This is a genomic window from Rufibacter radiotolerans, assembly GCF_001078055.1.
Classification (GTDB): domain Bacteria; phylum Bacteroidota; class Bacteroidia; order Cytophagales; family Hymenobacteraceae; genus Nibribacter; species Nibribacter radiotolerans.
Window position 1 is genome coordinate 862,777 of sequence record NZ_CP010777.1, and the last position, 57,671, is coordinate 920,447.

Sequence of the window (57,671 nt, forward strand, 5' to 3'; positions counted from 1 at the left end):
AATCATCTGTCCGCTATTGGAATCGACATGTTCCCCCATCAAATTTTTAGCGTCGCCACCAAATATCCTTACAAGCCCGATGTTCAAAACAATTAATACTATAATTATCCAGATGTGCCTTGTTCTTTCTTGAGCTGAATACATTCTTTAGATTTTTTCTATTTCTTACCTATGTGCCCTAACTAGTTGCTAAACGGAACACCTACGGTTATCTGCACTATGTACGGAGGTATTCTTGCCTTAGCGTTTAAGTGTTTTGAAAGGCTAGGGTTCCTACAACAAGATAGCATTTTCTCCTGATTTCCAAAAAACACCTTAAAAACAGCTAATAAAGCGCCAGATGGGCATAAGAAACTGGTCTAACGCTTCTCTAACTGCGGCAGGAATGAGCATGTCATACAAAATCATATTCATATTATCAGGTAGCTAAACGTTTACTAAACGCATATAAACGTTTATATGCGTTTAGTAAACGCTTTTCCAGCCCGTTTTAAACCTGTTTTCCCAAAAACGGCCCTAAAACAGAATACCGGCTACCCATTCCCCGCCACTGCCTGCAAAACCCAGAAAGAAATCGCACCTTTGTAAAAGGTTTTGGCCGGTACCGCGTACAACCAAGAACCGTTTGTCACCCGGCCCCGGCCAGAATACCCGCGCACATGAGATTCGACGATTACCATATCAACCCCGCCATCAAGAAAGCCCTGGAAAAACTAGGCTTCAAGAAACCCACCGACATCCAGTTCAAGGCCATTCCGCCCATTTTAAAAGGCGAAGACGTGCTGGCCATTGCCCAGACCGGGACCGGTAAGACCGCCGCCTTCGCCATACCCGTGCTGCACATGCTGCATGAGCGCAAGCAATACGCCCGCCAGGACGGCATCAAGTGCCTGGTCATGGTGCCCACCCGCGAGCTGGCCCTCCAGATCACCGAGGTGTTCCAGACCCTGGGCAAGCACACCCGCGTCAAGACCATGACCGTGTATGGCGGGGTAGAGCAGGCCCCCCAGATCACCAAACTGGAAGACGGCATAGATATTCTGGTAGCCACCCCCGGCCGTATGTTTGACCTGGTAAGCCAGGGCCATATCCGGCTGGAGCGCGTAGAGATCCTTATCCTGGACGAGGCCGACCACATGCTGGACCTGGGCTTCATCAAAGACATAAGAGACGTGCTGCGCCACCTGCCCCGCAAGCGGCAGACGCTGTTCTTCTCGGCTACCATCAATGAGGTGCTCAAAGACCTGGCCTACTCGCTGGTGACCAAGCCCATCCGTATCCAGATTTCGCCTAAAGACCCCGTGTCTAAAAACGTAGACCATAGCGTGGCCTACATTGGCATGGATGACAAGCGTTTCTTCCTGGAGCGCGTAATCAAAGAAAACGAAGGCAGCAAGATACTGGTGTTTGTGCGTACCAAGGTGCGGGCAGAGCGGGTGCATGCCGCCATGGAGCGCGTGGGCATCAAGGCAGACACCCTGCACGGCGATAAAGAGCAGAAAGACCGCCTGGCTGCCCTCAACCGGTTCAAGAAAGGCGAGGTGATGGTGCTCATTGCCACCGACGTGAGCTCACGAGGCATTGACATACCCGCGGTAGAGTACGTGGTGAACTATGACCTGCCAGACGTACCCGAAAACTACGTGCACCGCGTGGGCCGTACCGGCCGTGGCACCCACAAAGGAAAATCGGTGTCGTTCTGCAGCCCCGAGGAAAAGCCCATTCTGGATGAGATTGAAAAATACCTGGGCAAGCCCATTAAGGTGCTGGACATTGAAAAGCAGGACTACACCGCCACCATTGACTTCTCCGCGGAGGTGAAACCAGACCTGAAGTCATTGCTGAAGGAAGTGGAGGACTTTGAGAATGCCCCCAAAAGAAAGAAAAGCCCTAAAAAGAAAAAGTAACGTAAGAGAGAGACATTTCAGGCGCAGCGCACCGTATGGCAAAATCACCCTATTACTCCTCTAAAGTTATCCTGATCACGGGCGGCGCCCAGGGCATTGGCCGTGGCCTGGCCCAGGCCTTCGCGCTGGAACACGGCCACGTGGTCATCACAGACCTGGACTGGGACGCCGGCGCAGACGCCATGGCCTGGCTTAAAAAGCAGCACCTGGCCGTGGAGTTCATGCCCTGTGACGTGAGCAAAGAACAGCAGGTGCAGCAGCTTATGAACAAGATACGGCAACAGCACGGCCACCTGGATGTGCTCATCAACAACGCCGGTATTGCCGCCCCGCCCCGCAAGCCACTGGCCCAGGTCACGGTAGAGGAGTTTGACCAGGTGCTAAGTGTGAACCTGCGCGGGCCCTTCCTCTGTGCCAAATACGCCTTACCGCTCTTGGAGAAAGGCACCAACCCCACCATCCTGAACATTACCTCTACCCGCGCCTTCATGTCTGAGCCAGACACGTTCGGGTATACCGCCGCCAAGGGTGGGTTGGAGTCGCTCACGCATTCGCTGGCTATAAGCCTGGCGCCCCAGCGCGTGCGGGTCAACGCCATCGCGCCGGGCTGGATTGAGACCGGCCCCTGGCAGCAGGAAGGTAAAAAGACCGTGCCGCACCACAGCAAAGAAGACAAAGAACAGCACCCCGTGGGCCGCGTGGGTACCCCCGAAGACATAGCCGAGGCGGCCCTTTTCCTGTGCTCAGACAAGGCCGGCTTTATTACGGGCCAGAGCCTGGTCATAGACGGGGGTATGACCGTGAAAATGATTTACCACGAATAGCCGTTTCAGGGCCGTTTTCCAAAAAACAGCCTTAAAACAGGTTTCTCCGTTTCCTCGCACTGGCACAGATTCGCCGGTCCATCTAAACCTTTCCTCCCAAGAAATCGGTAAATAGAAGAGTACCTTTTGCCGCAGACTTATGCAGAATATTCCTTCCAACCCGCTTTTATTGTATGTCACGGACCCCATGTGTGCCTGGTGCTACGGGTTTACGCCGGTGGTGCGCAGGCTGCGGGCGCTGTGGTACGGAAGGCTTTCTGTGCAGGTAATGGTAGGGGGGCTGCGGCCAAACCCCCAGGACGTGCTTTCCCCTGAGGAGAAAGACAAGCTAGCCGTAAACTGGCACCGCGCCCAGGAAAAATCCCGTCTGCCCTTTGACTACAGCTTTTTCCTGCAGCCTGAGATCACCTTTAACACGGAGCCCGCCTGCCGGGCACTGCTCACCGTGCGGCACCTGCGCCCCAACCTCACCCTGGAAGTGCTGCGCGCCCTCCATTCGGCGTTCTTCGCCGATGGCCTGGACCTGAGCCGCCCCGAGGTGCTGGTGGACGTGGTACGGCCCTTCGGGATTGACGAGAACCTGTTCCTGGCCGTTTTTGAGACCGAGGAGATTTACCGCCAGACCCAGCTGGAGTTCCAGGAAGTGGAGAACCTGGGTGTATCTACGCTGCCCAGCGTGTACCTTGACCATCCGCAGGGGCTTCGGCTTATTTCGCGTGGCTACTGTGACCTGCCGGAGTTGGAGGAACGCCTATTGCAGGCCCTGGAGATTCCGCTTTAGCGGGTCTTACGCTTTCCTTTTTTACCCGCCGGAAACCCGTTTTAAGCCTCTTTTTCTGAAAACACTTCCAAAACAGCGCACGGCGTTGGGCAGGCACCATTACGCGCTTTAAACAAAAGCGGGCGGGCACAACCTTAGGAGGCTCAGGTAGGTACTAATACAATGTACCTAGCCTGCTAACGTCATGAAAACCATAGCTATTCTTACTGATTTTACAGAAGGCTCCAAAAATGCGGTAGCCTATGCGGTAGAGCTGGCGCGCGCCCTGCAGGCGCAGCTGGTGTTGTTGCACGTGCACCTCATGCCTATGGTCCGGACAGATTTCTCTTCGGGGCTGGCCGGGGCAGGTTGGACAGACCCGGTGCTGTATCCGCCTGAGTCACTCATCATTGACCAGGAAATAGAACCCATCCTGAGGGAGCGGCTGAAGGAGCAGGTACAGGAAATACAGGCGGCCCAAGGGCAGGGCCTGACCGTTTGGGGCGAGCTATTGGTAGGCCGCGGTTTGGAGGCGGCGTCTTATTACGCGGCCCGCGAATCTGTGGGCCTCATTGTCATGGGCAGCAAGGGTGCCAACTCCCGGATAGACCGCTGGCTGGGAACCAATGCCGCCGATGTAATGGACCACGCACCTTGTCCGGTGTTGTCGGTGCCGGCTAACCTGCCCTTTAAAGGCTTTTCGCGCATGGTCTACGCCACAGACCACACCCATGAGTCTATCTGGCACGCGCACCAGCTCAAGGCCATACAGCGGGAGCTGGGCGCTGAAATAACCGTGCTGCACGTGCAGGAGGAAGAGACCGAGAAAACCAATCCCCACTGGAAGGCCTTCTGCCAGGAATGGGCCCAGGTAGCCCCGGAATTTAATTTTGTGCGGGTGTACTCCAAGCAGGTGGTGCGCAGCATTGAGACCTTTGTGCAGGAACACCACGCCCAGGTGCTCATAGTGGCCAAACAGCATTACTCCTTCATGGAAGGCCTCTTCCATAGCAGCGCCACTGAACGTCTGGCAGAAGATAACCTGGTACCCGTACTTTCCTTTCCGGCTCTGCCGGAAAACGGCAAAGAACCGCGGCGCACTATCTTCTCTGCGTAAGGGAGCGTATGGTTTTGTAAAGTCCCAGTTAGGATGTTTAATAGTCCCCCTTTAAAGGGGAAGAAATGCGTGCAACCTCTTGTGAGAAGGAATTAGCTTTAAAGGGAGAATCTCCGGTTTCCAGCAGCCGTTTTGAAAACCAAGGCTTCAGATATAATGGAAAGCGTGTATTCCTGTTTTAAGCCCGTTTTCTCCAAAACAGCCTAAAACGGCAGTGCCTGCGCAGAGTCATGCATAAGAATGACTTATATCATCTTCTGGCCGGGGCCGAGGCGGTACTTTTGTGGCAGACTAAAAAGACCAGTTATGCTCCAGACCGCACATCTAGAGACCGACGTCCATACCTGTTACCACTGCGGTGACGAATGCAACAGCACCATTATCCCTTTTGATGACAAGGAATTCTGCTGCGACGGCTGCAAGGTAGTGTATGAACTCCTTTCTGAAAACGACCTCTGTACCTATTATACCCTGGACAATCGCCCCGGCATCTCGGTCAAAGACCCCATTGCCTCGGCCCGGTTCCAGTACCTCAATGACCCTAAGGTCCAGCAACAGCTCCTGGATTTCCAGAACGACTCCGTCAGTAAAATAACCTTTAGCATTCCGCAGATGCACTGCAGTTCCTGCATCTGGTTGCTGGAGAACCTGAACCGCCTCAACGCGGGAGTGACCGACGTGCGCGTGAATTTCCTGCGCAAAGAGGCCGCCCTTACCTTTGAGCACGGCGTGACCAACCTGGCCCAGGTGGTGGAACTCATGGCCCACATCGGCTATGAACCGCAGATCACCCTGGCCGACATGGAGGCCCCGGCCCCTAAGCAGGACCGCTCCATCTACTACAAACTGGGGCTGGCCGGCTTCTGCTTCGGGAACGTGATGCTGTTGAGTTTCCCTGAATATTTTGGCGGACTGCAGCATTCCTTCGGGCGGTTCTTTGGCTGGCTGAACGTGTTGCTGGCCTTGCCGGTATTCTTCTACAGCGCGCGCGGCTTCTTTACCAGTGCCTGGCAAGGCCTGCAGCAGCGCATCATTAACCTGGACGTACCTATCGCCATTGGGCTGCTGGCTTTGTTCTCCGTCAGTCTCTATGACATTGCCACGGGCAGAGGCCCCGGCTTCCTGGACTCGTTTACGGGGCTGGTGTTCTTTATGCTGATTGGCAAGTACGTGCAGCGCCGCACCTATGACTCCATGGCCTTTGACCGTAACTACACTTCCTATTTCCCTATTGCCGTCTCAGTCCTGAAAAACGGGCAGGAGCTCCCTACCTCCGTGAAAGAACTGCAGAAAGGAAACCGTATTCTAGTGCGCAACCATGAACTGATTCCCGCCGATTCTATTCTCATGCGCGGCACGGCCAATATTGACTACAGCTTTGTGACCGGTGAGTCTGTGCCTGTGGCGCGGGTGGCCGGAGAAGTCATCTATGCCGGCGGTAGACAACTAGGCGAAGGAATTGAATTAGAGGTAGTGAAAGAAGTCTCACAAGGCTACCTGACCCAGCTCTGGAACCACGCCAATTTCAAGAAAGACGAAAAGCAGACCGTAGAGAATTACGCCAACGCCGTCGGGAAATACTTCCTGAGCGTGACCCTGCTCATCGCCGCCGGCGCGCTCTGGTACTGGGTGCCCCGTGACACTGACATGGCCATTGAGGCCTTTACCTCGGTGCTGGTGATTGCTTGTCCATGCGCGCTATCATTGGCTACGCCCTTCACGCTGGGGGCTACCCTGCGCATCTTTGGAAGGCAGAAGTTCTACCTCAAAAACAGTGGCGTGGTGGAAGCCATGGCCAAAGCCGATACCGTGGTCTTTGACAAAACCGGGACCCTCACCGAGCCCAGCGCCGCCGAGATCAACTTCATTGGCCACCCGCTTTCCTCGCAGGAAGAGCAGCTGGTACGCTCCGTGCTCAAGCACTCTACCCACCCGCTCAGCCAACGCCTGTATAGCTCATTGAAAGGGAATCCGCAGCCAGTTCTGGAGTTTCTGGAGAAACCGGGGGCAGGGCTTAAAGGCATAGTAGGGGACACCCTAATTGAGATTGGCTCCGGGACCTGGGTAAACGCCGATTTTACTTCTTCTAGTGACGTGCGTCAGACCCGTGTGTACATTTCCCTGGACGGAAAGGTGCGCGGCTACTATATGTTCCAGAACGTGTACCGCAAAGGCCTCAAAGAGCTGGTGCAGGAGCTGGGCAAGACCAAGAAACTAGCCGTGCTCTCCGGAGACAATGACAGCGAGGAAGCCAGACTACGTGAATTCTTCGGGCCAGACGCCGAGATGCTCTTCAACCAGAGCCCCATGCAGAAACTGGAGTACATTAACCACCTCAAAGCACAAGGCCGTTCGCCCATGATGATCGGGGACGGTCTCAATGACGCGGGTGCCCTCCGCCAAAGCGACGTAGGCCTGGCCCTCACCGACAACGTGACCGGCTTCTCCCCGTCCTGCGACGGCATTCTGGATGCCCACCAACTCACCAAGCTGGCTCACTTTATCCGGTTCTCCCAAACCAGTTTACGATTAATTCTGGCGGCCTTCGGGGTGTCATTCGTTTACAACATCATAGGCCTGACCATGGCGGTGATGGGGGAATTTACGCCCATCGTCTCTGCCATTCTAATGCCGGTGAGTACGTTGAGTGTGATTTCGTTTGCGGTGCTTTCGGTGAAGATTGCCGGGAGACGGGCAGGGTTGCGATAGGTTTTACTGACGTCCGTCAGGGGAGTATTCCGTGGGAGTAACTGGGGTTATCTGGTGCTTTCACGGAATTTTGCTTTTGCCTTAGACCATTTTGCCTTGATGGCGGGTTTTAAGATAAAGAGTTTGCTTTCGCTGGTGTGTACGCATTCCGCTATTGCCTTGGATTGGCAGCCTATGCCTAAGTCCTTATGCTTGGTTGTTTCATTTGTTCCCTCCGAGCGCTCACGGCCGCGGGGCCCCGTCTTTCCCCCTCGCACTGCCCTTGCGGCCTAGACTTGCTTTTGCTCTTAGTGAAGCTATTACAAGGCCACAAGCGAGGCGCTCGAAGTAAAGACTGGAATTGAGGGAATGTATGGGATAGGGTTTTAAGCACGTTTTAAGGAAAACAGCCTCAAAACGCAATTACGTTTAATATGCGCAGACTCCCCCCTTGAGGGGGGCGAAGGGGGGTGTTTACACCTGCCGGGTACTTCTTTCCTCGCCATAGAGGTGCTGCGGCGGGGCCGCAGGGAAGTTGGAAACTTCCGGCATAATGGGTCCAAGTTGAAAACTTGAACCAGGGAATTTCTTGCAGGTGCGTAGGGACAGGTCGCGACCTGTCCCTACGCACCTGCAAGAAATTCCTCCTCCCCTTTGAAGGCCCGGGACGGCCCACCCCCGCATAGAAATCAACTCTACTCCACCTTCACCGCCTTATTTACCGCCCACAGGTTATACGCATCAATCAGCACCTGCAGGTCTTCAAAGGTGTAGTCCTTGTTCTTGACTTTCTGCAGAATCGCCTTGTTGTCTGCAATGAGCAGGTTGATCTGTTCTGAGAAATTCTTGGGGCGTACCATGCGGTAGAATTCGCCGTCTTTCTCTACCAGGTAAGTGAGCACTGGCTGCAGGGTAGGGAAGGTGGAAGTGGAGTAGTGCAGGTAAAGGTTTAGGGCCCCAGATTTTACCACCCGCATGAAATCTTCCTGGTAATGGTTGAACTGACTAATATCAAAGCTTTTCTTCACGGTGAAGCTGTCCTGGCCTAGCACAAAGGCTTGAACATCTTTGGTGGTGAGGGGAACGGGTTTGGCTTTGGCCGTGGGCTTGACCTCTATCTGGTTGGAGGGGCCTTCGCCCGTCTGGGCGCCATACACATGCCGGATCAGGCCCTCTACCCGTTGGCCTTCTTTGGTGTAATAATGGCCCGGGGTGAAACTGCCGCGCACTTGGTGCACCTGGGCAAACATGGGGCAACCCAACAGTAAGAAACCGAACAATACCAACAGCTTTTTCATGGAATGAGCATCTAAAAGAAATACAAAGATAGAGATTGAGCCGCTTTCCCTGGAAAAATAACGGACTGTCCTGATTTTATAGGTGGGTAAAGAAAGGAATAAGCGAACAATTAGGCCAAGGGGCCGTTATAACAGCAATTTTAAGCAAAGGTTTAAAATTCATTGAAAAAAATGAGAACAGACTTTCCCTGGGCTTGAAACATAAGGAATAATTCTAAAAGTTGACGCTGCCATGGCACATAAAATAAGGTTGCTTCTGTTCCTGCTGTTGCCCTTGTGGGGGCTGAGCAGTTGTGATAAAATCCCCAAAGACCCCGAGGATTCCCTGGAGAAAGTGAGCGGCGGCACCCTGGACGTAGGCTACTCAGAAAACCCACCCTGGGTGGTGAAAGGCGCGCAGGAACCAACCGGCCTGGAGCCGGAAATGATCAAAGCCTTCGCGAAAACCATAAAGGCGAAAGTACAATGGCACCCGGGCACGGAGCAGCAATTACTGGAAGCCCTGGAAAAGAAGGAACTGCACCTGGTGGTGGCCGGCCTGACGGATGACTCCCCCTGGAAAAGCAAGATTTCCTTTACCAGACCCTATCTCACCCTGGAGAAAAAGAAGCACGTGTTTGGGGTGATCATGGGCGAGAACGCCCTGGTGCTGGAACTGGAGAAATTCCTGCATAAAAAAGAAGAAGAACTTAAAAAGGAACGGCCATGAAACCTCTGGACCGATTTGAATATCCGCCGGAACTGCGGGAGCCGTTCCGGAAGGCCAAAAAGCTGGAGTGGATCACCATTGGGTATCTCATCTCGGCGGCGCTGGTCATGTTCTTTACCATGGGCAACTCGCAGGCCATGAAAACAGCCTGGTTTGAAGATGTGCTGAGTCTTACGCCCTCGGTTTCGTTTCTCATTGCGTCCAAGGTTTTCCATAAGAAGCCTAACAAAGACTTTCCGTATGGGTACCACCGGGTAGTGAGCATTGCCTATCTATGCAGTGCCATTGCGCTGTTCTCAGTGGGTGGTTTTCTGATCATTGACTCCACCATGACCCTCATCAAGCAGGAGCACCCCACTATTGGCATAGCCGTCATTTTTGGGCAGGAGATCTGGCTGGGCTACCTCATGATGGCAGCGTTGGTGTATGGGTCCTTGCCGGCGGTTTTCCTGGGGCGCATGAAACTGCCGCTGGCCAAAAAACTGCATGAGAAGAACCTGTTCACCGACGCCGAGATGAACAAAGCCGACTGGATGACCGGGGCTGCGGCCATACTGGGTATTCTGGGCATTGGCCTGGGCTTCTGGTGGGCAGATGCCGTGGCGGCCTTGATCATCTCCGTAGACATAATCAAAGATGGGTTCACCAACCTCAAGCAAGCCGTTTTTGATCTAATGGATGAGCAGCCCAAAACCGTGGAAGAGCAAAAGAAAGACCCGTTGCTGGACCAGATCAACGCCATTCTGGAAAAACAGGACTGGATAAAGGAACACGCGTTCAGGATGCGTGAAGAAGGCCACGTGTACCTGGGCGAAGGCTTGGTAGTACCCATCACTGACGAGAACCTGGTGGAGAAACTGAACAAGGTAGCCGAGGAAATAGAGGGGTTGAACTGGCGGATACTGGAGTTTGTGCTCATGCCGGTACGCGAGATACCCCCGGACAACGAAGGGGAGAAGTAGGCTGTTTGGGCCTGTTTTCCGGAAAACGGGCCTAAAACGGGGTAGAAAAAAACAGCCTCCCGCCGGTGGGGCAGGAGGCTGTTCAGAGATATAAAAAACCCTAGTGGTTAGGCAGGAACCGTGTCTTTTTCTTCGCGCTGCCAGTGCCTGAACTGCGAAAGCTGCTCCAGAAACGCACTCCCAAAGGCTTTTGCATCGGCGCTGGCGCCGGAAGTCACTACCCCTTTGTCAGAGGTGATTTTCCCGTCTTTGGCAGTGGCCAGGGTAATGCCTTTAATGTCTGAGGCGGCCAATAAATCTACCCCTTCGCCCAGCGCTGCCACGGTTTTGCCGTGCTTGAAGGCCTCATTGAGGAAGTGCACGGCAGCGCCCTGCTTTTTCATGGCCTCCACGCTTTTTTTTCCGCCTGGTACCAGCACGGCGTCATACATGATAGAGGCGGTGGTGATGTGGCTTTTGTCTACCTTCAGTTCGGCCCCGTCTGCGCCTTTGAGCATGCCCAGGAATTTGGCCACCACCTCGCTTTCCACGCCCTGGGCTTTTAGCGCCTCCTTCAGCGCTTTTACCTGAGCTACGTTTACCCCGTTAGCGGCCAGAATGGCTACCTTCAATGATTTAAGCACCGGTTTTTTGTTTTTCTCCATGCTTAGGGCCGGTGACTCTGAAACCGATTTACGGGTGCTTATCTTCTCTTTGAGGGCCTTTACGGTGTCTTTGATGGCCTCGGCTACCTTGCCGGTGGGTGGGTCAATGCCCACGCCTTCGGCCACTTTCTGGGCGAACTCAAGGTCTACGTGGGCAAAGTTCCCAATCATGCGCTGCCGTATGGCCTCAGATTCTACCTTGCCTAGCTCAAAGTGGGCGGCTTCCAGAATGTGTTTTTTCTCTACCTCCGTCATGGAGTGGTAGAAGAGCGAGGCCTGGGTGTAATGGTCTTTAAAGCTCTCGCTGCGTTCCCGTATTTTATGGCCTTCCACTTTCTCCATGTAGTGCATGTAACCGCCCATGGCTTCCGGGGCCATCATGGGGCAGCCACCGCCCACAGAGTTAGGGAAGTAGTTGGCTTTGCCCTTGTTAATGGTCTGGCGCATGAACCCGTTCTGCTGGTGGTTGTGCACCGGGCAAACTGGTTTGTTGATAGGCACCTCCGTGAAATTGGCGCTGGTGAAGCGGTTCAATTGGGTGTCAAGGTAAGAGAACAGGCGGCCTTGCAGCAGCGGGTCATTGGTCACGTCTATGCCTGGTACCAGGTTGCCGGGGTGAAACGCTACTTGCTCGGTCTCCGCGAAGAAGTTGTCTGGGTTGCGGTTCAGGGTCATTTTGCCAATGGGCTGCAGCGGCACCAACTCCTCAGGAATGATCTTGGTGGCGTCCAGCAGGTCAAACCCGAAGGCGTGTTCGTCTTCTTCCTCCACTATCTGCACCGCCAGTTCATATTCTGGGTAATTTCCTTTCTCAATGGCCTCCCAAAGATCGCGGCGGAGCCAGTCCGGGTCTTTACCGGCAAGCTTCTGGGCCTCGTCCCAAACCAGGGAATGAGAGCCTAACAGCGGGCGCCAATGGAATTTCACAAATCGGCCCTTGCCTTCTTCATTGATGAACCGGAACGTGTGTACCCCAAAACCCTCCATCATCCTGAAGGAGCGCGGGATGGCCCGGTCTGAGAGCACCCACATGATCATGTGCGTAGTTTCAGGCACCAAAGACGCGAAATCCCAGAAGGTGTCATGAGCGGCACTGGCCTGGGGCATTTCATTGTCTGGGTCTGGCTTGATGGCGTGCACCAGGTCTGGGAACTTGATGGCATCCTGAATAAAGAACGGCGCAATATTGTTGCCTACCAGGTCATAGTTGCCTTCCTGGGTGTAGAACTTAACGGCAAAGCCACGCGCATCACGCACCGTGTCTGCAGAGCCACGGGAACCCACCACGGTAGAGAACCGCACAAAAACCGGAGTAATAAGGCCGGGGTTTACCAAGAACTTGGCCTTCGTATATTGGGTCATGGAGGTGTCATACGGCTGGAAGTAGCCATGGGCACCAGAACCGCGCGCGTGCACTACCCGCTCCGGGATGTTCTCATGGTCAAAGTGGGTCATCTTTTCCCGGAAGTGGAAATCTTCTAAGAGCGTGGGCCCTCTGGAACCGGCGGTCAGGGAATTGTCTGTATCTGAAATGCGCACGCCCTGGTCGGTGGTGAGGTATTGCTCCTGGGGGTTCTCCCGGAACGTTTCCAGTTGCTGGTCTTTCTTATTCTGGTCTACCTGGCGGTTTGTCTGGTTAGGCTGTTTACCAGAAGCTTTATTCTTTTTATCCATAGTAACTTAAAACGTTTAAGGTGAAGGGAGTGGGCCCATTGGGCCAGGAAGGCTGAGTAGAAATAGCACAAGTGCGTTGGTAGAAATACGGCAGACCGGCCACTGAGTTAATATAACCTGGATTAAAATGAGATTAAAATTGTATTAAATAAATGTATAGAGTAGTCAGAAAAAGAAGGAGTTTTACGGTTGAATCAGAAGTGTTTATACGCTTTTCCTTCATTAAAACTTTCTGGAAACCCGGACAGGGCAGGGGAAATGGTTTTGGAAAGGATTGTAAGGAATAATGGAAGTCTCCTGGAGCAAGGGTGGAATGAACATCAACGGCTAAGTAGAAGCCTGGCCTTAATTGAAGTTTACTATGAAAAAAAAGTGGCAGATTTTTAGGTTAGGCATGATGCTTCTACCTGGAGGGAACGGGCTGGTTTGGCGCTGTTTTGCCAAAACCAGGCTGTAAACGGCAGAGGTGCCAGCAGGATAAATAGCTGGAATGAAAGGCTGCCGCCAGACATTAGGTAAGGCAGAAAGGATTTAGAAACCTGGTTTAAAAATAAAGCCCTCCGGAGACCGGAAGGCTTTGGTATAAGAGGCTGAGAAGGGTTAGTCAATTTTCTCGTCTACTTTCTTTACCCCTTTCTTAGTGGTGTTCTTCACGGCTTTGCCGGCTTTCTTGGTGCCTTTTACCACACCGGTTCCTACTTTCTTAGCTCCCTTGCCGGTAGCTTTGGCCCCGCTTACGGCCACGTTTTTAGTGCCTTTGCCCATCTCTTTGGCGCCATGGCCCATCTGGTGGGTACCGGTCTTGGCCCGCTCTTTATTAGTTTGGTACTTGGTGGTGTCCTGCACGGCAGGAGTTGAAGCCTCCGCAGGAACTGCCTGCAGATAGGCACCGGCTACTAAGGCCGCTATAAATGCTAATTTTTTCATGTCTGTAGCTGTTTGCTGTACACCATATGGTTCTCCTTAAAAACGGATGCCCACTTTGATAGTTGCAATGGAAGCAGATAAAGCAGGGAACCCCATTGGTTGAGAATAGCCGTGCCAGGCGTTTTAAAGCCGTTTTTCTGAAAACACCTATAAACTAAAACAGCCTGTGACAATGGGCCCTCGTTGTCGCAAATGAGAGGTTGAAAGCTGGTGGCACAAACACTAACCGTGTGAGGTAGCACGTTCTGTTTTAGGGCTATTTTTAGAAAAACGGGCTTAAAACAAATTCTTTTCTGAATTTGCGGCCGTACTATAAAACCTTGGAGCCGGTTACCGGTTCTAGTTGATTATGGATCTTAAGAAACGAATACTCAAAATGCTCTACCCCCTGATCATGCGCCTGTCTAAGGCCAGCGCGAAGGGAAGGGTATTGACTAACGAGAAGAAGGTGGCGCCTGCCCAACCGTTCTATAACCTGAACACCGTGCTCAACAACGGCAAGCCCCTGGAGTTTAGCCAACTGAAAGGCAAGAAAGTGCTGCTGGTGAACACGGCCTCCAACTGCGGCTACACCGGCCAATATGAAGAACTGCAACAGCTGCATGAGCAGAAGAAAGACTCGCTGGTGATCATCGGGTTTCCGGCCAATGACTTTAAGGAGCAGGAGAAAGATAATGACGCCGATATCTCTCAGTTCTGCCAGGTGAATTACGGGGTCACGTTTCCGTTGGCCAAAAAGAGCGTGGTGGTGAAAAACGAAAACCAGAACCAGGTCTACAACTGGCTCTCAGATGCCCGAAAGAACGGCTGGAACGAGCATGAACCCGACTGGAACTTCAGTAAGTACCTGCTGGATGAGAACGGCGTATTGACCCATTATTTCGGGCCGGCCGTTTCTCCGCTGAGCCCCGAGGTGCAGGAAGCCCTGAAACAATAGAAGACTGGTTTTTAAGTAGCCTAAAACGCCTTTCCGGTATTTGTCCCTTACAAGAAGGGACAGTCACCGAAAAGGCGTTTTTGCGCAATGGGAAATGAAGGTTGAAGTAATGAAACAGCCTTTGTCTTTGTGAAATCTGAAAGGCAATTCCTGTCGCTTTAGCGCGAAACAGGGTGCAGTCTGTTGCCTCTGGCGGCATCAAGGCTCCAGATACCGGCACCCTGGGCGGCAATGTACAGGAACAGAAAGCAGTACAGCATCGCTAATTCGCCCTGGTTCAGGATTGGTGCCCAGCCATTGGGGGCATGGGCTATAATATAAGCCACCGCCATCTCGCCACTGGCAATAAAAGCGGCCCAACTGGCAAACAGGCCAATGGCAATCATGAAACCAGCCACCAACTCAATGGCACCGGCCACCCCCATCATAGAATCCAACTCTACCGGACCTGTTCCGCCGGGCCACGCAAATAGTTTCTGGGTGTCGTGCATCATAAACAGTAAGCCCGCCACTATACGCAGCAGGGCATAGATTTGCGGCGCATACGCACCTAATATTCTATCCATCGTATCTCTATTTTAAATTGACCTTTTTAAAATAAAATTTGAATATTTTTAAGAGATACGGGTGCTAGAGGGATATTGTTAATGGGTAAAGAATTGAGGGACAGAGGTAAAGGAAGGGCAGTAAGGTAAAACTGTTTTAGGCGTGTTTTCCGGAAAACGGCCCTGAAACGAAAATGCTCTCTTATTGAAAATAAGTTGCCGGAGGCTAACAGGTAGCTAGGTCAAGGCAGGGCCTAAATTGCCTATCGCAGGAGAAAAAGCGCTAAAAAGGGAAGACGGGCGCTGGCCCGTCTTCCCTTTTTAGATAGAGATTTTACCGTAACCGCTGTTCCATTTTAGAAAGCAGGTCCAGAAACTTCTCTGAGTGGGATTCTACTTTTTCAAGGCCTTCATGAGCTTCATCAATTCGGCCGGCCTGGTAAAGGTCTATGTAGTGTTTGGCGGCGGTGTTGAGTTCCTTTTGAATAACGGAGAGTTGCTGTAGTTCTGGTTCTCTGTGATAGGTAGAGAGCCCCACCGTGGTAAACCAGACATTGACTGGCCCCGAGGCAGAGAAAAAGGTGTCATCATACGTGCCCCCGTAAAGCACGGAGCGAATTTTTGACTTATATAAAATGTGCTTGATGCGTAGCTGTTGAAAATCTACCTGCGCGGTATTCATACGGTGATATAAAGGTACCTCTGTGTTTTATGGTGGGTTTGTACCTGCCTAAGCTTGAGTAGATTGTTTCAGCAACATACTTTCTGTGGTTTCATACCCGCAGACCAAAATGCCCGTAATTTTTTGCTCTTCGTCATACATGGCCTGGTACACAAAGGAAAGGTACAGGTCATGCAAGACGCCGTCATTGTGCTTGTCAATTTTCACCAGAATGTTGTTGGCCGTAAAGGTCTCACCGGTGTTGTAGACGTTGTCCAGCACGGCAATGAGGCCCTGTTCCTCTACTTCTGGTACTACCTCTATCACGGTTCTGCCCAGCAATTCTTTGTTAGGTATCAACTGCTGGTATTTCTCATTGGCCAGTTCATAGCGGTGTGTGGGACCATTGAGAATACAGAAGAAGACGGGCGCCTGCATGATAAGCCGTTCCAGGGTAAGGCGGCGGCTTTCGGCCTTTTTATGGTTAAGCGTGACCTGGTCCGCCAGGGCAGACATCTGCTCAGCAGAGTCCAGGAGTTCCTGCACCATGAGTTTGGTGGAGTGCACGTCTGTGCAGGAACCCACTATGGTTTCAATGGCGCTGCCGTCTTTGGTAAGCACGGGTACTATGCGGCAAAGAAACCAGCGGTAGGCGCCTTCGTGGTTTTTGAAGCGGGCCTCCATCTGGAATTCCTTCTTGTTGGCTATGGCTTCCTGTAGCCGCTTTATAACATCGGGCAGGTCTTGGGGGTGTACCACGTTTTCCCAGTTATAGTCTGGGTGGAGGGCCTGCTGCGCGGAAATTCCGGTGTATTTTTCCCAGCGGCTGTTCACGTACGTGACCTGTATCTGGGGAGTAAAGGTGAATACCAGCTGGGGAATGGTGTCGGTCATGGTGTTGAACTTCTTCTCGCTGGCCTGCTGGGCTTGCTTGGCCAGTTCGCGCTCGGTCACGTCCTCGGTTTTCTGGATAATGTACTGCAGGTTGCCCTGGTCATCTAAGACAGGGGTATGCGAGGCCTCCCAGAAGCTTTCATAATAGCCGCCGCCTTCGTGGGCGGGGCGGGCTATGTGGTAGCGCACCAGGTCCATGTGGTCAACCTGCTTAGTTTCTACCACCCGGTCCAGGGACAGCTTCACGGGGTTTTCCTCATAAGAGTAATCTTTGTCTGGGTAAGCCTCCAGCAGAAAGTGCTTGCCTTTAATGTCGTCCAGGGACCGCAGGGTAGTTTTTAAGTAAGCCTCTGTGGCGGCCAGCACGGTATAGTCAGGGGAAAGAACAACAAAGTTATCTGGGGCTTTCTGGAAGATTCTGAAAAAATCCATGAGGGGAATGTTGTGCAGTTAGGGGTAAAAAATCAGTCTGAAAAAAGAAACTCCAAAGAACAGAAAAGGTTTTGGAAAAGTACCTGGCCGAAATGTTAAAAATACTTAGTAGCCATGTGCAAAGTACTTGGGTTGGCTTTCTTGCCTGTTCTGGGTAAAACAAACCAAAAGCCAGGGGCGCGTATAACCCAAAGACAAAACCAACGCAAAAAAATGGATAAGCCCCTACTAGACGCGGTCACTGAGGCCGTGCAAAAAAAGAAGTTTCTGAAGATACAGTACGTAACGGACCTGAACGAATACCTGACCGTGACCACCATGATCAAAAAGGTGGAGGAGAAGGAGGGAGGGCCAGTGCTGGAACTGGTCACCGGCCAGGAACTCGCCTTTGACCAACTGGTAAAAGTAGGCGACGTGCCCGCTGCCAAATACAACCCCCGTGACTTTACCTGCGACTGCTAACCCCAGCGTTTTACAGCCAGAAAGAGTACTTGGATTACCTTTTATAAGCAGTGAAACAGCGGTTACTGGTTTCTCACCTTCACATTGTCGCCGGCAGGGTGCGTAACATGGAGGCAGGGAGTGTAGTCTGAGCCATGCAGGGGTTTTCCGGTATCGGAGACGTGGGTACAGGCAGATTCATCCTCGTTATGCAGCCTATGCCTGCAGGCTACGTTCTGCGTGGAGTAGGAGGAGAGGGAATGTAGGTGCTGGTCTAGGCGGTGCGCCCTGGCTTTACGGGGGTAATGCAACAGGTCTTCATGGGCGCTGGTGTGCAGGTAATCCAGCATGCTGAGCAGAATGGATTTGTCTTGCAGGTACAGGTACTCGGTGGCGTAAATGTCAGCGCCTATTTCCATGTCCTTGTTTAGCTGCAGCATGCCGTTGCCTTGCTGGTTCAACTTCTTTTTATTGACGTGGCCTCTTTGCAGGTGCCCGTATTCATGGGCCTGGTGGAAGGCGGACACAAAAGGCCCGGCCTGCATGGCCAACTCAGGGTTGAATTCTATCACATAGGTCTTGAGGCTGTCATGGTAACTGAGTTTGGCAATACTCTGTAACTGAGAATTAGCCACCAACGAAACCGGGGGAACCCACTTCTGAGCAAACCCTGTTTGCAGCCAGAACAAGAGCAATAAAGTGAGGAGGGCGCGAGCTAACATGAGAAGAATAGTAGAGGTATATAATTTTGTATAAAGGATATCTTATAGGTGAATATAGGAAATAAGAATGAAATTCAAACCGGGGACTATTCACCTGAATTTGCTTTGCACAAACCAGCAGGCAAAAAACGTTTCAGGCCCGTTTTTGGGAAAACGGGCCTGAAACGGAAAGGAAGGTTGGAAAAGGAGAACGCGCTTTTACCTCACACTTTTCTTGGGCAAGGTGTACAGCGCCTTAATGGTGAAACTGGCGAACTTGTCATTGGAGCCCAGGTAAGAATTAGTGCCCTCGCGGTTGTCCAGAAAGTCGGTGGAGGGCATGGAGAGGGTAAGGTCGGTGGCAATGCTTATCTGGTCAGAGAGCCTGAACCTGACGCCGCCGCCAATGGGAATGACCAGCGCCATGGCCGGATAACTCTTGCCTTCGGTACCCTCCGGGGCTGTTTCATTAGAATCAACATCATACCCTAAGAGGCCAACCCCCAGTTTCACATAAGGCACAATGACCACGGCCCCCTGGAAAGACCGGTTATAGAAGTTGTTGAGGGTGTTTCGGCTGGCTAAGTGCATGGCCAAGGCACCGGTACCAGACACAACGGAGGATTTAAAAGACAGGTCTTTCTGCTCCAGGGTAAACGTCTGTTCGCCCTTTATCTGATAGAAATCTACGTTCACAAAGGCGGCCAGATAAGGAGTCACTTGCCGGATGGCGCCCAACCCGGCGGTAACCCCGAAGCCGTTGGACTTTAAAAGGTTTTTGGTGCTCCTATTGTCGGCGGCGTAATCACTGTTCATCACGGAAACTCCACCTCCGGCCGTTAAGGTAAGTTTATTGGAGACCTTGAAAAGCCGAAGCACGCTGTTGCTGGTGGTCTGGCGGGTGCGCTGCCCCATGGAGCTTAAAGGCGCCGCCAGGGAAACCAAAAATAAGAAAGCAAAAAGCAGTCGTTTATTGCTATTATCCAGGAGGCTTGTTGCTCTTAACCTGTGAATATTGGAAGGAAGCCGGAGTTGCGGAAAGCCAGCCTCGGCAGAGTCGTTTATGTTGGGAGCTTGGTGACAATAGGTAATTCTATTTTTCATTTTTAATTTGCTGGTATAGAACGTAAAAGCGCCAATTTCTTCACCATGGCCTTCTGGGGTTTACGGTATTTAAAAATTCGCCCCAATTACGTTATAGAAACCCAAAGTACGTGCAATATCATGTAACGAGTTAGATAATAAGAGTTTGTTTCTGGGCTTTTTGAATACGTACTAGATTTTTACGGGGCCTGCGGAAAATGTACAGGATTCTGCCTATTATTTTGAGGCTTTTTTTGCGCTGTCCTTTTTAGGGACCTATCCGGACACGGCTTTGTAATGGGCGCCAGCTAGACACGCCACCGCCCTGCACCGGCTCCTTCCGTTTTAGATAAGAGGCTGATGCAGGGCGGTGAGCAGGTTTTAAGGAGCAGCGGTGGCTAAGATGCCTGGTGGTTGCTGTTCCAGATGTCTTTCTGCATTTTCCAGTGGCCATTTTCCTGTTTCCAGACGGCCATGTATTTTCCCTTGTCCAGGGGTTGGCCCCCATCGCCTTTGAGCACATAGGTGCCCAGTTCAATGGCCGTGAAGTCCAGCTGTTCCACCTCTACGGTATCAAGGGTGATTTCTTTTACGCCCATGTCCAGGGCACTTTGCCAGTACTGGCAAATGGCTTCGCGGCCTTTAAGGGCCTCATGGCCCGCCGGCATCAGCAAGGCGGTAATGGTATAAAGATCAGCGACGCCCGCGGCATCGCCTTGGCTAAACAGATGAACAAATTTTGAATTAAGGCTCTTGATTTCCTCTGTGAGGTCAGTGCTAATGGCTTCCATAAGGTGGAAAGTGAGATGAAGTAAAACGTGTACATAAACGCCAATACATCAGGAGCCGGGCAGACGGTGTTTTAAAGGTGTCTGGCTTTGCTCCCCGCCGGAGTGTCCAAAATACTTCAAACAAATACGCAATACACTACATGATCCTTCCGGGGAGGCACGGATGAAAACGCCAATGGTCTTCGCCGCTCCCCTAGAGGTAAGAAAAAGGTGATGAGGGAAAAGGCAAGCCTGCGTTTAGGTTGCCTTTAGGAAGGTAGCAATAAACCTGAGAATTAGAAACCTTACCGCCCAATATTTGCTAGTGTGTCCCCGCTGTAGCAGGGAAGATAAAAAAAGAAAGCCCCACAGGGCTTTCAGGTGGTAGGATCTTAAAGAATGGCCGGTTAGGTACCCTTGAGGCCTTCAGAAATAGTAGTAGCCAGGGGAGTGGTAGGGTGCCCGATGAGGGCAGAAAGTTGGTGGCCATCATTAAAAAGGTCTCCTTTAGAGGCAGAGACGTCCCAACCGGCAATGGCGTGGGCCAGGTCTATGGGTAACCCGAAGCTGGTTAGGGCTCGGGCATAGTCCGCCTCTGGCAGGTTTTTGTAGGGAATATCTTTTCCGGTTTGGCGAGAAATCTCGGCGGCCAGGTCTTTAAGGGTGTAGGCTTCGTCACCGGCCAGTTCATACACTTTGCCCTGCTGTCCTGGAGACGTTAAAACGGTGACGGCGGCCTCGGCAAAATCAGAGCGGGATGCAGAGGATATTTTGCCATCTCCGGCGCTGCCAATGAAAGCCCCGCCCGCCAAAGCCCCGGGTATAGAACCGGTATAATTCTCTGTGTACCACCCGTTGCGCAGCAAGGTGTACGGAATGCCCGACTCTTTCAAGGCGGCTTCGGTGGCCAGGTGTTCCCCGGCCAGGCTAAGGGTAGATCTGTCGGCATGCAGCAGGCTGGTATACACTATCCATTTCACGCCGGCCTTCTTAGCCGCGGCAATCACGTTTTTATGCTGCGTGGCCCGCTTGCCTACTTCACTACCAGAGATCAGGAGCAAGGTGTCTATGCCCTCCAGGGCTTTATCCAGGGTTTCTGGTTGGTCATAATCGGCTTCGCGGGCTTCTACGCCCAAGTCGGCGGCTTTCTGCTTAGACCTCACCAGCGCCACAATCTGGGCTTCTGGTTGTTTTACTTTCAGTTTGGAAATGACAAGGCGGCCCAAGTGGCCAGTGGCTCCGGTAATGGCTATTTTCTCCATGTTGTTTAGGGTTTGGCTAAGGTGTTTTATACGCAGGTGGAGAAAAACCGCAAGGAGAACCCTGGTAGTGAATAGTATACCTTGATAGTAGGTATCTGTTTTGAGGCTGTTTTTCCTAAAATGGCCTTAAAACAGGTTGAGCCCAATGAATAATGATTATTTAGATCAGTTAATTCCACCTGCATATTTGCTATAAAGCATTTTGCCATAAATCATATTTCAATAGAGAACGGTTAATTTGATATTACTAAAGAAGCCAATTGCCATTAAGATAAGTTAATGGCAATTGGCTTCTTTAGTAATGGTTTTGAAGGTGTCTTGGTTAATTTATTCTATTACTTTTCATCCAATAAAATATTTTCTAAAACTTTACCAACCTCATCCTTATTTAAACCAATTCGCATATTAGGATGATATAAGAGTCTTATTAGGTCTTTATCCAACTGTGTGAAAGCAGTATTGGTATTTGCTTTTGAGTAAAAAATGCTTTCTGAATAAGTTGGGGATACCTGGCCTAACCCAATAGAGCCAGTTAACATTCCGCGGGTCCAACTTTTCTGTTGAGTTGCGGTTGCTTGTTGATTATCAATGAATATTTGGCTTTTGTAAATCTCTTGACTTGGATTCCACCATACTGAAAATGCCCTGAGGTTCACTCTCGCTACTTCTGCAGAGGCAGGGTACAGAGTAGAGAACTGTTCTACACTGCCGAAGAATAGGGTAGTGTTTGATTGACTTTTATCAGAAACTACCTCTATAGAAAAGCCATTAGTAGCTAAGGCATTTATTTCATTTCTAACCTTTTGGAACTCACTTAAATTTTCAGCTGTGGGAGTCCCTTCAATATAAACTTTTATATCAGTTTCCCATCTCCTGGTAATTTCGCTACTGCCACCAAAGAAAAAGCCAAGGCCAATCTCTTTGAAATATGAAATTACACTTTGATCATATTGTGTAAGTTCTGGTGTGACTTCCTCCTCTTCTGTAAGACATCCTGTAAATAGGAAAGAGAGAAATGCGAATAGAATAAACGTTTTTTTCATAATAATTTAATTATAAGTAAAAAAGACAATTGGAGTAATATTCAGAATTTATTTAGTAAAGTGCTTTATTTAGAAGTATATCTGCCCCTAACTAATTGATTAGAATCAATTAAATAAAAAAAATAATGTGTGAGTTTTCTGTTTAATAAATTTTATCCAGACTATTTATTCTGAATTTATTTAAAAATAGATTTCTATAAATAACTCCCATTCTCATAAAATTGAATACCTATAAATTAAGTAGGAAACGCACTTTGATCTATATGGAAGACAAAATTAAGAATTTTAAACTATGATCAAACTAATATTAATTTGTATTTTTATTGATTGCAGTAGTAAAGTGAAAATATTTTTCTTTCGTTCCCTCTCTGACATCAATCACCCTCAAAAGTGACTTCCGTCATCTTTTTCGCGCGCCTGTCTTATGACCTTTGTAACGCTGAAAGGACTAGGTAAGCGCCAGAAAGAGCAGATTCACTGCTCATGGCAATAGCCGGTCCGGTTCAGGAAGAGATAAACCGGTAGTGCTATGAACATCATTTTTTTACTAATCAGCATCAGTATTCTGGTTGCCGTCCTGTTTCTGGGGGCTTTCCTGTGGGCGGTGCGTTCGGGCCAATATGAAGATGATTACACGCCCTCCGTTCGCATTCTCTTTGACAATGAATTAACGCACAAACAACCCCTTACTTCAATTTCAACCAAACCTATGGAGGACACCGCACATGTTAGCTGAGGTTCTAAAAGCCCCCGGGGAGGCGCTTAAAAACAGCGTCCGAACGGTAGAAACATTCTATTATGACAACAAGATTGTCAGAGACTTTGCCTATGCCACCCTTTTCTGGGGGGTAACCGGTATGCTGATTGGGGTGCTCATTGCCTTCCAGTTGGCCCGCCCCGAACTGAACATGGGTACCGAGTACACCACCTTCGGGCGGATACGGCCCCTGCACACCAACGCCGTCATCTTCGCGTTTGTGGGCAACGGTATTTTCATGGGCGTGTACTACTCGCTGCAACGCCTCTGTAAGGCACGCATGTACTCAGATGTGCTCAGCAAGATCCATTTCTGGGCCTGGCAGTTAATCATTGTCTCGGCGGTGATCACGCTTCCGTTAGGCTACACTTCCTCTAAAGAGTATGCTGAGTTGGAATGGCCCATTGACATTGCCATCACGGTGGTGTGGGTAGTGTTCGGCTGGAACATGTTCGGGACCATTATCAAACGCCGCGAGCGCCACATGTACGTGGGTATCTGGTTCTACATTGCCACCTTCTTAACCGTGGCGGTGCTGCACATTGTAAACTCGTATGAGATACCGGTAACGTTCATGAAATCTTACTCTGGCTACGCCGGGGTGCAAGATGCGCTGGTACAGTGGTGGTATGGCCACAACGCAGTCGCGTTCTTCTTAACCACGCCTTACCTAGGCATGATGTATTACTTCCTGCCCAAGGCCGCCAACCGGCCGGTATACTCTTATAGATTATCCATCATCCACTTCTGGTCCTTGATCTTTATCTACATCTGGGCCGGTCCTCACCACTTGCTGTACACCGCCTTGCCAGACTGGGCTCAGTCCCTGGGCGTAGTGTTCTCGGTGATGCTGATTGCGCCCAGCTGGGGCGGGATGATCAACGGTCTATTGACCCTGCGCGGTGCCTGGGATAAAGTGCGTGAAGAGTCGGTATTGAAATTCATGGTAGTAGCCATTACCGCCTATGGTATGGCCACCTTTGAAGGACCGCTGTTGTCGCTTAAAAACGTAAACGCCATTGCCCACTACACAGACTGGATAGTTGCCCACGTGCACGTTGGCGCCCTGGGCTGGAACGGCTTCCTGACCTTCGGTATCTTGTACTGGTTGCTACCCCGCATCTTCAGAACCGAACTGTACTCTAAAAAACTGGCTAACTGGCACTTCTGGTTAGGCACCATGGGTATCTTATTCTACGCCGTGCCTATGTACTGGGCTGGGTTTACCCAAGGCTTAATGTGGAAACAGTTCACCAATGAAGGCCTGTTACAGTATTCTAACTTCTTAGAGACCGTGTTGCAGATTGTGCCTATGTATTACCTGCGCGGTATTGGTGGCTTGCTGTACCTGAGTGGCGTGTTCCTGATGATCTACAACGTCATCAAAACCGTGAAGAGTGGCTCTCTGCTGGCCAATGAAGAAGCCCAGTCTGCTCCGTTAATGCCGGCCGTGGTCATCAAAGGAGAGACCCCGCACGCTGGTGGTCACTGGCACAGATTGATTGAGCGCAGACCGGTACAAATGGCCGTGTTCGCCACCGTGGCTATATTGATTGGGGGCGCCGTGGAGATGATCCCAACGTTCCTGGTAGAATCTAACGTGCCTACCATTGACAGTGTGAAACCTTACACCGCGCTGGAGCTGCAGGGCCGCGATGTCTACATCAAAGAAGGCTGCGTGAACTGTCACTCCCAGATGGTGCGGCCGTTCCGCTCAGAGACGGAGCGCTACGGCGAGTACTCTAAGGCCGGCGAGTTTGTCTATGACCGTCCGTTCCTGTGGGGTTCTAAGCGTACCGGGCCAGACCTGCACCGCGTGGGTGGCAAGTACCCTAACAGCTGGCACTACCACCATATGCTGGATCCTACCTCAATGTCACCGGGCTCTATCATGCCGTCTTACCCATGGCTGTTTGAGAAAGACCTGGATACCTCAGACACTGAGGCCAAGATTGAGACGCTGGCTGGTTTAGGTACTCCTTATGAAGAAGGGTACGCCCAGAAAGCCAATGAAGACCTCATGCGCCAGGCCCGTGAAATCTCTGCCGATCTCCGCAAAGAGAACATAGAGGTGAAACCAGAGAAAGAGATAGTAGCCCTTATTGCCTATCTGCAGCGCCTGGGGACAGATATTAAAGTGAAGGAAGCTAAATAATAAGTCCTGCTACCGGCCCTCTGCCAAATGGGGAGGGCCGGCGGTGGGCACAAAAAGGTAAGATCATGTACAAAGAAATATTACAGTCCATAGACGGCATCGCCATTTACCCCATCATCTCCTTTCTCATCTTTTTCATCTTCTTCCTGGGGTTGATCGCCTACGTGGTGCTGGTGAAAAAAGAATACATCCAGAGCATGAAAGAGATGCCCCTGCAGAATGAAAACGGATTTGCCCAACCTCTAGACCTACGGTCATGAAACGATTGAAACTCTACCTGGCGTCATTGGTCTTTCTGGCCGGGGCCGCCTTGCAGCCTGCCGCCGCGCAGGACGCCGTAAAAGGCAAGGCCGTTTTTGACGGTAACTGTGCCGCCTGCCACAGCATTGAAGAACAAGTGGTGGGTCCCGCCCTCAAAGACGTGCACAAACGCCGCGAGGAGCAGTGGATCATCAACTTCGTGAAGAACTCCACCAAAGTGGTCCAGTCCGGAGACAAGCAGGCCGTAGAAGTCTTTGAGAAGTTCGGCAAGATTCCCATGACCAGCTTTGAGGGCTCTCTCTCAGACGGTGACATCAAAGATGTGATTGCCTTTGTGCAGCAGGAAAGCGAGAAACCAGCTGAGGCCGCCACCCCACCGGTTGCTACTCCTTCAGACGGAAAACCTGATGGAACTGCCACTCCTGCGGTAGAGACCAGTTTCAGCCTGAAGGATTTGCCCGGTACTACCCTGGTGCTCTTCAGCCTGATCGCGTTCCTATTAGTAGTTGTGCTGGCCGTGATGGTGGTGACCTTTATGCAGGCCCTGCCCATCTTAGGCGAGTTCTATGACCGGCCTGCCCTGCGCCACTCCAGCATGGCCCGCCTGGTGCGCCTTCTGCGCGGTGACACCTCTACCCTGGTAGGTACCCACAAAGACGTGCTCATGGAAGACCACACCTATGACGGCATCTATGAGTTTGACAATGACCTGCCACCCTGGTGGAAGTACATGTTCTACGCTACCATTGTGTTTGGCGTAGCCTACCTGCTGCATTACCACGTGTTTAGAAGCGGTGATCTGCAATTGGCTGAATATGAGACCGAAGTGCAGACCGCGGCGCTTCTGAACCCGGCTGGTTCTGGCGAAGAAAACGCCAACGAGGTAACCAACTTCACAGCCTTGACAGACGCCCCTAAACTGGAAGCCGGTAAAGCCGCCTTCATCCAGAACTGCGCCGCCTGCCACGGCCAGGAAGGACAGGGAACCGTTGGTCCTAACTTGACAGATGAGTTCTGGCTCCACGGCGGTGACGTGAACCATGTCTACAAAACCATCAAATACGGGGTAACCAGCAAAGGCATGGTAGCCTGGCAGAAGAAACTGAGCAACGACCAGATCCTGGAAGTAGCCAGCTACATCCTCAGCCTACAGGGTACCAACCCCGCCAACGCCAAAGCCCCGCAAGGCGAAAAGCAGGAAGCCAAGAAATAGTGTTTTAGTTTGTTGAGAGAAGTGTTTTGGAAAAACCGGGTGAAAGCCTCTTCTGTAATAGGAGAGGCTTTTGCTTTTTAAAGGCGGTAGGTGGGTTTGGGAGAGCGATTTTATGTAAAGTTGTCTGTCTAAGTGGTTACCTAGAAAGTCTTAGCAATGGTAAACTAGGAAACTGTTTTAAGCCCGTTTTCCACAAAACAGCCTCAAAACGCAAATATAGCTTACTAAGCGCAGACTCCCCCCTTGAGGGGGGCGAAGGGGGGTGTTTACACCAGCAGATGCACTTCTGGAGAGGCCATTGGCACAGAAACTCCTAGGAGCTGCGCACGCTACGAGGTCTTTTGAGCAAGCGCTGCTTCAGGTAGAATTATTTAGCTCTTCCGGATTTGTAATCCGGAAGCACTGAAAAGGGGATTTGCAATCCCCTCCCACGCATTGCCAAAACGGGTCCAGATGCAAGACCGGCAAGCGGATTGCAAATCCGCTTTTCCTTCATTCGGGATTGCAAATCCCGAATAGCGAATTCTTCAAAAGCGAATAATAAATTCTGAATAGCGAGAGAATAGGAGTGGTCAGCAATGCGCCCTTTCGCTGCTGTGCAGCAAGGGTAGTCCGGAGACTACCCAAAACCATAGTCACGAGTCCGGAGACTCGCGCCAGCGGTAAAAGCGTTTTGAGCCTGTTTTTCAGAAAACAGCCCTAAAACGCCACCTCAATTCCAGCTTCCTTCCGCAAAAAATGACAAAGATCATTTTCATGGGTGACGAGGGCAATCCCTGGTGGGGGTGGGGGTGCCTACTTTTGTAAAGTACTTCTAACCGAAGAGACACAGAAAAGGGAGTCGCCCTTCTTTCTGCTAGTAGCCCCCCGATGTTGGATTTCATCCCCTTAAGGGGCGGAATCTATCAAACTAGTGAGAATGTGTTTTTGCCGCTTTTTCAGCAAAACAAGCCAAAAACGACGGGCTGCCCTGGCAGCCAGAAAAGACAAAGCCAGGAAAGCTGGCCTGTCAAATACCTACACCATCGTTCGCTGCCGGGCGCACAACCGGTAAGAGACCATGAGTACAACTATAAAGGACCCAGAGGCCTTCCGTGACACCATTGCCACGGTAGACAAAGAAGGGAAACGGGTGTGGCTTTACCCTAAAAAGCCCAGCGGGAAACTGTACCAGTACCGCAAATATGTGAGCTATCTGCTCCTTACCTTACTTTTCGCGGGGCCATTCATTAAAGTGAATGGGTTACCTCTGCTTATGTTCAATATCCCGGCGCGCAAGTTTGTGATGTTCGGGAGTGTTTTCTGGCCGCAGGATTTCTTCATCCTTTTGGTGGGGTTCATGGCCTTTCTGGTATTCATTATCCTGTTTACGGTAGTGTACGGGCGCGTATTCTGCGGATGGGTTTGTCCGCAGACCATCTTCATGGAGATGGTATTCAGACGGATAGAATACTGGATTGAAGGCGATGGCCCTGCCCAAAAGGCGCTGGACCGAGCCCCCTGGACCAAAGAGAAGATCTTCAAGAAAACTGCCAAACACACACTCTTTGTGCTGGTGTCCTTGGTGATCGCGCATACGTTTCTGGCCTACATCATTGGCGTAGACGAACTGCAGAAGATAGTGACAGATTCGCCGGCCAACCACTGGGGCGGCCTGGTTTCCTTAATGGTGTTTACCGGAGTGTTCTACTGGGTGTTTGCCCAGTTCAGGGAGCAGGTGTGTACCATAGTCTGCCCGTACGGCCGTCTGCAGGGCGTCATGCTGGACAAGCAAAGCCTTACCGTGGCCTATGACTATGAGCGCGGCGAGCCCAGAGGGAAATTAAGAAAAGGCCAGGAGCGCACCGACGGCGACTGCATTGACTGCCACCAGTGCGTGCAGGTTTGCCCTACCGGGATAGACATCAGAAACGGGGCGCAGCAGATGGAGTGTATTAACTGTACCGCCTGTATAGATGTCTGCAACTCCATCATGGACTTGGTGAACAAGCCGCAGGGCCTCATCAGAATGGCCACCGAGGAAAGTATTGCGGAGAAAAAGCCGTGGCGGTTTACCACCCGCATGCGCGCCTATACTGGGGTATTGGTGGTACTGGTGGCGGCCTTTGCGGTTCTTTTGGCTACCCGTTCCAATATTGAGGCTACTATTCTGCGTACCCCGGGCATGCTCTACCAGCAAACCGAGAAAGGTACTATTACCAACCTCTACCACATCACGCTCATCAACAAGACTGATGAGGAAATGCCCATCACTCTCAAGATCCTTTCCAGTGAGGGAAGCATCACGGTTGTGAGAAACGAGTTGGTGTTGCCAAAACAGGGCCTGGTGGAAGGGGTGTTCTTTGCCGAGATTCCGAAGAGCGTTCTCACTTCGGCCTCCTCTAAAATTGAGATTGGCGTCTTTCACGGGGATGAACTCCTTGCCACCGAGAAAACCAAGTTCCTGGGGCCGGGGCACTAGAATGATTGAATGATTGAGAGATTGAGTGAATGTAAAAATTCCTCTCTCTAACAACAAACAACTAAAAACTGAGAACTAACATGTCTAATCATATATCAAACCCAAACCCAGTAGCGCAACGGTCTATGTTGCCTTACATTATTACCGCGGTCTTTTTGCTGTTTGGTTGCTACATTGGCTTTATGGTCTACGGGGCCATGCAGAGCGATGTGAACCTGGTGAGCAAGGAATATTACGCCGAAGAGCTAGCCTACGGGAAGCGCATGGAGCAGGTGGCCCAGGCCCAGCAATTGGAGAACCCCATTACCATCATCTCGGCAGCCGCCGCTGAGCAGTTGGTGATCCAGTTTCCTGCTGAACTGACCGCCGCCACCGGGTCTATTCACCTGTTCCGGCCGTCAGACGCTAAGCTGGACGTGGTTCTGCCCTTGACCCTGAACGCAGAGGGTGTGCAGCACATCAATACCGCCTCTTTGAAAAAAGGCCTGTGGCGCGTGCAACTCACTGGTAAGGTGAACGGGAAAGAATATTACCATGCCCAGGACATAACCCTGTAACACCATGCTTTGGGCAGGATTAGTCATTGGATTTATAAGTAGCTTTCATTGCGTGGGGATGTGCGGCCCCATAGCTATGGCGCTGCCTGTTGGCAGGGGATCCGGCGCTTCCTTTATGGGAGGCCGGCTCCTGTACAACCTGGGCCGCGTGACTACTTACGCTACTCTGGGTTTAGCCGCCGGGCTTCTGGGCCGCACCCTGCAACTGGCCGGCTGGCAACAAACAATCTCTATTGTGTCTGGGCTGCTCATGCTGGCCCTGGTACTGTTACCTAAGATCAATGCGGGAAAATTTACCCAATGGCTGGGCACCGACCGCTGGTGGAACGTGCTCAGAAAAGCCATTGGCAAGAAGTTTCAGAATCCGTCGGCGGGGTCTTTGTTCTCTATTGGCGTCTTGAACGGTCTGCTGCCCTGCGGCATGGTGTACTTTGCTCTGGCCGGGGCCGTGAGTGCGCCTGGAGTAGAAGGAGCCGTGGGCTACATGGCTATGTTTGGGCTGGGCACGCTGCCGCTTATGTGGCTGGTGTCTTTGTCTGGCAAGGTGATAAAGCCGCAGTGGCGCTATTACATGCGCAGCGCCGTGCCCTATGTGGCTGCCTGCCTGGCCGTGCTGTTCATCTTGCGGGGCCTGAACCTGGGCGTACCCTACCTCAGCCCTAAACTGATTTCCACCACCCAGGAAGCCGCCGTCTGCCATATTCCTTAACCTGAAATTCCTTCTTTACCTCTATACTCAAAAAGACCAATGAAGCCAACTCCCAGAATTCTGCTGCCTTTCAATTTTACGGAAGGTTGTGTGGCTGCGCTTCAATACGCCAGCCAGTTTGCCAGTTACCTGAAAGCCGACCTTGTGCTCCTGCACTGTGCCGGAGAGGAGCAATTGACACCAACCTTCCAGAGTCACCTCATGTCCCGCCTTAGGTCCTTCACAGACCGTTACATGCCCCTTGGCGCGCCTACCATTACCCGATTTTGTGTGGTGCGCAACGGGTACCTGCGCGAAAACCTGGCCTCTGTGGTAGAGTACCACAACGTAGACCTGCTCATTTCCAGCCCCGAGGCGTTTCTGGGCTATAAAGCGTCCGGCGATGTTGTGTCCCTGAAGGAGTTTGCCGGGTGCCCCGTGTTAATTGTGCCGCAGGAGGTTACATTCAAGCCGTTGCGGAAGATTGTCTACAGCCTTAACTTCCATGACATTGACACCAGTGTGATCCAGCGGGTGCAGGCCCTGGCAAGGCCTTTTGGGGCGTCTATTGTTCTGCTGTACCTGCACGGGAAAATAGAAACCGTGGAGCTATGCCAGCTCCAGAAAAAGGCGGCCAGGCTAAAGGAACAGTTCCCGTATGCAGAAATGTCGGCGGTGTTCCAGGAAGAGGAAGACCTGCTGGAGGGCCTCAATGACTTCGCCGAAGGCCATTCCCCAGACCTTTTTGTGATGGCTACCCGTGACACCCACCTGGTGCATGAGTATTTCTCTGGGCACTACCGCAAAACCAGGGCCTACCACCTCAACACCCCCTTCCTGAATCTGTACCAGGCCCGCATCACGGCCTGCTCAGGGAGCTGCCTTCATTGCCAGGATGATGCCCTGCCTTTTGAGCAGGAATATAAACCCGCAGCCACCCGGAAAGTGCAGGTAGCTTAGGACCAAAACCCACTGGCTAGCTAAAGCAGAAGCCCTGCCATTTGGCGGGGCTTCTGCTTTAGCTTTTACCGGAAGGAAGAGGCTACATTTTGGCCACGGCTTCCAGGTAATCCTATACATAGTCATTTGCCGGGTTCACTTCCAGGGTTCTTTTTCCAAAATGCTCGGTGAGGGTTTTGTCTTCCATGCCTAAGGAACTGTCTATTTGAAGGCAATAGGAAACTTTGACGCAGGAAGGTTTACTGAAACGCATATTGTCCGCCCTGCGTGACCTGCACCCGGGGTAAAAAGCGGTGCTGCTCAAATGGATGGAAACCGGAGGCCAGGTTTTCCCAGAAAGCCAGCAGGGCAGGTTGCTGGGCGTAGGTTTTCCTGAGCTGCGCATACTGGCCAGTATTAAAACGGGTAGGGAAAATGTGCACCGGTATCTGCTGTTGGCCCTGGTGGTATGCTTCTACCGTTAACACGTACAGTTCCTTCATCTTCTCGTCTGTAAGGGGCAGGCAGCCCAGCGTGACGCAGTCGCCGTGCAGGAAAATATCACCGCCCAGCTTACCGGTATGGCGGGCGCTGTCGGCGGCATTGGGGTAATTGATGCCCAGGGAGAGGTAGTAGTTGCTCTTGGGGTTGAACCGGTCTATGTAGTAGAACCCTTCCGGAATCTGGCCGTCGCCTTCCTGCCGCTTGGGGCCGTAGGTACCTGACCGGGCGCAGATCAGATAAGTAGTAAACAACGTGAATGGTTTTTCTGCCGAGGTCCTGGCCCAGACCTCCACCTGCTTTTCATGCTTGAAGGCCCGCAGGTACAATTGCAGGTTCTGGAAGGAAAGGCCTTTGGCCTGAAGCTGTTTTTCCAGGGGCGCGTACTTTTCGCGGTACGCCGTCTTTACCCGTTCATGCGTCAATTGATCAGCCTTAAACCCGCCTGTAAAGGCAAAGGTGCTTACAAACAAAAGCAGCAACAGGTTTTTCATAGATAGGGTGGTGGAAACAGCAAAAGCCGTTTTGGGGCTGTTTTCTTTAAAACAACGCCAAAACGGCTTTTATCTATATAGCCTTTACTCTATTTTTTGCGGGGCGGGTACGACTGGGGTTTCCGGGCGGGCGATGGCGTGGCGGCCGGCTTTTTCTGATCCTCGGGGCCGCGCATGTGAATGACCAGGCCATTCAGGAAATTGCGCAGCAGCTGGTCGCCGCAGGGCTTGTAGTTGGGGTGATCCTCTTTCCGGAAGATGGCGCCCAACTCGCTTTTGGTGATGTTGAAGTCCACCAGCTTCAGAATGTCTATAATATCATCGTCGCGGAATTGGAGCGCCACGCGCAGTTTCTTCATGATATCGTTGTTGGTCATGGGCTTTTCTAGCTATTGCGAAAACAAAAATACAACCTTCTGCCTCAATTCTACGGCTTTTCAAAAGTAGTGGTGGAATTACCGCCCTGCACCCACACGGGGAGAAAGATTTGACCCGTAACCGCTAGAAACGTTTAGGGCCTGTTTTCTGGAAAACAGGCCCTAAACGTGAAACAACGCAAATACTAAATTATTTATTAGGCCTTTTCTTCGGCCGCTTTTCTTCTGGGTTTCTCAGCCCCTTTTTCGCGCTTGAACTCCATCTTGCCAAAGCGGTAGTTAAAGCTCACCCGCACCACGCGGTTGTAAAGGTTGTTGACGTTGAAATTGTCTGAGTTGTTATTGTTCACCGTGGTCCTGATGGAGTTGTTGCTGAACAGGAAGTTCTCCACGTTCAGGCTCATACCCGCCTTGCGCTTAAAGAACTCCTTGCGCAGGCCCAAGCTATAGGAGTAGTTGTAGGTGCTTCTGCTCTGAATGGAAATGCGTGGTGAGTTAAAAGAGGCGGCCACCTGCGCACTGAAATCCTTCTCAAAGCGGTAAGAGGCGTTGGTGCTCATGGTATACATAAACCCGGCCTTGCTCACGCGGTTTTTGCCCACCATGCTGTTGAGCTCATTGTAATACAAATTGAGGTTCACGCCCAACTGCGCTTTCTGGGTAAAACGGGTAGAGGTAGAAAGGCTGGTGCCGTAAATGGCGTTCTTGCCCAGGTTGGCATAGGTGGTGTTGAGCGTGTCATTGTTCTCCTTAATGGGGAACTGGTAGTGGGCAATGTCATTGTTGGTCTGGCGCCAGTAGGCAGAGGCGTTCAGGCTGGTGGTCTTAAGCAGCCAGCTGAAGTTCAGTTCTGTGTTGTGCGTGAGTTCGGCGTCCAGGTCTGGGTTTCCGTAGCGGATGTTGAGCTGGTTAGACTCATTGCGGTAAGGGTTCAGCTGCGTGATGGTAGGCCGATGGATACGCGTGGAGTAGCTTAACCGCAGGCGTTTGCTGTTCTCAAAGCTGCGCATGAGCATGATGTTAGGCATGAAGTTATTGAACGGCTTGTCCAGGTGGGTGTCTACGTTGTTGGTGTTGAAATCGCCGCCCACGTTGGTGTACTCATACCGGCCGCCCACCCGCACGGTGTACAGTTTCTGCACCCGCAGGGTATAGGAAAAGTAAGAAGAGTACACGTCCTGGTCATAGCTGAACAGGTTTGACCGGATGGGGTCTTGTTTCAAAGGCGCGTCTGCCGACCGGGAGAACAGGAAATCATAGTCACTGCCCGAGTGGCGCAGCTCGGTTTTCAGGCCCACTTCCAGGGTGCTTCCTTTGGAGATAGGGTGGGTGTAATCTACTTTATAGGTGATCTCACGGCTGGTGCTGTGGTTGTCGCTCTGCTCCAGGCGGGTAATCACATCTGTGTTATTGTCCTCTACCAGGGCATAGTCACTGTCCTGGCTGTTTTGGTTGAAGCTGGCGGTCACCTCCAGTTCCTGCCCTTTTTTGGTGAAGCGCTTCTTGTAGTTCAGGTTGGTGTCCAGCCCTTTGGTAAGGCCTTGGTTGTCAATATCCCTAAAGCGGTAAGAGCTGGGCTGCTCTTCACCCGAGGGCGTAAACTGCCGGGTAGTAAGCGTACGGTCACTCAGGTTTTCGGCGCCGTTGACCCTAACGCTGGCGCTCAGGCTGTTCTTTTCATTGAACTCATAGTCAGCGGCCAGTTGCGTGAAAAGAGAGCGGCCATTGTTCTCATAGGTGCTGTTCTGCTCAATCTGCTTGGACGGGGTCCGGATCAGGTTTTCCTCCTTGAAATAGACCTGGTCAGATTCGGCGTCACCTATGCGGTCATTGAAGTTGCCGCCCACGCTGGCCCGAAGGCCCAGTTTCTTCTTTTTAACGTTGAGGTTGGTGTTGAGGCTGTTGGTCATGTTGCCGGTGGTGGCGGTCACAGAGCCGGTCATGCCTTCTATGCTGCTTCTTTTGGTGATGATGTTGACCACGCCCGCGGTGCCCTCTGAGTCATACTTGGCAGAGGGGTTGGTGATCACCTCCACAGATTTGATCATGTCCGCGGGGATCTGCTGCAGGGCCTCAGCCAGATTATCTGCCAGCATGGTGCTGGGTTTCCCGTTGATCAATATCTTGATCTTAGGACTGCCGCGCATTTCCACGTTGCCCTCAATGTCCACGGCCAGCATGGGTACTTTCTTGAGCACGTCGGCGGCGGTGCCGCCAATGTTGGTAATGTCATTCTCAGCGTTATACACCAGGCCGTCATCGGTTTCCTGAATCAAGTCTTTCTCGCCGGTCACTACCACTTCTTCCAGAGCCTTGCTGTCTGAGGCCAGGCCAATAGAACCCAAGGTAATAGGGCTGGTGCCGGCGGGCACTGTAAAGGGATGCAGCTTGGACACATACCCCACAAAACTAATAAGCAGGTCATAGTCACCCGGGGCCACGCGTGGCAGAGTGAAATTCCCGTTTTCATCGGCGGGCACGCCGGTAATGGTTTTGCCGGCCTTGTCTTGCAGCGCCACCGTGGCAAACCCTACTGGGGCCTTGGTGGCACCGTCTACCACCGTGCCCGAAACCGGAACGCCCGTGGTTTGCACCCAGGAGGAGGCGAAAGGGGCAGCCACCACGCCGGCCACCGGGGCCAACGCCAGGAGGGTGAAGAGAAAGAATCTTAGGTGGCTTTGGAGGTAAAGCTGTTTCATAAAAGGCATGCAGACCGGGTTCTCAATTGGGGAAAGCGTCATGTTGGAATCTCTTCCGGCTACCCATGCAGGCCCCACACCGGTGGGAACAACAGGTAGATAAACGCCTCTTTGACAGCACCTACCTTTAATGGTTTAACAGGTTGGGTGTTAAATTCTCAAAATACTTCCCCAGCCACGCTTATTCTGTCAACAAGAAGGTTTATCAATTGAGAATAGAGAAATGAGTGGCCGTTTTGGGTAATAAAAGAAATGTTAGAATGGTGGGTTGAAACCATAATGAATTTCCGTTTCGGGCCTGTTTTCTTAAAAACAGGCCCGAAACGGAAATGGGTTATTCCCGGAAGGGACAGTTGTTAATAGGTGAGCAATTCTACCTTGCCGTCCATGGTGGCGGCGAGGAGCTTGCGTTTGGGCAGCACGTTCACGGTATTCACCATGGAGTTGTCAATCTTGTGGGCCCAGTTCACTTTCTGGGTTTTAGGGTCAATACTGTACACCACGCCGCTCTTGGTCCCGAAGAACACGGCCCCGTCTTTCTCTACCAGCATAGACGGCACGTGCTCATAGCCAAAGCCGGCGTTCATTTTCCAGGCTAGCTGCGGCGCCGTTTTGTTGGTTTTAAAAGCTACCACCTCATCTTGCATGGTCTTGCCGTACACCAACTGTTTGTCTGCGGACAGGCCAATGGATTCGCGCACGGTAGCTTCCTTGCTGCGCCAGAGGGCTTTGCCGGACTGGGCGTCAATAGCGGTGATGAACCGGTCTGGGGCCACAATATAGACCACGCCGTCATGGGCCACCGGGGTGACCATGGCCGGGGAGAACATGCGGTTGGCAGATCCGTTTTCCCATTTCCAGGCCAGTTTGCCGTCTTTCTGGTTCAGGGCGTACAGATGCCGGTCCCAGGCGCCAAAGATCACCTTGCCCTCATACAGCAGCGGCTTGCTCACCACGGCCCCTTGCAGGCCCTCAAACTGCCAAAGTTGTTTCCCGCTCTTGGCGTCCAGGGCCCTGAACGTGCCGTCGCTGCCGCCAATATACACCACGCCTTTTTCTATGGTTGGCGACCCCAGCACCGAAGCGCCCGTCTTGGTGGACCAGGCAAGCTTGCCGGTCTTGGCCTTGAGGGCGTAGATGCTCCCGTCCCCGGAACCGAAGATGATATAATCCTTATAGACCTCCGGTGAGGAAAACACCCCGCCGCCGGTTTGGTAGGACCATACTTTTTTGCCGTCCTTTCCAGACAGGGCTTCCACCTTGCCCACGCTGTTGCCAAAGACTACCAGGCCTTTGGTGTAAACCGGCGTGGAAATGACGTTGGCGTCTGAATGGTAGCTCCAGGCTTTTTTAACGGTAGGGTAGGTGGTGTTGATAGCGTAAGAAGGGCGGTCATATTTCCGGCTGGTGTTGTATTGGCGCGGGCCCAGGGCAATGCGGCGCCACACCGGTTTGGTGGCCACGCCCGGGGTTCTCTCTGCGAACAGCGCCGAGTCTTGCCGAACCTCTACCAGATTGTAACCGCCTATGAGCTCTTTGGCCCGCAGGTTAGAGCGGCCCATGGTGGCTGGAACCCCCTCAGAATCTGCCTTGCGGTTGCTGTGGCCGTGGCCGCAGATAGAGAACTGCGTATTGTATTTCTTCAGGCGGTCCAGGGCATCATACCAGTTGTCCAGGCCATTGTCCAGGGGGTAGTGGTTCACAAAAATGATGGGCTGCGTTTTGGGTGTAGCCGCCAGCACGCTGTCCAGCCAAACCGTGGCATCTCTGGGGATATGCCCATCTGACATACGCACGTACGGCCCAGAGGCGCAGCCAATGAATTTGTAACCCTGGTGCTCAAACACAAACTTGTCGCTCCCGAACTCCCGGATAAAACTCACCCCGCCCGACTCAGACCAGCCCGTGTCATGGTTGCCTGGCACAATATAATAAGGGACCTTCAGCTTACTGATGATGCTTTTGGCCTTCTTCAGTTCCAGGTCGGTGCCCATCTCGGTGATGTCGCCGGTGAGAAGCACGAAGTCAATGCCGGGCAGTTGGTTAATGTCTGCAATGGTACGTTCCAGGTCTTCTTCGGCGCCGCCGTTGGGGGTGCCAATATGGGTGTCTGTGACAAAGGCGAATTTGAAAGACTGCGCAAAGGACAGCTGGCATTGAAGGAGGGAAAGCAGGAAGGCAATCCGGAGAAGGTGTTTCATGGAATGTTGGTTAAGCTTGGCAGACCTAAATATTATACATTGAGGCCGGTTTAACAACCTATGGCCACCAACTTGATTAAATTTTTTAAAAAGTTTCTTGTGTCCATAGCCTTTGCGCGTTTTGAGGCCGTTTTTAGAAATATAGCCCCAAAACAGAATTCGGCCCTGGCCGATGCCCGTGGGGATATCCTTTACACAGGTAAAGAAAACTGGGGCATTCCTTTCCCGCTGATTTTTTCTACCTTTAAATCCTTAACCCTAACTCTAAAACCTGTGAAACAATATCTGGTAACCGGCCTTGACTCCACCAATGAGGGTGCCCTGGAGCACCGCATGTCTGTGCGCCCTGCGCACTTTGAGATGGCCAAAAAACTGAAAGAGAAAGGCAACTTCGTGCTGGGCGGCGCCATTCTCAATGACGAAGAAAAAATGATTGGCTCCTCTATGGTGGTGCAGTTTGAAACCGAGGCCGACCTGCAGAAGTGGCTGGACGAAGAGCCGTATATCCAGCAAAAAGTGTGGGAGAAAGTAGACATAAAGCCCTACAAAGTGGCCAACGTGTAACTGGCGCAAGCGGCGTTTGCATAATGTGCTCCCGTTGTTTTGGGCCTGTTTTCTCAAAAACAGGCCCAAAACAACGGGAGCACTTTTTATGGAGATTTGCAAAAGCTACATTCCCTGCGGCGGGGTGCCGCTTGCTTCAATTGGCACTCCATCGGGGTTGATAAACTGCACCTGCTGCCTGGGGTAAACCGGAATAATGATGCCCACATATTCGGGTTTGTTCAATTCTAGGGTGGTCCGGATGGTCAGTTCGCTTTTCCATTTTCGGCGCTCGCGCGCGCCTACCAGATACCGGATGGTGATGTTGGTCCAGGAGTCATCTGATGAGACAAAGACCTGGGGCTTTTCTGAGACAGAGTCCGGTATTCCAATGGTTTGCAGCATCTGGCCATAGGCCCGGGCGGGTTCTACCATGTAGCCGGCCAGCAGTTCCTGCGCAATCCTTTCCAACACCTCCAGCGCTTTTTTAAGGTCAGACTCATTGGCAATAGACACGGTAAGTTCATCCCAGACATAGGGGAAATCGCCGGTGAGGTTAATGACCGTGCCGGAGAGAATCTCATTATTAGGGAACGTGACCATACGGCCGGTGGGCTGCTCGGCCTGCACGAAGCCCGGCTGGTAAGGGGCGCCAATCTCCCAGACGGTGGTGGTCAGGAAATCAATGCGGTACACATCGCCAAAGACTTCGCCCACTTTCACGCGGTCGCCTACCCGGTAATACCCCTGAAACGAGTTGAGCAGCCAGCCCGTGAAACTTTCAATAGGCGTCTGCAAAGACCAGGAAAGCGCCAGGCCTATCAACCCGAAAGACCCCACCAACGCCCTGATATCCCCGGCCACAATGCTCACCACTATGCCTATGCCCAACAACCAGATGGCCAGTGAGATAAGCGTGCTGATGGCGCTGCCGCTGTGCCAATGGCCAATGAATTTCCGCACCACCGCCCTGATAACGCGGGTCAGGAGCCAGGTGAGGAGCAGCGCCACCAGGGCAATGAGGAGCTTAGGGAGGTTGTAGTAAAAGCTGTCCCACAGGTTCTGGAGCGCGCCAAAGGCTTCATCGGTGGCTTCTTTACTGGACAGAGCCCTGGGTGCGGCCACAGCGGAAACCGTGTCTGCCACCTGCGCCTCGTCCTCAAAACCCAGGCCGGCCTCAGAGGGAGAAATCAGGAGCAGGAAAAACCCGGTGATGGCTACGGCCAGCATAGAAGCCTGCCTAAAATTCTTCAACCGTTTTTCTGCTCCCTGTACCGCTGAGCCTCGCCTTAGCCGTCTTTTTCTTTTTCTGGGTGTGGTTTTAACGAGGGGGTTTCCGGCAGACCGCGGGGCGTATGTTCCTTTTTGGGCCTGGGTAGAAAATAGACGGGAAAGCCGTTTGTCTCGGGAGGAAGTAGGCATGGGGCGTTTCTAAGGTGAGGTTAGCAGTAGAGTTCAACCTTCTTTCCTTTATAAGGAGTTGACTTTCTATACGCAAAAACCTCAGGAACGCTCAAGCCCCTCCCTTTTAGGAAACCTCCGTAGACACCGGCAGCAGATCCAGCTCCTGCGCATGCGGCTGCAGGGCCTGAATGATAAAGGCAATGTGCTCGGCCAGGTCCACGCCCATCAGTTCGGCGCCCAGGCGCACCTCGCCGCGGTCCACGGAGGCCGCAAAGCTGGCCTGTTTCAGTTTCTTGAGCACAGATTTGGCCTCCAGGCCCTCCAGCCGCTGCGGACGCACCTGGGCGCAGGCCACCACAAAACCCGTGATCTCATCGCAGCCCAACAGACCTTTGTCTAACAGACTTTCATGCGGTACGCCCCAGCGGCTGTAGTGGCCTGAGATGGCGTGGGCCATTTCTTCCTCGCCGCGCTCGCGCAGGAGTTGGGTAATCACGTGCGGGTGTTGGGTGGGGTGGGCCTCATAATCTGCGTCATGGAGCAGGCCGGTGTTGCCCCAAAGCTCGGGGTCCTGGTTCAGTTTCTGGGCGTAGGCGCGCATCACCAGTTCAACGGTGCGGGCGTGGCGCAGGAGGCTGTCGCCTTTGGTATAGTGTTGTAAGGTCTGGATCGCTTCTTCTCTGGTCATGTTAGTGCGGGTTTGAAACCAGTAAGATACACACGGGGGGGCAGTTGCGCAAACTGCCGCAGGCAAGCCAACGCCTGTTTTGGGCCTGTTTTTCGGAAAACAGGCCCAAAACAGGAAACGCTAAGATAAGATACGGAGGTTGTCTGGATGAATGAGCTGGGTGGCGTCATAGCGCCCTTCGCGCGGTCCGTTCTCCAGTTTCAAAACGCCCCGTGGGCATACGGTGGCGCAGATGCCACAGCCCACGCAGGCCGCCCTAATTATAGGTTGCCCCTGCTGGGCGTAATGCCGCACATCAATGCCCATCTCACAGGAGGTAGAACAATTACCGCAGGAGATACATTGGCCCCCATTGGTGGTGATCCTGAACCGGGAGAAATGCTTTTGCAGCAACCCCAGGTACGCGGCCATGGGGCACCCAAACCGGCACCACACCCTGGAACCCAGCAATGGGTAAAAGCCCACCCCAATCACGCCCGCAAACACAGACCCGATCAAAAAGCCGTACCACTGCGCAAACGTGCCTGAGACCTGGCCCAGAATAGCGCCCTGCGCGTAGGAGTTCACCCACAGCAAAATGGTGAGCAGGATAATGGCCCCGAAAATGGGGTAGATAAGCCTGACCTCCAGCCGCCAGGCCTTGCGGGAACGGTCGGCCAGGTGGCGGTAAGGGTCGCCGGCGGTTTCAGCCAGGCCCCCGCAGCCGCAGACCCAGCTGCAGTACCAGCGCTTGCCATAGAAGTAAGTTAAAATTGGGGTAGCCACCAGAGACATGATCGCGCTCCAGAAAACCAGGAAAACGCCCAGGCCAAACGGCTGCTCCAGAAGACCGGCCACCGTGCCCGGGAACAGGTACTCATATTTCAAGGGCCAGAAATAGCTGAAATAAAACTCGGGGCCCTGGAAGAGCACCATCAAATGCGGCAGGATAAAGGCAAACACCAACTGAAAGAACATCACCGACAAAGTCCGGATGACCTGGTAGCGGCTGTGCCGGTATTTAAGAAGCGCCCGCACGCCCATGAGCAGCACGGCAAAGGTGTAAAAGGCTCCGTACAGAAACCAGTTGTCGGCGGGGCGGTTCCGCATGAACTGGCTTAGGCCGTCAAAGGTTCTGATCAGGCCTTCCAGCACCCAAGGGAACCAGTACAGCACCACGTAAAACCCGGTCAGGAGCAGGGCTACTACCCAGGCACTCCAGCCTTTCGCGGTTTGGCTTTGTCGCCAGACCCCCATATTGGCCAGGTGTGGCTGCTGCGTAAACCTCAGCTTGAAATACCACAGGCTACCGGCCGTCAACAAAACCAAGCCCGCCACCAATGCCTCCCAACCCAGTACAGGAATCACTAACGGCGATAGCCCCACGACCAACCCCGCCAGCACCATCGCCAACGAACCTTTTTCCGCCCAGGAAAGGGAAGGGAATTCAGAATGACCTAACGCAAGGGAGTTGTCTTTCACGAAGGAAGATTAGTGTTTGGTGATTAGCTGAAAAGGCTTGGTAAGGAAGGTGATTTCTGCTAAATAGTGTTTAAAGTTTGGAGAAGCATAAATAGATGCTTTGATCTCTGTTTCTCAAAATCCTTACCTCTTCTTTCTCCTTAGTGGTGATGATGGTGGTGATGGTCATCATCCTCGGGTTTGGCGCGCAGGTTCTGGATAGAGCCAAACACAAACAACACACCCCAGCAGAGGTACAGGTAGTTAAAGGATTCTATCTCGCGGCCCCATAAATACAGGAGCAAATGCGCCAACGCCGACATCACAACCCCCGTCACGGCTATAAACTGAAAGGAGTTCATGGCTTTGGGATTATATATTTTAAACCATTCCATAGGTCAAAAGTTAAGCGCTACTGCCTGGTTACCGGGCAGAGCGATTGGTTAAATACTCCTGGTATACGTTAAAAATCTCGCGTTGCGGCAATCGGTGGAATTCGGGGTCAAAGGCAGCCAGCTTTAAGTGGGGCACCACGGTTTCCAAGGTAGCCTTTTCTTTGATCCATCGCTCACAAACCTCCTGCCGGAAACGGATGTTCAATAGGTTGAATCCGGTCACAGTCTGGTCTTCCTGCCGGAAGTAGATGCGCAGGCTCTGCCACTTTTTGGGGTTTTGCCACAGCAGGGAGGAAATTCCTTCGGGGTGCCGGGCGGGCACGGGTCCGTAGCTCTGGTATTCCACCTCAAAAAACTTAGCCGAGTTAAACCACACGCCCCGGGCATAGGTGGTGCGACGCCCACTTAGGGTCATGCCCACGGTCTCACCCTGCAACCGGCCTGTGTACCACAGCTGTTCCACTGGGGCCTGGCCCAAGGGCGGCTCCCGGAATTCGGCGCAGTCGCCGGCGGCATAGATGCCTGGCACGTTGGTCTCCAGAAACTCGTTCACCAGAATTCCCCTAGCCGTGTCCAGACCTGCCGACTTCGCCAGGTTTACCTGAGGTTGCACCCCAATGGCCATGCCCACAAACTGGCAGGTGATCTCCTGGCCCTGCTGGGTGCGTACCGCCCTCACGTGCCCCTTTTCATCAGAGAGCACCTCGGCTAGTTCCGTTTCCAGCAATACCTCCACGCCCTGTTCCCGAAGGTGTTGGACAATAAAGGTAGCCTCCTCGGGCGGCAGGTTGTTGCCCCAGTAATGCGTCTCCCGCACCAGCATGGTCACGCGCACGCCCCGGCTACGGAGCATCTCGGCCATCTCCACACCAATGAGTCCGCCCCCGGCAATTACCGCGCGGGAAACGCCCCGGGTATTTAGCTCCATCAGTTCCAGGTCCTGCCAACTATACAGGCCCTGCACGCCTTTGGCTTCCAGGCCCGGCAGGTAAAACCGGTGATAGGTAGACCCGGTGGCCAGCAGCAACTGATCATAGGGTAGAAAGGAACTGTCTTCCAGCTTCAGGGTTTTCTCTTCAGGGGAAATCTTGGTTACAACAGTTTGAAGCAATTCGAATTTATTCTCTTGCCAGAACCAGGGTTCATACAACTGTAGATGGCGGGGTTGTAGCTGGCCCATGTACACGTACATAAGGGCAGTGCGGGCAATAGGATAGGGGGTTTCCCCTGAGATAACAGTAATGCGCGCCTGCGGAGATTGCCGCCGGAGCGTGAGGGCCGCCGTGATACCGGTAATGCCATTGCCAATGATCACTGTATGCGACATGCCGCAAAGGTAGGGATTAGGGTCCAGAACTAAGAACAGGTTTTGCGTAGCCAGCGTTTTGAGGCTGTTTTTGCGAAAACAAGCCTAGAACAGCTGCAAGGGCCAAATGTTTGAAAGGCCGCCGGTGATTGTATCTGGAGGAAACCCCTATAAAAGCAAAAGGCCTCTACTTGGTAGAGGCCTTTTGCTTTTATAGGGGAGTGGTAAAATTATTTCTTACGGCTTGGAGATACTTCCTGCACTAAAGACAAGAAGCTGGCTTCTGGCTTGGTTTTGAAAGCGGCATACGCATCTACCTGACGGCTAGACAAGATTTTGAACAGTTTGTTCTCAAATTCCTGGTCAATCTCAGAAAGCTTGGCGTTCATGTTCTCAGTGTCGTTCTGGAAAGTTCTGGCCACTTCAGCGGCTTTAGACAAGCGCTCAGTGTTCAGGTTACGCACCTGAATGTATTCGTTCTCGTTCAGACCCATGTTCTGAGCCATTAGGCGAGAGATGGAAAGGGAAGTTTTTTCAACCGCTCCGTCGGCGGCTGGGGCTTGCGCGTTAGCAGTGAAAGCACAGGCAACAAAGAAGCAAATTGAGAGAGTAAAGTTTTTCATGGGTAAAGATTTTGAGTGGTTTGTAGATATTGTAGTGGTAGTGATAATTCTAAAGAATGTCTAATTGCTGTATTTGTGGTGTTTTACGCCATAATAGGTGTAAGGTTGCGCACAAGTGTTTATTAAATTCATTTTATTAATATGTTAAAATAGGTGTATTGGAATAATTATAAATTTAATGAATTCTTGATATATAAAAATTGTAATATTTAATATATATTAATCTGCATATAGCGGTTTAAGAGTTGAAGTAACTGTTTAACGGCCTGTTTACAGCCCATAAATGGGAAGGGATTATTCCACCTTTATAGACTTGTTAAATTCTTTCTGAGAAAGAAGGCGCGCAAAAGAATTTGGCTCAAAGAGAGGGTATTAAAGAGGGAGCCGGTCTTTGGATAGCTAGGTTGCTCCATTTCCTGATGCTGGTTTCTTTGGCAGCTTTACCATGAAGCCAAAAAGAAGAGGTTCCGTTTTGGGCCTGCTTTTTGGAAAGCAGGCCCAAAACGGAACCTCTTACATTAGAGTGCCCTAAAGGATTACCAGAGCCACTCAGGGCAAAGCATGCGTGTTTTGTTTCTCAGTTTCACCCCCACAATCAGTTCATGGCTGCCGGCACTGGCATTGTTCAGGCCAGAGGTAGTCAGGTCATAAGAGTAGCCGAAGTCAAGGACGTGGTTCACATTCATGCCAGCCAGGGCAGCCACCGCATCTCCGTGGCGGTATGACACTCCCGCCCAAAAGCGGTTGGCGTAGGTGGCCTTGAAGTTGACGTCTACTGACAGCGGGCTGGGCTGCGCTAGTTTCATCATAACAGACGGCTCCAGAGAAAGGTCATAGCGTAACCTGATGCGGTAGCCCCCGGTCAGGAAGTAATGGGGCTGCAGCTTTTGCTGGGCCACCTGCATGCCTTCGTTCCCGGAGATGGTGTTGGTCACAAGCTGCGCCGCTGACGCCCCCACGTAAAAGAAGTCTGAATACACCCAGGTGCCCAGCCCCAGATCAAAATTGGTCTTAGACATGGTACCGGCCAGTAACGACGGGTCGTTCTGGTTGTTCAGGCGAATGGCGTTCCCGTTCAGGCGCGTCTGCACAAACCCACCGGCCAACCCCACCGACATGTTCACCTTTCTGGTAATGGGGTGGTGATAGGCATAGGTCAGGTTCACGTTGGTAGCACTGAGCGGGCCGGTCTTGTCTACCTGCGCCATGGCGCCAAACCCGTGGTGCGGCCTGGCCTTGTGGTATTTGGCCGAACGTGGGTTTTTGGATGGCAGCTTGGGCACAAAGCCTTTGCCAGTGCCGGGGCCCTGCGGGGAGTTACGGTCATTGAACCCGAAGGAGGAGTGTCCGCTAATGTAATAGGTGACCGGCGCTCCGTCTACTCCCACCCATTGCCGGCGGGTTCCCATCCGCACATCGGTGTAGCTCTCTATACCAGAGAGGGCGGGGTTCAGCAGAAAGTTGTTGAACAGGTACTGGCTGTACTGGGCTTTCTGCTGGGCCATAGCCGGCGTGAACAGAACAGTAAACAAAATAAGGTGGGCAAGCTTCTTCATCTGGGCTTACTTAATAATAGTGACGTTTCCGGTAAGGGGACTCTCTTTGTCATCCAGGCGGATGAGGTAATAGTAGGTAGCGGCCGGAAGCGGCTGCCCGTTCAGGCGGCCATCCCATGGCTTATCATATCCTCTGGATTCAAATACCTTGTTCCCCCAGCGGTTGAAAATCTCCACCTGGCTGTTAGGGTAGTTGTTGAGCCCAGGAAGGTCCCACGCATCATTGATACGGTCGCCGTTAGGCGTAAAGCCGTTGGGCACCTCCACCGGAGGCAGCACGGTAATAGTCACCTGGTCTGAAGAAGTACAGCCGTCTGGCGTAGTCACGGTAACGGTGTAGGTGGTAGTGACAGTGGGTTTGGCCACTGGGTTGGCGATCTTGTCATCACTCAGGCCCAGGCTTGGTGACCAAGCGTAAGAGATGCCACCTTTGGCTTCCAGTTCCACAAAACGTCTGGTGATAATGGTCACATCTGGGCCGGCGTTGGCCGTTGGGGCCGGAATGTTGGCTTTTACCGCCACCATCTCGCTGGCGCAGTTCTGCACCACAGACCGCACGTAATACGTAGTGGTTTCCTTGAGCACCGGTGTGGTAAACTGCTGGCCAGAGCCTAATAATTTTCCGCCCATGGGCTTGTCAAACCATTCAATTACCGTGGGAACTGTGCCGTTCGGGATCGCCTGCAGGGTAGCGCTGAAGCCGGCGCAGATGAAGGCCTCCTTCACGGTAGGTGGTTGCGGTACTGTTACGGTTACCTGTACCACGTTGCTTTCGGCAATGGCGCACCCTCCAGAAAGCACTTTTCTCCGGAACCAGGTGGTGCGCGTAAGCGGACCCGGCGCGTAATGCTGCTCAGTGGTATTGCCAAAGGCCGTCCCAAACCCTGAAGCGGGCCCGGAGGTGCTGCTTTCCCACACATAGGTGAAGGAGCCATTTCCACCTTCAGGTGTGGTGCCGGTCAGGCGGGCAGGGGCCGTATTCAGGCAGACCGTCTGGTTGGTAGAGATGCTGTTCTGCGTGATGGCCGTAAATACCGTCACCTTGATCACGTTAGACTCCAGGGTAATGGTACCAGAGCTCACTTTCCTCCTGAACCAGGTGGTTTGGGTAAGTGGACCAGACATATAGTCTCTGGTAGCAGGGTTGCCGCTGGCAGTTACAAAATCAGAGGTAGCGCCGGTGGTACTCATTTCCCAGACATAATGGAAGGTGCCGTCTCCGCCTACCGGCTCTGAACCCACCAATAATTTAGGGGCGTTACCGGTGCAGATGCTCTGGTCTTCGGTGATAGTGTTCTGCGAAAGCCCTGCGTTCACAGTCACCTTCACCTCATTGCTGAGAACATCACACCCGCCGGAGGTTACCTTGCGCCGGAACCAAGTGGTTTGACTAATGGCGCCTGAGGCGAAGGTTTTACCCGTAGCCCCGGAAATGGTGCTATACGAAACCCCATCCAGGCTGCTTTCCCACTGGTACTGGTAGTTTCCAGCTCCGCCGGTAGGCGTGGTGCCCGTAAAGGCGGCCGGCTTGTTATTGATGAAGATGACCTGGTTGTCCTGGATGAAGTTGTTGATGATAGAGGAGCTTACCGTCACCTTCACGGCCGCACTGGTCTGCGCCAAACAGGTGCCTGATTTTACTACCCTTCTATACCAGGTGGTTTGGTATAGGATGCCCGGGGTGTAGTCCTGCTCCTGATTGGCTCCGGCCGCTGCGTAGTAGGCAATGCCATCGGTGCTACTCTGCCACTGGTAGGTATAAGAGTTGGTGCCGCCGGTAGGTAACGCACCCGTAATGGTTCCGGCATTGGTGCCAGCGCAGATTTCCTGCACGCCAGACAAAACGTTATTGGCAACGGGAGGCTGTACCGTCACCTGTACCGCGGTACGCGGACCGGCGCAACCTCCGGCTACGGCCTGTACATAGAAAGTAGTGGTCTGGGTAAGGGCCGGTGTGGTAAAAGCAGGTCCAGAGAATAAGGCAGTTCCGCCGGAAGGGGCCGCAAACCAGGCATAAGATAGGTCATTAGCCGGATTTTTTACTTCCAGTATGGCTTTTTCTGAATGGCACACCGTAGCGGCAATACCTTCTGGCGCCGATGGAAGCGCTGTCACGGTTACTTTTACTTCGGCTCTTCCTGGAGACACGCAACCATTGGTGGTCACCGCCTGGGCGTAATAGGAAACGTTATTCTGCAGGGTGGCCGTGGTAAAGGTATTGCCTTCCGCTAACAGGTTGCCGCCGGTGGGGGCGTCAAACCACTGCACTTTGTACGTGGTAGAAGACGCGGTGGCCGTTAAGGTAGCCGTGCCTCCCTGGCAGATGGCTACGCTTCTGGCAATAGGCGGCGATGGCAAAGGAAGAACGGTGATCTTCACCGCTGAGCTGGTCAACTGGCAATCACCGGAGTACGTGACCCTGCGGAACCAGGTAGTTGCCGGCAGAATGCCCGGGGCATATGTGGCATTTTCAAAAGCACCTGATGCGGTGGTAAAGCCCGCCGTGGCGCTGGTGATACTTTTCTCCCACTTATAGGTATAGGTGCCGTTTCCGCCGGTGGCGGCGGGGGCGTTAATAACCGGGGCCGTTGACTCATCGCACACCAATATGTCAGCGGGCATGGTCACCGGTTTAAGGGCCGGCGTCATTTCCATTTTTACCGGGGCGGTAAAGTCCACGCAAGCGCCCATGGTCACCTTGCGGCGGAACCAGGTAGTCTGCGTAAGGGCCGCTGGGGCGTAGTTCTGGTTGGTGTTGGTGCCTACCGCAGCGCTGAATCTGTTGCCGTCCAGGCTGCTTTCCCAGGAGTATTGAGGCACGCCGTTTCCGCCGGTAGGGCGATAGCCGGTAATTACTGCCGGTACAGATCCTTCGCACACCACCTGGGCTTCTGAGGTGAAGTTGTTGGCGATAGGTGGCTGTACAGTCACGGTTACCTCCGTCCGGATCTTAGCGCAGTTGCCCGGGGCTTTGCTTTGCACAAAATAGGTAGCGTTCACAAAAAGGGCAGGCGTCACAAAGGTATCTCCGGTAAAGACAGGGGAGCCGCCGGTAGCGCTGGTGAACCACTCATAAGGTCCGCCCGGGGCGGTAGCAGTTAAGGTGGCAGAAGACCCGCTGCAAATAGTGACATTGGCCACGGTAGGCGGGAAAGAGATAGCGTACACAGAAACCAACACCGCAGGCGAGGTTTGGGTACAGCCGTCAATGGTCACCTTACGGCGGAACCAGGTGTTGGCGGTGATAGGGCCGGTCTGATAGGAGGAAACGTTGGATGAACCGGTAACCAGGCTAAAGCCCTGGGTGTCGCTGGTCGTGCTGGCCTCCCAGGCATATACCGGCTGCCCACCGTTTCCGCCGCCTGGCAAAGAGCCAGAGATAGTGGTGGTGGTACCGTAGCAAATATTGTCTGCCGGGCCCTGCACGGTATTGTTGCTGATGCCGGGCACTACAGAAATCTTAACGGGTTCAGATACGCTGGTACAGCTACCAGAAGTGACTACCCGTCTAAACCAGGTGCTTTGGGTAAGGGTACCCGGGGCGTAATCAGCGGCAGTGCTGGTGCCGGGGGCTTTGGTGAACACTGTACCGTTGGTGCTGCTTTCCCATTGGTAGGCATAGGTGCCAGAACCACCAGACAGGGCTTCCCCGGTCAGGGAGGCAGCTGCCTCTCCTAGGCAGAAGGTTTGGTCCGTGCTGATGCTGTTCCCGGTCAGGGTAGGCTGCACTGTCACCTTCACCGCGTTGCGGCTTGCAGAAAAACAGCCTTCCGGAGAAAGGGTAGCGGTATAATAGGTAGTGGTAGCGTTGAGGGCCGGCGTAATAAATGTAGGGCCGGTGGCCAGGAAGTCTTTTTCGTCTCCGGTGGCAGTAGCATACCAATAAACGGTGCCGCCGGTGGCACTTGCTTTCAAGGTGGCCGGGCTGCCGAAGCAGGTAGTCATATCAGCCGCCGTTGGTGCGCTTGGCAAGGGCGTGACCGTTACCTGTACCGGGGTTCGCGTTTGGCTGGTGCAGCCGCCGCTCCTGGCAGACTCTACATAATAAGTAGTGGTGGTTGTTAAGACGGGGGTAGTAAAAGTGGCGCCCGTAGCCAGTGGTGTGGTGGCGCCAGCCGAAGCAAACCAGTTAAAGACAGACCCTTCGCCAGTGGCTTTTAAGGTGGCGGTAGTGCCGGCGCAGATAGCGGCGCCTGCTGCAGCGGGGGCAGAAGGGGCGTCACGGACCACTATGGATTGGTTGGTGGAGTCTCCGGTACAGGTAGTGCTTGTGCCAGATGGGGTAACTGCTAACTGGATGGTGTACGTACCCTTGTTCTGGAAGAGGATGGAAGGCTTAGCTGAAGAAGCATTGGTGCCATTGGTAAAGGCCCAGCCGGTGCTGGGTGAAATAGTCCATAAACGCTTATAGCCACTGGTGTTTCCGCCTACGTTGTTGCCGTTGTATCCGCTCTTGGTGTCATCATTCAGGGTAATGGTCTGGTTAGGGCAAAGCGTGTTGCCCGGCTGAATGCTGAAAGAGGCAATGGGTTTAGAGGAAATCACAATCCCGCTTACCTCTGCCTGCTTGGAGATACAGCCGTAAGCAATGGCAAACATGGTAAAGCCCTTGGGCTTCCCTTCAGAAGACTTGGTAAAGTTATGGACAATGGTAGACGGGAGGTTGCTCTGCGTGTAATGGAGCGTATCTGTGCCGTCATCAAACCAGATGGCGTATTTGGTGGTAGCGGCGTTCCCTTCGGTGCCCAAAATCCCAAACTTGAAGGCCGCAGGGGCGCAGTCTGAGGTGTTATTGGGGCTCTGGATACCAATACCTGGGGTGCTGCCATTAAATACCGGGTAGGTGCTACTGGCGGTACAACCGTTCTGGCTGACAACAGTGTACTTTAAGTTGAAACTGCCTTGGGTCTTATAAGTGTGCGAAGCCGTAGTGAATGAGGCAGGATAGGTGTTGGAGGTGCCGTCTCCCCATTCAATAATAGCTTCTTTGTTCTTAGAGGAAGTGGTAGAGGCGTTCACTACTTCCAGATTGTACTCCACCGAACCACCTACCGAACTACATCTGGTGAAGTTTTCTTCGTTAGCATCAGATAAAGAGGCGTCCGGCTTATCCGGGCAGGTTTGGGCGAAAGTGTAAAGACTCCAGAAAAACAGGAGGGTGAAAAAAGAGAAGAACTTTTTCATAGGCGCTAGTGTGCCGGCAGGTAAAATAGGAATTTACACGAATCAATAAGGAATAGGGAGGATGCTTGAGCTGTTATAGCAGAAAAAGATCTGCCACAGAAGCAAAAGGCAATAGTAAGCTAAACCGCTAGGGGTGAGGTTTGTCCAATCACAGGGGAAGTACAAAATACGTCTGCTAAGGAGCAGTCAGAAAGTGCTTTTATGTGATGGTGAGCCGGAGAGGCAAATGTATATATTCTAGATTCTTCCTGAAAGTAATTTTTTTCCATATATTTATTTAGAGTGGATCTGGTAATTGATTTATATCTTTATAACCTCTGTTAGAGGCTCTGATTTAGAAGTATAAATATTTATGTTTCAAGCGCGTTTCGTGGTCAGTAACAACGTGAATCGTAACTTAAGTTCAATAATTTCGTAAAAATTATGTTTTTAAATTTTATACATTTTTTATAACTATTCTTATTTTTAATATGAGTGGTGTCTTAATTAAAAGAGATAGGAGGCGCAGAACTGTTAATGTTTGCTTTTTTCTTACCCCTTTAGAGGGAAAATCGTAAAATAAAGTACAACTAAGGAGATGAAAAGAAGCGGTAGCTTGGGCAGAAAAGGACTCTATTGATTATTCAACGGGTAAAAAGAGTAGTTGGCAGTTAAATTTGGGGTGTTCACCTAAAAGGTAGAGTGGAAAAGAAATTACCTATTACCTTTGACAAAGTAAAAACAGCAGAAAATGTCTGCTGAGAAAGATATTGAAAACATAAAGGAGCGGCGAGGCACTTCTGCTTGCAGGAGCGTCAAAGGTTCTGATGCTTATTGGGGGATATGCTACAGACACTAATGACATTTTGCCTCGCTTGCCCCTCCTTTTTCAGCCTCTTTTCCTGCCCAGGGAAAGAGGCTTTTTTGTGTCTGTATAGGAAGGCATGGGCCAGGCGTGGCCAGTTTGGTTTGTGGAGTTGGATACGCCAATTTGGTTCATCCGGAAAAACGGCCTATTGGTCGAGCGATTTGGGCGGTTTACCTAAAAATTCTTTTAGTCTTGCAGGAAGCTGTTACCTTTGACACAGTTAAAACAACAAAGAAAGTTTGCTGCTAAAGATATAAAGGAGCGGTGGGGCACTTCTGCTTGCAGAAGCGTTACAAGTTTTGATGCTTATTGGGGGATATGCTACAAACGCTTTTAACATTGCCTCGCTTGCCCTTCTTTTCAACCTCTTTTTCCTGACCAGGAAGAAGAGGTTTTCTTTTTTAGGGCAGCCCGGCCCCTAACGGTTTGGTTCTATTAGCACCTCCTTTTGAAAATTCTTTCCTTGTCACTGGCCCTCTTCCTACAGGAAAGCCACCGGAGAGCGTGTAAGGGCAAATTTGCCATTCATTTTGCGTACCTTTGGTAAAACCCTAATACACTAGAGATTTCATGAACCAGCATATGACCGAAAATGAGCGCGAAGTAATCAAGCTCATTAATTTCTTCAAGAAAAAGGGAGAGCGGCTGGCCGAGGAAGGTTCCCTGACCCAGGAGCACCAGGACCTGAATGCGGCCTGTGAACGCCTGACCGAGAAAATCTACAACCACGCCGATTTCCGGCAACAGGTGCTGGAAAAGCACGAGACCCTGAAAGGCATCATTGAAGACAGCGCCCAGTGCCCTAGCTGTGGCAAGGTAGATAAGCTTAAGAAAGTAGGCGTGGCCACCAATGAGCTGGGCTGGAAATCTAACCGCTATAAATGCCGTCGCTGTAATATTGAGTTCACCTGGAACCGACCCAACAACCCCTGGGACATGATCCCGTTCCTGGAGATTTGCCTGCAGGAACTGGACACCAACCTCGGCTCTGCCGAAATGGAAGGAGACTTGAGGGAACGCGCCCAGGGCGCCCGCGACCACATGTCCGTGAGCCTGGAGCAATTACGGGCCGCCATCGCTTCTGCCGACGAGGAGAAGGCGCGTATGGAGGAGCAGGACCGTGAGATGTCCCGCATGCTGCATGAGTTCAAGAAATATCTGCTAATAGAGAAAATCAAACTGGAGCCCTTCAGCGAAAACTAAGAAAACCCGTTTTGCGGAAAAGAAGAATCCCGTTTTGGGGCCGTTTTGCTAAAAACGGCTCCAAAACGGGATTCTTTATAAATTGGTAACAAACAAAATTTAGTAAGGCCGTACATAGGTGAAAAGTAGCTACAAAAGCCGCTGATCACGTTACAAAATAAAGCCATGCCCATAGAAAACGACAACATCACCAACTCAGACGAAAGCAAACGCCTGCCAGACAGTAACCCCTCCCCGTATGAAGGTCAGCAGACTGAGGACGAGGAAGTAGGGAAACCGGACATGGGCGGAAGCTCGCTCCAGGCCAAGGAAGAAGATTACCTGGACACTGAGCCCGAAGGATCTAAAATAGAAGGCAATGTGGCCGCCAAGGAAGAGGAAGACACCTCCAAGCTAGATGGCAGTAACGCCAACAACCTGCGTACCAAGTAATTAGTGCTGAAGAGTTTGAATCCCCTTCGGTTTTTGGCTTGTTTTGGAGAAAACAGGCCAAAAACCGAAGGGGATTTCTTGCGTTAAAGATAAGCGCCCTGGGCATGTAAACGTGCTCACAGTCACACTCTAACAATTTAACGCTATGAATAGAAATCAGGATTTAAATGACTTAGAACGCCAGAATTGGGAAAGGATGCAGCGCCGTGATGATGACCAGTTCCGGGGCTCTTACCGCCAGGACCTTGACCGCGGCGACAAATATGACCAGTTGAACCGCCGCAATAACTTTAATGACCGTGACATTAGCCAGGACTACCGGAGCGCGCAGTTCCAGGGGACAACTGAAGACCTGCGCCGGGAGAACACCGGGCAATTGCCCCGTGACTACGGCCGGGACCCCAACCGCCGCGGTGAGCGCCTGGATAACTTTAACCCCCATGAGGATAATAACGGCCTGGAAGGGGCCACCCGTAACTTCGGTAACATGGGCAGCTACGGCGGAGCGCAAGGCTGGGGTACTTCCCGCGGCGGCTCCCACCAGGGCGCTTCCCCCGGAAACCAATGGGCCAGCGGCCATGGCCGAGACGAGGGGCGCCCGGTGAACCGCCAGATCTACGGCGCCTACCGTGACCGCAACAGCTTCGCGCTAGGTGAACGGGAGCAGTATGACGGAACCAGCCGTTACGGTACCCAGGGCGCAGACACCTCCAGGGGAATAGAGCCTTCAGAGTGGACCGGCCCTAGAGGAGGCGTTCGGGGCACAGCTGGTTCTGCCAGAAGGCAAGATGACAGCCGGTATGAGATCTATGATGATGCTGAGTCTAACTACAGCCGGGGCGAATACGGTAACCAGATGGGAGGCGGCGCCTATATGGGCAGCGGCTATGACCGCCGCACCCACGGGGAGTACGGGCCAATGCTGGATTACAACCAGGCCCCCCGCGAGCGTTACAACCAGGAGGGCGAAGGCATGCGTACCGAAAACTACGGAAACATGGCCGGTACCCTCAGCTACGGCATTGACTGGGACTACCGGTCGGCGGAAGGCCGAAACCGGTTGTATGACCCCATGAGCGGCCACATAAGAAGGCATGACTCCCAGCCTCCCTCACGAGAGGATTTCAACTGGTGAGAAGCATCTTAAAACAGGAAAGGCTGCCCAAAAGGCAGCCTTTCCTGTTTTAAGATGCAGCCTTTGCGTTTTGGGCCTGTTTTTAGGAAAACAGGCCCAAAACGCAAAGGCTTCCGCTACGGGAAGAGGTGGATATATAATCTCCTTAAAACCCGTGCGTTCTAAGGTTGTGCGTTCTACCTTTGCGCTTGTTGTGAATAATTGACCTGTCTATGAAAAATCCTTGGGTTTTATGGCTGTGCCTGCTTGTGATGGCAGCGTGCGCTCCATCGCCGCAGAAAAAGGTAGAGGTGTTGCAGCAGGAAGTGTTGGCCTTGCATGACTCGGCCATGGCCAAAATGGGAGCCTTGTACACGGGGCGCAAAGAACTTACCTTCCTCAAAGACTCAGTCATCACCAAAGATACCTCTGCCCAGCAACAGTTGGCCCGGCAGATCAATGCCCTGGTACAGGCCGATGAGCACATGATGCAGTGGATGCGGGCTTACCGCATCCCCGAAGGCAAGAAACCCGAAGAGGCCCTTACATACCTGCAGGCAGAGAAAACCAAGATAGAACAGGTGCGCCAGGAAATTGAGAAGACCCTGCGGACCTCAGATTCACTGGCCGCGCATTACAGAACCCCAAAACCATGAGAAACACCCTTTTATCTTTTAGTCTAGGGATAACCCTGTTAGGCGCCTGTACCTCTCCCCCCGAAAATAAGTCCTTGCCTATTCTGGGACCTAGGGAGCCTAAAGTGACCATGGTGGACGGTACCCCTAAGGTAGATACCGTGTACCACACCATTCCAGATTTCGCCTTGCTGGACCAGGATAGCCAGATGGTGACCCAGAAAACGGTGGCCAACAAGATTTACGTGGCAGATTTCTTTTTTACGTCCTGTCCCTCTATTTGCCCCAAAATGAAAAGCCAGATGCTGCGGGTGTATGAAAAATACAAAGATAACCCCCGGGTGGCACTGCTTTCCCATTCCATAGACCCCACCCATGACACCGTGGCGGTGCTGCGCGATTACGCAGACCGCTTAGGCGTGAAGAGTAGTACCTGGCATTTCTTGACGGGCAACCGTGACACCATTCTGGATCTGGCCCAGAAGCACTACTTCACCAGCGCCATGGTAGACAAGGCTATGCCGGGTGGGTTTGAGCACAGCGGGGCCTTTCTTTTGGTAGACGAGCAACGCCGCCTGCGCGGTCATTATGACGGCACCAATGCCCAGGACGTAGACAAACTCCTGAAGGATATGGAGGTGCTGCTTTCTGAAAAGAAAAAATAACGCTATGCGGTTTCCTGTCATCAAGGTCTTGGGTTGTATTATGATGGGATTGCTGCTCGCCGGCTGTTTTACAGAGCGGGGCCAGGAAGGCGAATTGCTGTACGGTCGCCATTGCAGTAGCTGTCACCTGGAAAACGGGGAAGGGCTGCGGGGCGTGATTCCGCCCCTGGTCAACTCAGACTATTCAGAGAAGAACCGGGATATTCTGGCTTGCCTGATCAGGCAGGGAATTAAAGGCCCTATCACGGTAAACGGAAAGACCTACAACCAGGCCATGCCCGGTAACCAGAAACTCACAGAGGCAGACCTGACCAATATCATAAACTACCTGTCAAAAGAATTCAAATCACCCAAGGAGAGGGTCTCTTTTGGGGAAATACGGGAACAGGTGAAGGCTTGCCCATAGACTCTTTTCTCAAAACCACATCCTCCTTTGCTTGCTTTAAACCAGCAAACCTGCCAAACGTATTTGGTGGGTCTGCTGGTTTTTTTGCTTAGCCTTTGTTTGATTCTGGTCACCGCTATTCTGGCTAGTGCACATGCGTTTTACTTTTGGGATTGTGCTTTTCTAAGGTTGGCGGTGGTGTTAGATTTTACAGAAATAAACCGAGATGGAGTTCCGGGCTGCTAGAAGCCTTCGGTCTTAAAGTTGGGGATTTCTCATGGGAGGGATGTTATGCCAGGGATGCTATTGGTTTTAAGAAACCACCAAAAGTTGTCGTAGGAAAACAAAAGCTAAAAATATTGGTAATTCTTGTATTTTAGAAGAATAGCTAATAATTTTAGCTATGGAAAACGGACCAGAGAAATCGGGTAAAAGCAGCAAGCCTTTCCAGAATGCCAGCCTTACCAAGGGCCGGGGAGCGCAATACAATCCTGCCAACCCTTACTTGAAACAGGAGTATGTACTGGAGCATATAGAGGGGCTGGACGAGCCTTGGGAGCAGCAGGCGGCTACCCAGTTCTTTCAGGAAAAACCTAAAACCATAGTGAATGAGGTGAACTCCCCAGACCTGGGTCTCATGTATTCCATGAACCCTTACCAGGGGTGTGAGCACGGCTGCGTGTACTGTTATGCGCGCAACACCCATGCCTATTGGGGCTTGGGGGCGGGGCTGGACTTTGAGCAGAAGATCATCATAAAAGAGAACGCAGCCCAGGTGTTAAAGCAACAACTGGAGAACCCCCAGTGGGTGGTAAGGCCTATTATGCTGGCCGGTAACACAGACTGCTACCAACCCATTGAGGCCAAAAAGAAGATCACCAGGCAGTTGCTGGAAGTACTGCTGCAGTACCGGCACCCGGTAAGCATGATCACTAAGAATTCCCTTATCCTCCGGGACCTTGACCTGATCCAGGAACTGAGCAAACACCAGCTGGTGCACGTGAATATTTCCATCACTACTCTGGACGAGGCGCTTCGGTTAAAGCTGGAGCCGCGCACCGCCACGGGTGCCAAAAGACTGGCCGTGGTGAAGGCGCTGTCTGAGGCAGGCGTCCCGGTGAACGTAATGGTGACCCCGGTTATTCCGGGGTTGAACGACCATGAGGTGCCCGCTATTCTGGAGGCATCGGCGGCGGCCGGGGCCTTGTCTGCAGCCTATACCATTGTGCGGTTGAACGGGGCCGTGGGCGAAACCTTTGAAGACTGGATTCATAAAGCCTACCCAGACCGGGCCAACAAAGTGCTCAACCAGATCAAATCCTGCCACGGCGGAACGCTTAATGATAGCCAGTTTGGACGGCGCATGGCAGGGGAGGGGAAGTGGGCGGAGACCATCAAGGCCCTGTTCAAGATTTCCCTTCGGCGCCATTTCCAGGGCAGGACCATGCCGGCCTATAACCTGTCTGCCTTTTCGCCGCGGGCGGGTAAACAGCTCTCCATGTTCTAGTAATTGCCTCTTTCTGCTTCTTTGATAAAAAGGCGGCTTTAAAGGTTGCCTTAGAGGGAGACAGCCGCGAAGGCTGTTTGAACTGCTTAAAGAAATACTAGAAATAGAAAGAAGTAACTGCTTGATGGAATGGATTGGTGATGCGAAGGGGTGACAGCTTGT

50 protein-coding genes (1 of these 50 running past the window's edge) are annotated in these 57,671 nt (G+C 52.3%); 25 read left to right on the forward strand and 25 right to left on the reverse strand.

The genetic code is table 11. The features are described from left to right. Window positions 1–144, reverse strand: the 5' portion of a protein-coding gene (locus TH63_RS03715; protein WP_048919753.1) for a hypothetical protein. Its footprint begins 186 nt before the window's first position; only the first 144 of its 330 coding nucleotides appear in the window; the start codon lies at window positions 142–144; its stop codon lies beyond the left edge, outside the window. 515 nt (window positions 145–659) lie between these two features. On the opposite strand from TH63_RS03715, the gene TH63_RS03720 reads away from it, so the two are divergent. The 5 genes from TH63_RS03720 to TH63_RS03740 all read left to right on the forward strand — a co-directional run bounded on the left by TH63_RS03720 (window position 660) and on the right by TH63_RS03740 (window position 7,317). Then, a complete protein-coding gene (locus TH63_RS03720; protein WP_048919754.1) occupies window positions 660–1,907 on the forward strand; it encodes a DEAD/DEAH box helicase in 1,248 nt (415 codons plus the stop codon). 35 nt (window positions 1,908–1,942) lie between these two features. Continuing rightward, entirely contained in the window at window positions 1,943–2,731 is a 789-nt protein-coding gene (locus TH63_RS03725; protein WP_048919755.1) for an SDR family NAD(P)-dependent oxidoreductase, read from the forward strand. 139 nt (window positions 2,732–2,870) lie between these two features. After that, window positions 2,871–3,512, forward strand: a complete 642-nt coding sequence (locus TH63_RS03730; RefSeq protein ID WP_048919756.1) for a DsbA family protein — start codon at window positions 2,871–2,873, stop codon at window positions 3,510–3,512. 184 nt (window positions 3,513–3,696) lie between these two features. Next, the gene (locus tag TH63_RS03735; protein WP_048919757.1) at window positions 3,697–4,608 is read left to right on the forward strand and encodes a universal stress protein; all 912 of its coding nucleotides are present in this window, start codon (window positions 3,697–3,699) and stop codon (window positions 4,606–4,608) included. Window positions 4,609–4,914: 306 nt separating this feature from the next. Next, a complete protein-coding gene (locus TH63_RS03740; RefSeq protein WP_048919758.1) occupies window positions 4,915–7,317 on the forward strand; it encodes a heavy metal translocating P-type ATPase in 2,403 nt (800 codons plus the stop codon). Between the two features lie 674 nt (window positions 7,318–7,991). On the opposite strand, the gene TH63_RS03745 is transcribed toward TH63_RS03740, so the two are convergent. Beyond that, complete coding sequence (locus tag TH63_RS03745) at window positions 7,992–8,594, reverse strand: hypothetical protein (protein ID WP_048919759.1); 603 nt, start codon at window positions 8,592–8,594, stop codon at window positions 7,992–7,994. Between the two features lie 232 nt (window positions 8,595–8,826). Between TH63_RS03745 and TH63_RS03750 the strand changes: the two genes are divergently transcribed. Together TH63_RS03750 and TH63_RS03755 are read left to right on the forward strand one after the other, a co-directional pair. Then, a complete protein-coding gene (locus TH63_RS03750; RefSeq protein WP_076606396.1) occupies window positions 8,827–9,303 on the forward strand; it encodes a transporter substrate-binding domain-containing protein in 477 nt (158 codons plus the stop codon). After that, window positions 9,300–10,265, forward strand: a complete 966-nt coding sequence (locus TH63_RS03755) for a cation diffusion facilitator family transporter (protein WP_048919761.1) — start codon at window positions 9,300–9,302, stop codon at window positions 10,263–10,265. Before TH63_RS03750 ends, TH63_RS03755 begins: the two co-directional genes overlap by 4 nt. Before the next feature lie 107 nt (window positions 10,266–10,372). Here the strand turns inward: TH63_RS03755 and TH63_RS03760 are convergent, their stop codons facing one another. After that, the gene (locus TH63_RS03760) at window positions 10,373–12,583 is read right to left on the reverse strand and encodes a catalase (RefSeq protein WP_048919762.1); all 2,211 of its coding nucleotides are present in this window, start codon (window positions 12,581–12,583) and stop codon (window positions 10,373–10,375) included. Window positions 12,584–13,183: 600 nt separating this feature from the next. Beyond that, a complete protein-coding gene (locus tag TH63_RS03765) occupies window positions 13,184–13,510 on the reverse strand; it encodes a hypothetical protein (RefSeq protein ID WP_048919763.1) in 327 nt (108 codons plus the stop codon). 376 nt (window positions 13,511–13,886) lie between these two features. Between TH63_RS03765 and TH63_RS03770 the strand changes: the two genes are divergently transcribed. After that, complete coding sequence (locus TH63_RS03770) at window positions 13,887–14,447, forward strand: glutathione peroxidase (protein ID WP_231583542.1); 561 nt, start codon at window positions 13,887–13,889, stop codon at window positions 14,445–14,447. A gap of 158 nt (window positions 14,448–14,605) precedes the next feature. On the opposite strand, the gene TH63_RS03775 is transcribed toward TH63_RS03770, so the two are convergent. From TH63_RS03775 to TH63_RS03785, 3 genes are all read right to left on the reverse strand, one after another. After that, on the reverse strand, window positions 14,606–15,013 hold the full coding sequence (locus TH63_RS03775) for a DoxX family protein (RefSeq protein WP_048919765.1): 408 nt from the start codon (window positions 15,011–15,013) through the stop codon (window positions 14,606–14,608). Between the two features lie 313 nt (window positions 15,014–15,326). Further along, window positions 15,327–15,674 (reverse strand): hypothetical protein, encoded by a 348-nt coding sequence (locus tag TH63_RS03780; RefSeq protein ID WP_048919766.1) that lies wholly within the window; start codon window positions 15,672–15,674, stop codon window positions 15,327–15,329. 48 nt (window positions 15,675–15,722) lie between these two features. Further along, entirely contained in the window at window positions 15,723–16,979 is a 1,257-nt protein-coding gene (locus tag TH63_RS03785; protein WP_048919767.1) for a PAS domain-containing protein, read from the reverse strand. 213 nt (window positions 16,980–17,192) lie between these two features. On the opposite strand from TH63_RS03785, the gene TH63_RS03790 reads away from it, so the two are divergent. Then, window positions 17,193–17,441 carry a hypothetical protein gene (locus TH63_RS03790; protein ID WP_156180347.1) on the forward strand — a complete coding sequence of 83 codons (249 nt, stop codon included), beginning with the start codon at window positions 17,193–17,195 and terminating at the stop codon, window positions 17,439–17,441. Between the two features lie 62 nt (window positions 17,442–17,503). Here the strand turns inward: TH63_RS03790 and TH63_RS03795 are convergent, their stop codons facing one another. The 5 genes from TH63_RS03795 to TH63_RS03815 form a co-directional block, all read right to left on the reverse strand. Continuing rightward, complete coding sequence (locus TH63_RS03795) at window positions 17,504–18,142, reverse strand: M48 family metalloprotease (RefSeq protein WP_048919769.1); 639 nt, start codon at window positions 18,140–18,142, stop codon at window positions 17,504–17,506. Window positions 18,143–18,340: 198 nt separating this feature from the next. Continuing rightward, window positions 18,341–19,225: a hypothetical protein gene (locus tag TH63_RS03800; RefSeq protein WP_197088629.1), complete on the reverse strand. Its 885-nt coding sequence runs from the start codon at window positions 19,223–19,225 to the stop codon at window positions 18,341–18,343. Window positions 19,226–19,602: 377 nt separating this feature from the next. Further along, entirely contained in the window at window positions 19,603–19,995 is a 393-nt protein-coding gene (locus TH63_RS03805) for a YybH family protein (protein ID WP_048919771.1), read from the reverse strand. Window positions 19,996–20,381: 386 nt separating this feature from the next. Beyond that, entirely contained in the window at window positions 20,382–21,236 is an 855-nt protein-coding gene (locus tag TH63_RS03810; RefSeq protein ID WP_048919772.1) for an SDR family oxidoreductase, read from the reverse strand. A 335-nt stretch (window positions 21,237–21,571) separates the two neighbouring features. After that, window positions 21,572–22,279, reverse strand: a complete 708-nt coding sequence (locus TH63_RS03815) for a DUF2927 domain-containing protein (protein WP_048919773.1) — start codon at window positions 22,277–22,279, stop codon at window positions 21,572–21,574. A gap of 529 nt (window positions 22,280–22,808) precedes the next feature. Here TH63_RS03815 and ccoS point away from each other — a divergent pair. The 8 genes from ccoS to TH63_RS03855 all read left to right on the forward strand — a co-directional run bounded on the left by ccoS (window position 22,809) and on the right by TH63_RS03855 (window position 31,331). Then, window positions 22,809–23,015: a cbb3-type cytochrome oxidase assembly protein CcoS gene (ccoS, locus tag TH63_RS03820; protein WP_048919774.1), complete on the forward strand. Its 207-nt coding sequence runs from the start codon at window positions 22,809–22,811 to the stop codon at window positions 23,013–23,015. Then, window positions 23,005–25,191 carry a cytochrome-c oxidase, cbb3-type subunit I gene (gene ccoN, locus TH63_RS03825; RefSeq protein ID WP_048919775.1) on the forward strand — a complete coding sequence of 729 codons (2,187 nt, stop codon included), beginning with the start codon at window positions 23,005–23,007 and terminating at the stop codon, window positions 25,189–25,191. The genes ccoS and ccoN overlap by 11 nt, the downstream gene beginning before the upstream one ends. A gap of 65 nt (window positions 25,192–25,256) precedes the next feature. Next, on the forward strand, window positions 25,257–25,451 hold the full coding sequence (locus TH63_RS03830) for a hypothetical protein (RefSeq protein WP_048919776.1): 195 nt from the start codon (window positions 25,257–25,259) through the stop codon (window positions 25,449–25,451). Then, the gene (locus TH63_RS03835) at window positions 25,448–26,665 is read left to right on the forward strand and encodes a c-type cytochrome (protein WP_048919777.1); all 1,218 of its coding nucleotides are present in this window, start codon (window positions 25,448–25,450) and stop codon (window positions 26,663–26,665) included. The genes TH63_RS03830 and TH63_RS03835 overlap by 4 nt, the downstream gene beginning before the upstream one ends. A 1,060-nt stretch (window positions 26,666–27,725) precedes the next feature. Further along, window positions 27,726–29,126 carry a cytochrome c oxidase accessory protein CcoG gene (ccoG, locus tag TH63_RS03840; protein ID WP_048919778.1) on the forward strand — a complete coding sequence of 467 codons (1,401 nt, stop codon included), beginning with the start codon at window positions 27,726–27,728 and terminating at the stop codon, window positions 29,124–29,126. 80 nt (window positions 29,127–29,206) lie between these two features. Continuing rightward, the gene (locus TH63_RS03845) at window positions 29,207–29,683 is read left to right on the forward strand and encodes a FixH family protein (RefSeq protein WP_082161542.1); all 477 of its coding nucleotides are present in this window, start codon (window positions 29,207–29,209) and stop codon (window positions 29,681–29,683) included. A gap of 4 nt (window positions 29,684–29,687) precedes the next feature. Continuing rightward, window positions 29,688–30,392 (forward strand): sulfite exporter TauE/SafE family protein, encoded by a 705-nt coding sequence (locus TH63_RS03850; RefSeq protein WP_076606397.1) that lies wholly within the window; start codon window positions 29,688–29,690, stop codon window positions 30,390–30,392. A gap of 90 nt (window positions 30,393–30,482) precedes the next feature. After that, entirely contained in the window at window positions 30,483–31,331 is an 849-nt protein-coding gene (locus tag TH63_RS03855; protein WP_197088630.1) for a universal stress protein, read from the forward strand. Window positions 31,332–31,443: 112 nt separating this feature from the next. Here TH63_RS03855 and TH63_RS20465 read toward each other — a convergent pair whose 3' ends face one another. The 5 genes from TH63_RS20465 to TH63_RS03875 all read right to left on the reverse strand — a co-directional run bounded on the left by TH63_RS20465 (window position 31,444) and on the right by TH63_RS03875 (window position 37,582). Next, window positions 31,444–31,584 carry a hypothetical protein gene (locus TH63_RS20465; protein WP_197088631.1) on the reverse strand — a complete coding sequence of 47 codons (141 nt, stop codon included), beginning with the start codon at window positions 31,582–31,584 and terminating at the stop codon, window positions 31,444–31,446. Beyond that, window positions 31,571–32,305 carry a L,D-transpeptidase family protein gene (locus tag TH63_RS03860; protein WP_053093731.1) on the reverse strand — a complete coding sequence of 245 codons (735 nt, stop codon included), beginning with the start codon at window positions 32,303–32,305 and terminating at the stop codon, window positions 31,571–31,573. The genes TH63_RS20465 and TH63_RS03860 overlap by 14 nt, the downstream gene beginning before the upstream one ends. An 89-nt stretch (window positions 32,306–32,394) precedes the next feature. Beyond that, complete coding sequence (locus TH63_RS03865; protein WP_048919782.1) at window positions 32,395–32,682, reverse strand: DUF1456 family protein; 288 nt, start codon at window positions 32,680–32,682, stop codon at window positions 32,395–32,397. A gap of 197 nt (window positions 32,683–32,879) precedes the next feature. Beyond that, window positions 32,880–35,423, reverse strand: a complete 2,544-nt coding sequence (locus TH63_RS03870; protein WP_082161543.1) for a TonB-dependent receptor domain-containing protein — start codon at window positions 35,421–35,423, stop codon at window positions 32,880–32,882. Between the two features lie 314 nt (window positions 35,424–35,737). Continuing rightward, a complete protein-coding gene (locus TH63_RS03875; protein WP_048919784.1) occupies window positions 35,738–37,582 on the reverse strand; it encodes an outer membrane protein assembly factor BamB family protein in 1,845 nt (614 codons plus the stop codon). Between the two features lie 273 nt (window positions 37,583–37,855). On the opposite strand from TH63_RS03875, the gene TH63_RS20635 reads away from it, so the two are divergent. Next, a complete protein-coding gene (locus TH63_RS20635) occupies window positions 37,856–38,146 on the forward strand; it encodes a YciI family protein (RefSeq protein ID WP_076606596.1) in 291 nt (96 codons plus the stop codon). A gap of 105 nt (window positions 38,147–38,251) precedes the next feature. Here TH63_RS20635 and TH63_RS03885 read toward each other — a convergent pair whose 3' ends face one another. The 8 genes from TH63_RS03885 to TH63_RS03920 all read right to left on the reverse strand — a co-directional run bounded on the left by TH63_RS03885 (window position 38,252) and on the right by TH63_RS03920 (window position 50,721). After that, window positions 38,252–39,355, reverse strand: coding sequence for a mechanosensitive ion channel family protein (locus TH63_RS03885; protein WP_231583543.1), 1,104 nt, complete (start codon window positions 39,353–39,355; stop codon window positions 38,252–38,254). 298 nt (window positions 39,356–39,653) lie between these two features. Beyond that, window positions 39,654–40,217, reverse strand: coding sequence for an HD domain-containing protein (locus tag TH63_RS03890; protein ID WP_048919786.1), 564 nt, complete (start codon window positions 40,215–40,217; stop codon window positions 39,654–39,656). 120 nt (window positions 40,218–40,337) lie between these two features. Continuing rightward, on the reverse strand, window positions 40,338–41,678 hold the full coding sequence (locus TH63_RS03895; RefSeq protein WP_076606398.1) for a 4Fe-4S binding protein: 1,341 nt from the start codon (window positions 41,676–41,678) through the stop codon (window positions 40,338–40,340). 140 nt (window positions 41,679–41,818) lie between these two features. Further along, window positions 41,819–42,052 carry a hypothetical protein gene (locus tag TH63_RS03900; protein ID WP_048919787.1) on the reverse strand — a complete coding sequence of 78 codons (234 nt, stop codon included), beginning with the start codon at window positions 42,050–42,052 and terminating at the stop codon, window positions 41,819–41,821. Window positions 42,053–42,080: 28 nt separating this feature from the next. Further along, entirely contained in the window at window positions 42,081–43,379 is a 1,299-nt protein-coding gene (locus tag TH63_RS03905; protein ID WP_048919788.1) for an NAD(P)/FAD-dependent oxidoreductase, read from the reverse strand. A 209-nt stretch (window positions 43,380–43,588) separates the two neighbouring features. Beyond that, window positions 43,589–43,981 carry a hypothetical protein gene (locus TH63_RS03910; protein WP_156180351.1) on the reverse strand — a complete coding sequence of 131 codons (393 nt, stop codon included), beginning with the start codon at window positions 43,979–43,981 and terminating at the stop codon, window positions 43,589–43,591. A 536-nt stretch (window positions 43,982–44,517) separates the two neighbouring features. Further along, a complete protein-coding gene (locus TH63_RS03915) occupies window positions 44,518–45,537 on the reverse strand; it encodes a PorP/SprF family type IX secretion system membrane protein (RefSeq protein WP_048919790.1) in 1,020 nt (339 codons plus the stop codon). A 6-nt stretch (window positions 45,538–45,543) separates the two neighbouring features. Next, a complete protein-coding gene (locus tag TH63_RS03920) occupies window positions 45,544–50,721 on the reverse strand; it encodes a gliding motility-associated C-terminal domain-containing protein (RefSeq protein ID WP_048919791.1) in 5,178 nt (1,725 codons plus the stop codon). Window positions 50,722–52,138: 1,417 nt separating this feature from the next. Between TH63_RS03920 and TH63_RS03925 the strand changes: the two genes are divergently transcribed. From TH63_RS03925 to TH63_RS03955, 7 genes are all read left to right on the forward strand, one after another. Then, on the forward strand, window positions 52,139–52,771 hold the full coding sequence (locus tag TH63_RS03925) for a hypothetical protein (RefSeq protein ID WP_048919792.1): 633 nt from the start codon (window positions 52,139–52,141) through the stop codon (window positions 52,769–52,771). 165 nt (window positions 52,772–52,936) lie between these two features. Further along, window positions 52,937–53,203, forward strand: a complete 267-nt coding sequence (locus TH63_RS03930; protein WP_048919793.1) for a hypothetical protein — start codon at window positions 52,937–52,939, stop codon at window positions 53,201–53,203. A 145-nt stretch (window positions 53,204–53,348) separates the two neighbouring features. Then, window positions 53,349–54,338, forward strand: a complete 990-nt coding sequence (locus TH63_RS03935; RefSeq protein ID WP_156180353.1) for a hypothetical protein — start codon at window positions 53,349–53,351, stop codon at window positions 54,336–54,338. Window positions 54,339–54,550: 212 nt separating this feature from the next. Then, on the forward strand, window positions 54,551–54,973 hold the full coding sequence (locus tag TH63_RS03940) for a putative periplasmic lipoprotein (protein ID WP_048919795.1): 423 nt from the start codon (window positions 54,551–54,553) through the stop codon (window positions 54,971–54,973). After that, window positions 54,970–55,617: an SCO family protein gene (locus tag TH63_RS03945; RefSeq protein WP_048919796.1), complete on the forward strand. Its 648-nt coding sequence runs from the start codon at window positions 54,970–54,972 to the stop codon at window positions 55,615–55,617. Before TH63_RS03940 ends, TH63_RS03945 begins: the two co-directional genes overlap by 4 nt. A 4-nt stretch (window positions 55,618–55,621) precedes the next feature. Beyond that, window positions 55,622–56,023, forward strand: coding sequence for a c-type cytochrome (locus TH63_RS03950; RefSeq protein WP_053093732.1), 402 nt, complete (start codon window positions 55,622–55,624; stop codon window positions 56,021–56,023). A gap of 382 nt (window positions 56,024–56,405) precedes the next feature. Further along, window positions 56,406–57,509 (forward strand): PA0069 family radical SAM protein, encoded by a 1,104-nt coding sequence (locus TH63_RS03955; protein WP_082161545.1) that lies wholly within the window; start codon window positions 56,406–56,408, stop codon window positions 57,507–57,509. The last annotated feature ends 162 nt before the right edge of the window (window positions 57,510–57,671 follow it).

What these genes read in the sequence shown, in the direction of transcription:
- TH63_RS03850 (WP_076606397.1), top strand. Translation starts at nt 29,688, where the DNA reads ATGCTTTGGGCAGGATTAGTCATTGGATTTATAAGTAGCTTTCATTGC.
- TH63_RS03845 (WP_082161542.1), top strand. Translation starts at nt 29,207, where the DNA reads ATGTCTAATCATATATCAAACCCAAACCCAGTAGCGCAACGGTCTATG.
- TH63_RS03955 (WP_082161545.1), top strand. Translation starts at nt 56,406, where the DNA reads ATGGAAAACGGACCAGAGAAATCGGGTAAAAGCAGCAAGCCTTTCCAG.
- ccoS (WP_048919774.1), top strand. Translation starts at nt 22,809, where the DNA reads ATGAACATCATTTTTTTACTAATCAGCATCAGTATTCTGGTTGCCGTC.
- TH63_RS03720 (WP_048919754.1), top strand. Translation starts at nt 660, where the DNA reads ATGAGATTCGACGATTACCATATCAACCCCGCCATCAAGAAAGCCCTG.
- TH63_RS03795 (WP_048919769.1), bottom strand. Translation starts at nt 18,142, where the DNA reads ATGTTAGCTCGCGCCCTCCTCACTTTATTGCTCTTGTTCTGGCTGCAA.
- TH63_RS03835 (WP_048919777.1), top strand. Translation starts at nt 25,448, where the DNA reads ATGAAACGATTGAAACTCTACCTGGCGTCATTGGTCTTTCTGGCCGGG.
- TH63_RS03900 (WP_048919787.1), bottom strand. Translation starts at nt 42,052, where the DNA reads ATGGAATGGTTTAAAATATATAATCCCAAAGCCATGAACTCCTTTCAG.
- TH63_RS03905 (WP_048919788.1), bottom strand. Translation starts at nt 43,379, where the DNA reads ATGTCGCATACAGTGATCATTGGCAATGGCATTACCGGTATCACGGCG.
- TH63_RS03860 (WP_053093731.1), bottom strand. Translation starts at nt 32,305, where the DNA reads ATGAAAAACCTGTTGCTGCTTTTGTTTGTAAGCACCTTTGCCTTTACA.
- TH63_RS03865 (WP_048919782.1), bottom strand. Translation starts at nt 32,682, where the DNA reads ATGACCAACAACGATATCATGAAGAAACTGCGCGTGGCGCTCCAATTC.
- TH63_RS03805 (WP_048919771.1), bottom strand. Translation starts at nt 19,995, where the DNA reads ATGGAAGCCATTAGCACTGACCTCACAGAGGAAATCAAGAGCCTTAAT.
- TH63_RS03910 (WP_156180351.1), bottom strand. Translation starts at nt 43,981, where the DNA reads ATGAAAAACTTTACTCTCTCAATTTGCTTCTTTGTTGCCTGTGCTTTC.
- TH63_RS03800 (WP_197088629.1), bottom strand. Translation starts at nt 19,225, where the DNA reads ATGAAAAATAGAATTACCTATTGTCACCAAGCTCCCAACATAAACGAC.
- TH63_RS03890 (WP_048919786.1), bottom strand. Translation starts at nt 40,217, where the DNA reads ATGACCAGAGAAGAAGCGATCCAGACCTTACAACACTATACCAAAGGC.
- TH63_RS03790 (WP_156180347.1), top strand. Translation starts at nt 17,193, where the DNA reads ATGGATAAGCCCCTACTAGACGCGGTCACTGAGGCCGTGCAAAAAAAG.
- TH63_RS03945 (WP_048919796.1), top strand. Translation starts at nt 54,970, where the DNA reads ATGAGAAACACCCTTTTATCTTTTAGTCTAGGGATAACCCTGTTAGGC.
- TH63_RS03775 (WP_048919765.1), bottom strand. Translation starts at nt 15,013, where the DNA reads ATGGATAGAATATTAGGTGCGTATGCGCCGCAAATCTATGCCCTGCTG.
- TH63_RS20465 (WP_197088631.1), bottom strand. Translation starts at nt 31,584, where the DNA reads ATGCGTTTCAGTAAACCTTCCTGCGTCAAAGTTTCCTATTGCCTTCAA.
- TH63_RS03815 (WP_048919773.1), bottom strand. Translation starts at nt 22,279, where the DNA reads ATGAAAAAAACGTTTATTCTATTCGCATTTCTCTCTTTCCTATTTACA.
- TH63_RS03785 (WP_048919767.1), bottom strand. Translation starts at nt 16,979, where the DNA reads ATGGATTTTTTCAGAATCTTCCAGAAAGCCCCAGATAACTTTGTTGTT.
- TH63_RS03940 (WP_048919795.1), top strand. Translation starts at nt 54,551, where the DNA reads ATGAAAAATCCTTGGGTTTTATGGCTGTGCCTGCTTGTGATGGCAGCG.
- TH63_RS03770 (WP_231583542.1), top strand. Translation starts at nt 13,887, where the DNA reads ATGCTCTACCCCCTGATCATGCGCCTGTCTAAGGCCAGCGCGAAGGGA.
- TH63_RS03950 (WP_053093732.1), top strand. Translation starts at nt 55,622, where the DNA reads ATGCGGTTTCCTGTCATCAAGGTCTTGGGTTGTATTATGATGGGATTG.
- TH63_RS03830 (WP_048919776.1), top strand. Translation starts at nt 25,257, where the DNA reads ATGTACAAAGAAATATTACAGTCCATAGACGGCATCGCCATTTACCCC.
- ccoG (WP_048919778.1), top strand. Translation starts at nt 27,726, where the DNA reads ATGAGTACAACTATAAAGGACCCAGAGGCCTTCCGTGACACCATTGCC.
- TH63_RS03765 (WP_048919763.1), bottom strand. Translation starts at nt 13,510, where the DNA reads ATGAAAAAATTAGCATTTATAGCGGCCTTAGTAGCCGGTGCCTATCTG.
- TH63_RS03780 (WP_048919766.1), bottom strand. Translation starts at nt 15,674, where the DNA reads ATGAATACCGCGCAGGTAGATTTTCAACAGCTACGCATCAAGCACATT.
- TH63_RS03755 (WP_048919761.1), top strand. Translation starts at nt 9,300, where the DNA reads ATGAAACCTCTGGACCGATTTGAATATCCGCCGGAACTGCGGGAGCCG.
- TH63_RS03875 (WP_048919784.1), bottom strand. Translation starts at nt 37,582, where the DNA reads ATGAAACACCTTCTCCGGATTGCCTTCCTGCTTTCCCTCCTTCAATGC.
- ccoN (WP_048919775.1), top strand. Translation starts at nt 23,005, where the DNA reads ATGTTAGCTGAGGTTCTAAAAGCCCCCGGGGAGGCGCTTAAAAACAGC.
- TH63_RS03740 (WP_048919758.1), top strand. Translation starts at nt 4,915, where the DNA reads ATGCTCCAGACCGCACATCTAGAGACCGACGTCCATACCTGTTACCAC.
- TH63_RS03745 (WP_048919759.1), bottom strand. Translation starts at nt 8,594, where the DNA reads ATGAAAAAGCTGTTGGTATTGTTCGGTTTCTTACTGTTGGGTTGCCCC.
- TH63_RS03930 (WP_048919793.1), top strand. Translation starts at nt 52,937, where the DNA reads ATGCCCATAGAAAACGACAACATCACCAACTCAGACGAAAGCAAACGC.
- TH63_RS03750 (WP_076606396.1), top strand. Translation starts at nt 8,827, where the DNA reads ATGGCACATAAAATAAGGTTGCTTCTGTTCCTGCTGTTGCCCTTGTGG.
- TH63_RS03730 (WP_048919756.1), top strand. Translation starts at nt 2,871, where the DNA reads ATGCAGAATATTCCTTCCAACCCGCTTTTATTGTATGTCACGGACCCC.
- TH63_RS03925 (WP_048919792.1), top strand. Translation starts at nt 52,139, where the DNA reads ATGAACCAGCATATGACCGAAAATGAGCGCGAAGTAATCAAGCTCATT.
- TH63_RS03870 (WP_082161543.1), bottom strand. Translation starts at nt 35,423, where the DNA reads ATGACGCTTTCCCCAATTGAGAACCCGGTCTGCATGCCTTTTATGAAA.
- TH63_RS03915 (WP_048919790.1), bottom strand. Translation starts at nt 45,537, where the DNA reads ATGAAGAAGCTTGCCCACCTTATTTTGTTTACTGTTCTGTTCACGCCG.
- TH63_RS03935 (WP_156180353.1), top strand. Translation starts at nt 53,349, where the DNA reads ATGAATAGAAATCAGGATTTAAATGACTTAGAACGCCAGAATTGGGAA.
- TH63_RS03885 (WP_231583543.1), bottom strand. Translation starts at nt 39,355, where the DNA reads ATGCTGGCCGTAGCCATCACCGGGTTTTTCCTGCTCCTGATTTCTCCC.
- TH63_RS03920 (WP_048919791.1), bottom strand. Translation starts at nt 50,721, where the DNA reads ATGAAAAAGTTCTTCTCTTTTTTCACCCTCCTGTTTTTCTGGAGTCTT.
- TH63_RS03725 (WP_048919755.1), top strand. Translation starts at nt 1,943, where the DNA reads ATGGCAAAATCACCCTATTACTCCTCTAAAGTTATCCTGATCACGGGC.
- TH63_RS03760 (WP_048919762.1), bottom strand. Translation starts at nt 12,583, where the DNA reads ATGGATAAAAAGAATAAAGCTTCTGGTAAACAGCCTAACCAGACAAAC.
- TH63_RS03810 (WP_048919772.1), bottom strand. Translation starts at nt 21,236, where the DNA reads ATGGAGAAAATAGCCATTACCGGAGCCACTGGCCACTTGGGCCGCCTT.
- TH63_RS03735 (WP_048919757.1), top strand. Translation starts at nt 3,697, where the DNA reads ATGAAAACCATAGCTATTCTTACTGATTTTACAGAAGGCTCCAAAAAT.